We start from the raw sequence: 56,263 nt of genomic DNA on the forward strand, positions 1-56,263 counted from the left end.
GGCGAGCCCCACATCGCGGGCTACGTGCTGAACACCACGGTCACCAACACGCAGGCCGACGGCTACCTCTCCGTCGCCCCGAACCCGAACACGTGGGAAGACGTCAAGAACCACACCGGGATGCCCGTGCAGCCGCCCGGCTCCTCCACCCTGAACTGGACGAAGGGCAAGACGGTCCCGAACCTCGTCCAGGCCAGCTCGGGCAACCACGGAGTCGTCGACTTCTGGAACCAGAGCTGGGGCAACATCGACCTCGTCGTCGACATCTTCGGGTACTACGAGACCAACTGATCTCCGGCTGATCTCCGATCGATCCGATGATCGGGCAGCGCCCCGGGAACGGCCGTCCAGGCCGCCCGGGGCGTTCGCGCGTTCGGGCCCCGGCGCACCGGAGCTACGGGGATACGGGGCTACGGAGCCACGGGGCTACGGGGTCTCCTCCGAGATCGTCGGGCCGCCGGCCGGGCCCGGGCCCGGGGCCAGCAGGTCCGTTTCCTCGAAGACCAGCAGGGTGCGCGTGGAGAGCACCTCCGGGATGGACTGGAGGCGGGTCAGGACCAGCTCGCGCAGCGTGCGGTTGTCCGGCGTGTGCACCAGCAGCAGGACGTCGAAGTCCCCGCTGACCAGCGCGATGTGCGCGGCGCCCGGGAGCTCGCGCAGCTGCTCGCGGACCGTGCGCCAGGAGTTCTGGACGATCTTCAGGGTGATGTAGGCGGAGGCGCCCTGGCCGGCCCGTTCGTGGTTGACGCGGGCCGTGAACCCGCGGATCACCCCGTCGTCGATGAGCCGGTTGATCCGGGCGTAGGCGTTCGCCCGCGAGACGTGCACCTGCTCCGCCACCGACCGTATGGACGCGCGGCCGTCCGCCTGGAGCAGCCGCATGATCGCCCGGTCGATCGGGTCCAGGGGGCGGGGCGGAACGGAAGGTACCGGTGGGGTACCGGGGGTAGCCCCCGGTGACGCCGGTGCGGAACCCGCTCCGGCCATTTGTTCATCCGGCATTGCCCCATGCCTCCCTCTCCTGGACGTCCTGCACCCATCCCAGGGCCCCGGCGCCAGTTTGTCCACAGCCTGGAGCCGCCTGTAGCCAAATTGCGCGAACAACCGAACAATCGGTAGGTGAGGCGCCTCACACTCCCCCAGCTACCGCTGGGGGGACCCCCAGAGCGTCCAATCGACTTCCCACGAGGAGGTGTACGCCGCCATGACGGTCCAAGAGCTGCCCGGTGCCGGTGCATCCCACCGCCCCACCCCGCCGCCCGCCTGGAGGCCCCGTACGGATGCCGCCCCGCTGCTCCCGGACCCCGAGCCCTACCGGGTGCTGGGCACTCCGGGGGCAGACCGGCTCGACCCGGCGCTGATGCGCCGTTGCTACGCCGAGCTGGTCCGCGGCCGCCGCTACAACGCGCAGGCCACCGCGCTGACCAAGCAGGGCCGGCTCGCCGTCTACCCCTCCACCGTGGGCCAGGAGGCCTGCGAGATCGCCGCCGCGATGGTCCTGGAGGACCAGGACTGGCTCTTCCCGAGCTACCGCGACACCCTGGCGGCCGTGGCCCGCGGGCTCGACCCCGTACAGGCGCTGACCCTGCTGCGCGGCGACTGGCACACCGGCTACGACCCCCGTGAGCACCGGATAGCCCCCCTGTCCACCCCGCTCGCCACCCAGCTGCCGCACGCGGTGGGCCTGGCGCACGCGGCCCGGCTGCGCGGCGACGACGTCGTGGCCCTGGCCATGGTCGGCGACGGCGGCACCAGCGAGGGCGACTTCCACGAGGCGCTGAACTTCGCCGCCGTCTGGCAGGCCCCGGTGGTCTTCCTCGTCCAGAACAACGGCTTCGCGATATCCGTCCCGCTCGCCAAGCAGACCGCGGCCCCGACGCTGGCCCACAAGGCCGTCGGCTACGGAATGCCCGGCCGGCTGGTCGACGGCAACGACATCGCCGCCATGCACGAGGTGCTGACCGAGGCGGTCCGGCGGGCCCGGGCCGGCGGCGGTCCGACCCTGATCGAGGCCGTCACGTACCGGATGGAAGCCCACACGAACGCCGACGACGCGACCCGCTACCGCGGCGACGCCGAGGTCGAGGCCTGGAAGGCGCACGACCCGGTGGAACTGCTGGAGCGCGAGCTGACGGCGCGCGGGATCCTGGACGAGGCGGGCATCCAGGAGGCGCGCGACGCGGCCGAGACGATGGCGGCGGCGCTCCGCGAGGGCATGAACGCGGATCCGGTGCTGGACCCGATGGACCTCTTCGCGCACGTCTACGCGGAGCAGACCGACCGGCTGCGCGAGCAGGCGGCCATGCTGCGCGCCGAGCTGGAAGCCGAGGAGCAGCAGTGACGACGGTGGCGGCGAAGTCCGCGAAGCAGGCGGCCAAGCCGGCGACGATGGCGCAGGCCCTGACCCGGGCGATGCGCGACGCGATGGCGGAGGACCCGACGGTCCACGTCATGGGCGAGGACGTCGGGACGCTGGGCGGGGTCTTCCGGATCACGGACGGGCTCGCGAAGGAGTTCGGCGAGGACCGGTGCACGGACACCCCGCTCGCGGAGGCCGGCATCCTCGGCGCCGCGGTCGGCATGGCCATGTACGGGCTGCGGCCGGTGGTCGAGATGCAGTTCGACGCGTTCGCCTACCCGGCCTTCGAGCAGCTGATCTCGCACGTGGCGAAGATGCGCAACCGCACGCGGGGCGCGATGCCGCTGCCGATCACCATCCGGGTGCCGTACGGCGGCGGGATCGGCGGGGTGGAGCACCACTGCGACTCCTCCGAGGCGTACTACGTGGCGACGCCCGGCCTGCACGTGGTGACCCCGGCGACGGTCGAGGACGCGTACGGACTGCTGCGCGCGTCGATCGCCAGCGACGACCCGGTGGTCTTCCTGGAGCCGAAGCGGCTCTACTGGTCGAAGGCGGACTGGAACCCGGCGGCCCCCGCCGCCGTCCCCGGCATCGGCAAGGCCCTGGTGCGCCGTGCGGGCACGAGCGCGACGCTGATCACCTACGGGCCTTCGCTGCCGGTGTGCCTGGAGGCGGCCGAGGCTGCGCGCGAGGAGGGCTGGGAGCTGGAGGTCGTGGACCTGCGCTCGCTGGTCCCCTTCGACGAGGACACGGTCGTGGAGTCCGTACGGCGGACCGGGCGCGCGGTGGTCGTCCACGAGGCGAACGGCTTCGGCGGGCCGGGCGCGGAGATCGCCGCCCGCGTCACGGAGCGGTGCTTCCACCACCTGGAGGCGCCGGTGCTCCGGGTGACGGGCTTCGACATCCCGTATCCGCCGCCGATGCTGGAGAAGCACCACCTGCCCGGTGTGGACCGGATCCTGGACACCGTGGCCCGCCTGCAGTGGGAGAACTGATGCCGCAGGTAATGGAGTTCAAGCTCCCCGACCTCGGGGAGGGCCTGACCGAGGCCGAGATCGTGCGCTGGCTGGTGGCGGTGGGCGATGTCGTCGCCGTCGACCAGCCGGTCGTCGAGGTCGAGACGGCCAAGGCGATGGTGGAGGTGCCCTGCCCGTACGGCGGCGTGGTCACCGCCCGCTTCGGCGAGGAGGGGCAGGAGCTGCCGGTCGGGGCTCCGCTGATCACCGTGGCGGTGGGCGCGCAGACGCTCCCGGAGGCTCCGGCGGCCGAAGCCGAGGGCTCCGGCAACGTGCCGCGGCCCCTGATCGGGTACGGCACGGACCACTCGCGCCCGGCGCGTCGGCGACGGGTGCGACCCGTCACCGCCGAGGTCACGGCGCCGGTCGTCCCTGCCGTCCCGGCCGTGCCTGCCATCCCTGCCGTGCCGGTTGCGGTCGGGCCCGTCGCGGTGATCTCGCCGCTGGTGCGGAAGCTGGCCAAGGACAACGGGGTCGATCTGCGGGCGCTGCGGGGGTCGGGGCCCGAGGGGCTGATCCTGCGGGCGGACGTGGAGGCGGCGCTGCGGGCGCCGGTGGCGGTGCCGGCGTCGGCTCCGGCACCGGTGTCGGCTGCCCCGGCTCCGCAGGGGGAGCGGATTCCGCTCAAGGGCGTGCGGGGCGCGGTCGCCGAGAAGCTGTCGCGCAGCCGCCGGGAGATCCCGGACGCCACCTGCTGGGTCGACGCGGACGCCACCGAGCTGATGGCGGCCCGCGCCGCGATGAACGCGGTGGGCGGCCCCAAGATCTCGGTGCTGGCGCTGCTGGCCCGGATCTGCACGGCGGCGCTGGCCCGCTACCCGGAGCTCAACTCCACGGTGGACCTGGCGGCGGGCGAGATCGTCCGGCTCCCGGCCGTCCACCTCGGCTTCGCCGCGCAGACCGAGCGGGGCCTGATGGTCCCGGTGGTCCGCGATGCCCAGAGCCGGAACCCGGAGTCCCTGTCGGCGGAATTCGCCCGCCTGACGGAGCTGGCGAGGGCCGGGAAGCTGTCCCCGGCCGACCTCACGGGCGGGACCTTCACCCTCAACAACTACGGGGTGTTCGGGGTCGACGGCTCCACGCCGATCATCAACCACCCGGAGGCGGCGATGCTCGGGGTGGGCCGGATCATGCCGAAGCCGTGGGTGCACGGAGGGGAGCTGGCGGTCCGCCAGGTCGTGCAGCTGTCGCTGACGTTCGACCACCGGGTCTGCGACGGGGGCACGGCGGGTGGCTTCCTCCGCTACGTCGCGGACTGCGTGGAATCCCCGGCGGTGCTGTTGCGCACGCTGTAGCCGTGCGGGGTACCGCTGCGCGGAGCGGGTCCCCTACCCGCCCTTCCACCGTTCCCTGGGGCTCCGCCCCAGACCCATACGTGCGCTGCGCGCCCGCAAACGCCGGGCGGGCTGAATTCAGCCCCTCCGGCGTTTGAGGAGCGGGGTCTGGGGCGGAGCCCCAGGGGCCCGTCAGGGCCCTGTTGTGAGGAGGAGTTTGCCCACGTGGCTGCTCGACTCCATGACCCGGTGTGCCTCGGCGGCGTCCGCCATCGGGAACGTCGCGTGGACCACCGGCCGGACGCGGCCCGAGGCGACCAGCGGCCACACGTGCTCCCGTACGGCCGCGACGATGGCCGCCTTCTCCTCCAGCGGCCGGGCCCGCAGCGTGGTGGCGGTGATCGCCGCACGCTTGGCGAGCAGCGCGCCGAGGTTCAGCTCGGCCTTCACCCCGCCCTGGAGTCCGATGATCGCCAGCCTGCCGTTCACGGCGAGGGCGTCGACGTTCCGGGAGAGGTACTTGGCGCCCATGATGTCCAGGATCACGTCCGCCCCGGCCCCGCCCGTCGCCGCCTTCAGCTCGGCCACGAAGTCCTGTTCGCGGTAGTCGATCAGGATGTCGGCGCCCAGCTCCTTGCAGCGCGCGAGCTTCTCCGGGCCCCCGGCCGTCACCGCGACCGTCGCGCCCACGGCCTTCGCCAGCTGGATCGCCATCGTCCCGATGCCGCTGGATCCGCCGTGGACGAGAAGGGTCTCGCCGGGGCGCAGGCCCGCCACCATGAACACGTTGGACCACACCGTCGCGACGACCTCGGGCAGGGCGGCCGCCGTCACCAGGTCCACGCCCGCAGGAACCGGCAGCAGCTGGCCCACGGGAACGGCCACCTTCTGCGCGTACCCGCCGCCGCTCAGCAGGGCGCACACCTCGTCGCCCACCGACCAGCCGGACACGCCCGGCCCGATCGCGACGATGCGCCCGGAGCACTCCAGGCCGGGGTGGCGCGAGGCGCCGGGCGGGGGCTCGTAGAACCCCTGCCGCTGCAGGATGTCGGCGCGGTTCACGGCGCTCGCCGCGACCTCGACGAGGACCTCGCCGTCGCCCGCCACCGGATCGGGTACGTCGGTCCAGACGAGGGCCTCGGGCCCGCCGGGCTGCTCGATGGTGATCGCATGCATGGCCCGGAGGCTACGCCAACGGGCCCGGCCGGAACAGCATCTACTCGGCGGGGCCCAGCGTCACCGGCGGTGAGGACGGCGGCGCCGCGCGCACGATGGTGATGAGACGGTCCGTCAGCTGGAGCGGGCTCGCGTGCGGATCGTCGTACGGCAGCAGCCGGTGCCCGCGCAACACGCTCACCACCAGGTCGCCCGTGTCCCGCACCGACTTGCCCACCTCGGAGCGGTTGACGGGGCGTTCGATGAGGTCGAGGCCGCTGCCCTGCTGGATCAGGTCCTCCATCACGGTGCCCGCGCTCGGGCTCAGGACCGACAGGCCCAGCAGCCGGCCGGCCGCGCTCGCGCTCGTGATGACCGCGTCCGCGCCGGACTGGCGCAGCAGCGGCGCGTTCTCCTCCTCGCGCACCGCAGCGACGATCTTCGCGCCCCGGTTGAGCTGTCGGGCCGTCAGCGTGACCAGCACCGCCGTGTCGTCCCGCTGGGTGGCGATGACGATCTGACGGGCCTTCTGCAGCTCGGCGCGGAGCAGCACGTCGGAGCGGGTCGCATCGCCGACCACGCCCGTCAGGCCCTCCGCGTTCGCCATGTCGATGACCTTGGCGCTGGGGTCGACGACGACGACCTGCTCCCTGGAGAGGCCGGTGGCCAGCAGCGTCTGCAGGGCCGAGCGGCCCTTGGTGCCGAAGCCCACGATGACCGTGTGCTCACGCAAGTTCTTCCTCCAGCGGTTCAGCCGCCACTCTTCCCGGGTCCGTTCCGTCAGGACCTCCAGGGTGGTGCCGACCAGGATGATCAGGAACAGCACGCGCAGCGGGGTGATCAGCAGGATGTTGATCAGCCGCGCGCTGTCGCTGTACGGGACGATGTCGCCGTAGCCCGTCGTCGACAGGGTCACGGTGGCGTAGTAGACGCAGTCGAGGAAGTCGACCTTGCCGTTGGCGTTGTCGTGATAGCCGCCGCGGTCCACCCAGACGAGCAGCACCGTCAGGCCCATCACGAACAGGGCCATCAGCAGGCGTCTGGTCACCTGCCGCAGCGGCTTCTCCACGATCCGCTTGGGCAGTTTGATGCGCCGGGAGACGAGCTTCTCGTCCGCACCCCGGGCCATGGCGTCCTGGCCGTGAAGTTTCACGTGAAACATCCTCCGGACGCCCACGGCAGATCGAGGATCTCCAGGTCCTGCCCGGACCGCGCCCCGTGCGGCGGTACGACGGCCAGCGCATCGGCGGCGGCCACGCCGCGCAGCATCGCGGGACCGTTGTAGCGCAGGGGCACCGCGTGCTCGCCGCTCAGCTGCACCGGGACCAGCCGGGTGTCGTGCGGGTGCCCGGGAACGTCGTCCTGGACCGTGGCGGTGTAGCGGGGGCGCCGGCGGCGGCCGGCGAGGGCGCGCAGCAGCGGTTCGGCGAGGGTCAGCAGGCCGGACACGGCGGCGAGCGGGTTCCCCGGCAGCCCGACCAGGTGCCGTCCCTCGGCGCGGTCGCCGATCCGGGCCAGCAGCATCGGATGCCCGGGCCGTACGGCCACCCCGTCGACGAGGAGTTCGGCGCCGGCCCGCGCCAGCACGGGATGGACGTGGTCGACGGGGCCGGAGGCGGTGCCGCCGGTGGTGACGACCACATCGGCGGCGGAGGTGGTGACGGCCTGGAAGAGGGCCTCTGCCCCGGCCGGGTCGTCGCCGAGCCGCCGGGTGCCGATGACCTCGGCGCCGAGCCGGGTCAGCCAGGGGCCGAGCATGGGGCTCAGCGCGTCGCGGATCAGGCCGTCGTGCGGGCGGCCCTCGGTGAGCAGTTCGTCGCCGAGGACCAGGATCTCCACGCGGGGCCGGGGCCGGGTGGTCAGTTCGTCGTACCCGGCGGCCGCGGCGAGGCCGAGTACCGCCGGGGTGACCAGCGAGCCGGCGGGCAGCAGCAGGTCGCCGGAGCGGCACTCCTGGCCGCGCGGGCGGATGTCCTGCCCGGTGAGGACGGGCCGGTCGGCGAAGAGCTGGGTGCCGCTCTCGCGGCAGTGCTCGCTGCGGACGACGGCGGTGGTGTCGGCGGGGATCCGGGCGCCGGTGGCGATCCGTACGGCCTCGCCGTCCGCGAGGGGCGCGGGCCGGTCGGAGCCGGCCAGCACCCCGCCGCCCGCCCGGACGTTCCACGGACCGGGACCGGCGACGGCCCAGCCGTCCATGGCGGAGGTGTCGAAGGACGGCAGGTCGGTCAGGGCGTCCAGGGGCGCGGCCAGCACCTCGCCGAGGGCGTCCGCGAGGGGGACCCGATGGGTGCGGGGCCGCACCCCGGCCCCGGCCTGGACGGCCGCGTCCCGGGCCCGCGGCCAGGCGCAGGCGCGGTGGCCGCCGGCCCCGCCGCCCTCGGGGGAGCGGCTGACCAGGGCCAGGGCCTGCTCCAGGGCCTCCTCGGCCGTGCCTTTCGGCGGTGCGGCGGAGGCGGGTGTGGGGGCGGAGGCGGGTGAGGCAGGCGTGGGGGCGGAGGCGGGTGAGGCGTCCAGGGCGTGTTCGGCGTCGGTGGGGGTCATCCGGAGCCGTTCTGTTGGGGGTCGGCGGCATCGGCCTCCGCCTCGGCGGCCCAGCGCAGCGCCAGGTCGGCGGCTTTGCGGGAGGCTTCGGCCACGGCCTGGGCGGGGTCGGCCCCGGCGGCCTCGGCCCGGGCGGCCGCGTAGCCGACCAGGAAGGTGGTCAGGGGGGCGGCGGGCCGGTCGACGCCGTGGGCGGCGTCACGGGCGAGGTCGAGCAGGGACTTGACGTCGACGGGGAGGTCGATGCCCAGCTCGTTCTTGACGGCGGTGATCCATTGGTCCAGCACGGTTCCATGCTCCCTGATCCGGGCGCGGGCGGCGGCGAGATCGTCCCAGGTGTCGCAGTCGAAGGAGGCCAGTGGCTGCGCCTCGATGCGCCTGAGGTCCAGTTCGGCGGTGAGGCTGCGCAGCGGGAGCCCGGTCAGCCGGCCGTGTTCGGTGGCGAGCAGGGCGATCTCGCGGCGCAGGGGCTCGGCCCGGTAGGCGGCGACCAGCGGCTGGTCCTTGCCGTCGGGGTCCCGCAGCAGGGCCCCGTCCGGGGCCGAGGGGGCCAAGGGGGCCGCGACGCCGTCGAGCAGCGCCCGTACGGTGTCCCGGTCCAGGAACGGCAGGTCGGCGGAGAGTACGAGGACCAGCTCGGCCGTGGTCTGCCGCAGCCCGGCGTCCAGCGCGGCCACCGGGCCGCCGCCGGGCGGCTCCTCGCGGGCCCAGCGCACCGGGCGCGCGGTCGCCCGGCGGCCGCCGACCACGACGGTGGTCCCGGCGTCCGCGCAGGCGTCGAGGACCCGGTCGAGGAGGGCGCGGCCGCCGACGCTCAGCGCGGGCTTGTCGGCCCCGCCGAGACGCCGCGCGGCGCCGCCGGCCAGCACGATCGCGTCGTAGCTCATGCCCCAGAGTATGCGGCGGCCATGTCCCCTCCGGGGAGCCCCACTTACCCGCTGTTTATCCGCCGGACCGGGAGTCCGCCGGCCGGGCGGAGGGTTCCGGGGGCCCCTCCGGCACGGGCAGGCGGGCGACGAAGGGGCCCGCCGCCAGCGCGGCCCCGGCCGCTGCCAGGGAGATCAGGCCGCCCCCGTAGAGCACCCAGCGGACGCCCCAGTGCTCGGCGAGCCGCCCGGCGAGGAGCGCGCTCAGCGGGGTCGTGCCCTGGAAGACCAGCGTGTAGAGGGCCATCACCCGGCCCCGGTAGCGCGGGTCCGAGCCGAGCTGGACGCGGTGGTTCGAGGCCTGCGCGAAGTACATCATCGCGAAGCCGGTCAGCCCGAGGAGCACGCAGGCCGTGGGCAGGTTCGGGGCGAGGCCCGTGACGGCCTCCAGGGCGCCGAAGGCCAGCGCCGAGCCCGCCACGACGAGGGCCGTCGGCCGCCCGCGCCGGGCGGTGGTCACGAAGGCGGCCAGCAGCGAGCCCGCCGCGAGTGCGCTGCTCAGCAGCCCGAAGGCGGTCGAGTCCGTGTGGAACTCCGTCTTGGCCAGCAGCGGCAGGGTGAGCTGGAAGGTGTAGCCGACCAGGCCGAGCACGCCCACCAGGGCCATCGGCAGCATGATGTCGGGGCGCCGGCGGATGTAGCGCAGCCCGTCGACCACCCGGGCCCGGCGCGGCCGCGCGGCCGCCCGGTGGAGTTCCGCCGGCCGCATCATCACCACGCTGACCACGGTCGCCAGGTAGCTGACGGCGTTGACCAGCACCACCGGGCCGACGTCGAAGCGGGCGATGAGCAGGCCCGCGAGGGCCGGCCCCACCACCCGCGCGACATTGAAGTACGCGGCGCTCATCGCGGACGCGTTGGGCAGCAGTTCGGCGCCCACCATCTCGCTCACGAAGGAGATGCGGGTGGGCGCCTCCACGGAGTTCACGGTGCCGAGGGCGAGCGCGAACAGCCAGATGTGCCACAGCTGCACCTCCCCGATCAGCACCCACACCCCCAGCGCCAGCGCGAGGACGGCCGCCGCCAGGTTCGCGAGGATCAGCAGGTACCGCTTGTCGTACCGGTCCGCCAGCCGTCCCCCGTACAGCGTCAGCAGCAGGACGGGCGTGAACTGCATCGCCGTCACCACGCCCAGCGCCGTGCCCGAGTCCCCCGAAAGGTCCAGCACCAGCCAGTCCTGGGCGATGACCATCATCCAGGTGCAGGTGGCGGACAGGACCTGCCCGAGGACGAACAGCCTGAAGTTGCGCACCGCCAGCGATTGGAAGGTGCGCTGCAAGGTCTTCACGTTCCGTCGGTTCCCCTTCAAGAGCCGTGGCCGCGCCCGCACGACGAAGGCGGGCCCGGATCACGCTGGGCGTGATCCGGGCCCGCCTTCATCCTGCCGAAACGGCCGGCTACAAGTAGGGACCCGAGCGGACGGCGCCGTGTCCGCCGTCCTCGTCGTCGTGCGGGGCGCCGGGCGGGAGTGCGCGGCGCATCTGCTCCAGCTGGGCCCGCGCCGCCATCTGCTGCGCGAACAGGGCCGTCTGGATGCCGTGGAAGAGGCCTTCCAGCCATCCCACCAACTGCGCCTGGGCGATGCGCAGTTCCGCTTCGGAGGGGATGGCCTCCTCCGTGAACGGCAGGGACAGGCGCTCCAGTTCCTCCACGAGCTCCGGGGCCAGGCCGTCCTCGAGCTCCTTCACCGAGGCGGCATGGATGTCCTTGAGCCGGACCCGGCTCGCCTCGTCGAGAGGCGCGGCACGTACCTCTTCCAGGAGTTGCTTGATCATGCTTCCGATCCGCATGACCTTGGCGGGCTGTTCGACCATTTCCGTCACCGGGACCTCGCGCGACTCGTCATCGGCGCCGCCGACCGGCATCCCGTCCTGTCCCACGATCAGGCCGTGCGGGGGGCTGTCCTGCGACCGTTCACTCCTCGGCATCTCCATGCCGTCATTCTCTCGCACACCGTCGTACTCACACGGTGTGCCCCCGTACAGGCGTGATCCACCCTGTACGGGGGCACCGGGATCGACCCGTGCGGAGCAATCGGCGCTTTAGCCGGCCGCCCGCCGTGCCAGCGCCCCGCTGGACCGGGTGACCAGGGCCGCCAGCAGTGCCGCGCCCAGCGGGACCAGGATCAGCAGCCCGCCGAGGGTCTCCCAGGGCACCGCGATCGGCACGTAGCGCTCGGCGCCCGCGGACTCGTACCCCATCGCGACGGCCCGATCGAGGAACCGGTCCATCTCGCGGGCCTGGACGAGCCGCAGTCCGACCGCGGGCAGGATGCCGGCCGCCGAGCCCAGGACCACGCCCATCAGGGCGATCACCCCGCACTGGAAGCCGCTCAGCGTCCGCCGGACCCGCGGGGGAGCGCCGACCGCCGCCAGCGTCTTCAGGTCGGCCTCGGCGTCGGCCTGGGCGAGCCCGGTGGCGATGCCGGCCGCGCCGATGGTGACCAGGCCGGCGAAGAGGGTCAGGGCGAGCACCTCGATGCTGTTCTCCTGCTGGTAGCCCTGCTCGATCTTGACCGAGGCGTCCACGCCCATCGTGTCGAAGACGCCGTCCAGCCGCTGGCGCTGCTCACTGCTCGGCAGACCGTCGAGCGCGAAGTACGAGCCGTAGGGGGCCGTCGTCAGCCCGGCGGCCTTGGCCGTCGCGGCGGGCAGGACGAGCTTGAAGCCCCAGCCGTTGACGCCCTCCGGCACCTGGTAGACGGGCAGGACCTTGTCCTCGCCCGGCGTCTCCCCGCCCTCGCCGCGCGCGCTCTCGGCCGCGTTCGGGTCGGTGATGATCCGGATGGTGATCTTGCCGTCCTTCACGTTCTGCTTGTTGAAGGAGACGGGCTTGCCCGACTGCAGCGCGGCCACCGCCCCGGGGTCGGTCACGGCCAGCGCGGTCAGCAGCTTCTCGTCGGCGACGACCGCGTCGTTCTCCACGAAGTTCCCCCACCGGCTCTCCGCACAGCGCCAGTCCTTGCGCAGTTCCCTGGCCTGGTCGGGCGTGAAGTCGGCGGGCCCGTGCTTGGATTCGTAGAGCGGGCAGCGCTGGTCCTTGGGCACGATGATCTCGGCGCGCCCGCAGCCCTTGGCGTTCGAGTACGGGTCGCAGCCCGGCTTGCCGACCACCAGGCGGTCCACGTCGGCCCGTACGGACAGCGAGAACTCCTTGGCCAGGGCCTCGCGCACGGCGGGCACGTCCTTGTAGGAGCTGTTGTCGGCGACGGCGATCATCCCGGCGTGGTGCGGCAGGTCGGCGACGTACTCGTGACGGGCCTGGATGTCCTTGCTGTGCTGGTACGTCGCCACCGCGACGGTACCGGCCACGGCGGCCAGGACCGCGGCCACGGCGGGAGCCGTACGCCCCCGGTTGCGCACGGCGTCGCGCAGCGCGAGCCGCGGCGACAGCGGCATCCAGCGCCCGATCCGCCCGAAGAGGCCGACCAGGACCGGGGTGAGGGCGACGATGCCGAGCTCGGCGATGGCGCTGCCGCCCGCGACGACCAGGGAGCCGGTCTCGGACAGCGTCCCGTACAGGGCGATGGCGGCGCCGCCCGCGACGGCGAGCAGGCCGATGACGGGCAGCACCCGGTTGGCCCGGCGGATGCCGCGGCGCCCGGTGAGCGAGGCGAGCACGGTCTGCCGCGAGGCGGTGACCGCGGGGACGATGGCGGCCAGCAGGCCGGTCACCACGGCGAGCAGGGCGATCGCGGCCAGCTCCAGCGGGCGCAGTTCGAAGCCGCCCCAGCGCAGGCCGAGCTTCTGCTCCAGCAGCGGCCGCAGCCCGAGGGTGAGGGCGATGCCGAGGACGGTGCCGACGACCGCGGCGGCGGCGCCGATGACCAGGCCGCCGGAGAGCACGATGGCCCGGATGTGGCGCCGGTCGCCGCCGTTGGCGCCGACGAGCCCGAGCTGGCGGCGCGAGCGCCGGGCGCCGACCGCGAAGGCGGGTCCGGCGAGCAGGCAGATCTCCAGCATGGCCAGACCGACGACGGTGGCCAGGACGGCCATCTCGACGGCGCGGGTGGAGTCGCCGGACTCGAACCGCTCCTTGGGCTCCTCCGCGTACAGCGGCACTTCGGAGTCGGCGGGCTTGTGGAGGATGACGGCGCGCGAGATGGCCACCACGCCCTTGGCGTTGGCCTCCTTGACCATGTTCCACGTGAAACCATCGCCGCCGGCGACCTTCACGAGGTACTTGTCTTCGGCCCGCACCCCGGGCACCCCGGCGGCCTGCAGGGCCTTGTCGAGCGGCGTGAGCAGGGTGCCCGGCTGGGCGATGAGCTGTGCGTTCCCGAGCGAGCTGGGCAGTTCGTACGCGCCCACGATCTTGTACTCGAGGTCCGTGCCGCGCGCGTTGACGCTGGAGCCGACGTAGTAGCCGGACTCCTTCAGGAAGGCGTTCGTGGCGATGACCTCGCCGGCCGCCTCGGGCAGCCGGCCGCGGTCGAGCGTGAACCGGCCCTTCACCAGCGGGCTGTGCGTGTCGATCTCGCGCAGGTTGGTGTCGAGGAGCCCGTGCGTGGTGCGCAGTTTGGTGTGCCCGGTGCTGTCCTTGAGGACCTGGGCGCCGGCCGGGAGCGACTGCTCAAGCAGTTCCGGGTTCTCCTCCTGGGGCGGCACGTACGAGTCGTAGCCGCCCACCGGCGCGAAGCGGTCGCCTTCGGGGTTCTGCAGGATCGGGACGTTCATGCGGGAGAGGCTGAGCTCGGCGTCGGAGGCGCCGATGCGGCGCTGGAGGTCCTGCTCGGCGGAGAGCTGGGCGCTGCGCATCGTCAGGTCGGCGGCGCTCACGCCGACGATCGGCAGGGCGATCATCGCGAGGACGAGGATGCTGCGGCCCTTGGAGCGCCAGGCGTCGCGGCGGGCTATGCGGATGGCCGCGACCCAGGAGTGGTACCAGGAGATCACTGGCCGGCCGCCTGCCCCGAGAGGAGGGAGTCGGCCTGGCTGCGCAGGGTCTCGTCGACCACGCTGCCGTCGCGCAGGAAGACGACGCGGTCGGCCCAGGCGGCGAAGCGCGGCTCGTGCGTGACGAGGACCCCGGCCGCGCCGGCGTCGCAGCGGGAGCGCAGCAGGGCGAGGACGGATTCGCCGGTCTCGGAGTCGAGGGCGCCGGTGGGTTCGTCGGCGAGGACCAGGCGGCGGTCGCCGACGAGGGCGCGGGCGATGGCCACGCGCTGCTGCTGGCCGCCGGACATCTCGTCGGGGAACCGGTCGGCGAGCTGCCTCAGGCCCATCTCCTCCAGCGCGGCGAGGGCGGCGGCGCGGCCCTTGCGGGCGGAGGTGCCGTCGAGCTCCATGGGCAGGGCCACGTTCTCGGCGGCGGTGAGGGCCGGGATCAGGTTGTAGTCCTGGAAGACGTACCCGATGCTGCGGCGGCGCAGGGCGGCCAGTTCCTTGCGGCTCGCCGTGGTGATGTCGGTGCCCTCGACGACGACGCGGCCGCTGGTGGGGGTGTCGAGGCCGCCGGCGAGGGTGAGCAGCGTGGACTTGCCGGAGCCGGACGGGCCCATGACGGCGACGAGTTCGCCGGGGAAGACGGAGAGGTTGATGCCGCGCAGGGCGTGCACCTCGGTGGCTCCGCTGCCGTGGGTGCGGACGAGCTGGTCCAACTGGAGTACGGGTTGCTGGGCGTGGCGCTGGTCAGGCATGGATGTTTCCCCCCTGAAGGGTGGTTCAGCCCCGCCGCGTGCGGGCGGTACGGGCTCGGGCGGTGGTGGCCGGGGCGGTGGTCGGGACGGGGTCGGCGGTCTCGCCTCCGGCTCCGGTGTCGGTGTCTGCGGCCTGGGGCGGTGCGGGCGCTGCGGCTCTCCGGTCGGCCGGCAGGGAGAGCCGTACGAGCCGGGCCTCGCAGTGGTCGAGCCAGCGGGCCTCGGCTTCGGTCTGGAAGATCAGCTGTTCCAGAACCAGCAGCCAGGCCACGTCGTCGCGTTCGCGGGACTGCCCGCTCTCGACCGCGGCGAGCGCGGTGGCCTTGAGCCGGGTGTAGTCCTGCATCGCCTTGATCGTGGCGTGCCGCTGGGCCTGGATGACGGCGCGGATGTCCACGCCGGGGGCGCCGACGGCCATGGCGAGCTTGATGGACAGCTCGTCGCGGGGCGGGTTCGCGCGGTCGACGGGGCGCTCGTACCACTCGCGCAGTTCGGCGCGCCCCTCGTCGGTGATGGCGTAGAGGGTGTGCCCGGCGGCGTCCTCACCGTCGGGGGCGACGAGGCCGTCGCGTTCCAGGCGGGCGAGGGTCGTGTACACCTGCCCGACGTTGAGCGGCCAGGTGGAGCCGGTACGGGATTCGAACTCGGTGCGCAGCTGTGAGCCGTACCGAGGACCCCGTTCCAGCAGGGCGAGTAGCCCGTGACGGATCGACATACTGAGTATGTATACCCAGTATGCTCACGCTCGGCAACCATCCACGGGCGTAGGCCGCAAGGAGGAGGCGCCGGACCGGAGGGGGATCACAGGCCCCGGCGCAGCCGCATGCCCAGGTAGCCCAGCCCCAGTCCCATCAGGGCGAATCCGGTGCCCAGCGGCAGTATGTGCGCGGCCAGGTCGGCGGCCCGCTCGTTGGGCTCGGTGCCGAGTGCGGTGACCACCTCGGGCGGGGTGGGCGTGACCGGGAGCGGGGCCGGGGGCTCGGTGTGCGGGCGTACGGGCAGGGGGCGCGAGGCCACCAGCATCTCCGGGTTCGCGGCCTCGCCGGCTGGCCTCCCCGGCCGTTCCCGCCCGACCCCGGCGGCACTGCCGGCCAGGTCCAGCTCGGGATCGTCCACTACGACGGCACGTGGCGCGGCGGCGGCGGGCGGGGCGGCGCCGGGGGCCGGGGCGAGGGGCACGGCGCACGCGGAAGCGGCGGGGGCGAGCGCGGCGGCGGCCAGCGCGGCACAGGCCAGCCAGCGCGGCGGGCGGAAGCCATGGGTCACGGGGCGCCCCTCCGTCCCTGGGAGTCCCCCCGGACGAGTCCGGGGGAAGCCACGATGTTCCGCTCAGATTTACACAAAGGGACAAAAGCGGCATCCCGGGCGCCCCAACGGGGTGCCCGGGATGCCGGTGTGGCGCAGTGCGGAGGCTCCGGCCCCTACTCGGGGTTGCCGGTGGACACGGTCAGCGTGTACTCCGTGCCTTCCTTCGCGATCTTGTCGCCGGCCCTCGGGATCTGCTCCAGCACGGTGTCCTTGCCCCACACGGCTTCGTCCTTCTCGACGACCGTGTACTTGCCGCCGGAGGCCTGGATGCAGGCCTTCACGGAGATCACGTCCTTGTACTTCAGGTCCGGCGCCGTGTACTTGCCGGCCTCGCTGAAGTGCTTCGACGGCTCCTTGCACTTGGCCGCGTCGATCGTGCGGGACCGGTCGGGGCCCTTGGAGCCGGCCTTGGCGGTGCCGGTCGCCGCCGTCGACGCACCCGGGCTCGCGTTGTTCGCTTCGGGGGTGCCCTTGTCGTCGTCCATGTTGAGCGCCGCGATCAGCCCGCCCACGGCCAGCAGGGCCACCACGATGGCGCCCACGATCACCGGCGTGTTCTTCTTGCCGCCGCCCCCGGCCGGACCGCCCTGGCCCGCCTGGGCCGCCGGGGAGATCGTGTACGGCGGCGGGGTCTGCGGCGCGTACTGCTGCTGCGGTACCGGCGCGGGCGTGTGCGCGGAAAAGGGCGCGGGCGTCTGCGGGTAGGCGTAGCCGCCCTGCGCGTGCTGCTGGGGCTGCGGGGCCGGGGTCGGCGCGTACGGGGACTGGTACGGCTGCTGCACCGACTGCGGCGGCGCCTGGAAGCCGGAGTCGACCGGCGGGAACACGGCCGAGGACACCCCCGCGCCGCTGCCGCCCGTCGGGGCGCCCTGGACGATGACCGGAGCCCCGGTCTGCCCGGAGGACATCACGCGCGCGACCTCGTCGGCCATCGCCGCGGCCGTGGGGAAGCGCTCGTTCGGGTTCTTCTTCAGGGCCCGCGCCACCAGCGCGTCCATCGCCGGGGTCAGCGACCGGTTGACGGAGGAGGGGGCCACCGGCTCCTCCTGCACGTGCGCGTACGCGATGGCCAGCGGCGAGTCGGCGTCGAAGGGGATCCGCCCGGTCAGCAGCTGGAAGAGCATGATGCCGACGGAGTACAGGTCGGAGCGGGCGTCGACCCCGCGGCCCAGCGCCTGCTCGGGCGACAGGTACTGCGGGGTGCCGACGACCATGCCGGTCTGCGTCATCGAGGTGACGCCGGACTGCATGGCGCGGGCGATGCCGAAGTCCATGACCTTGACCACGCCGCGCTTGGTCATCATCACGTTGCCGGGCTTGATGTCGCGGTGGACGAGCCCCATCTCGTGGCTGGTCTCCAGCGCGGCGAGCACATCGGCCGTGACCTTCAGCGCCCTGTCCGCCGGCATCGCGCCGTACTGCGCGATGTCCGCCTGGAGCACGGAGCCGAGCGGCTGCCCCTCCACGTACTCCATCACGATGTACGGCATGACGGCGCCGTCGAACTCGTCCTCGCCCGTATCGAACACGGAGACGATGTTGGTGTGCGACAGTTTGGCTACAGCCTGGGCTTCGCGCCGGAAGCGCTCGCGGAAGGACTGTTCGCGGCCCAGCTCGGTGTGCAGGGTTTTGATCGCGACCTGGCGGTCGAGCGCCGTGTCGTACGCGAGGTACACCGCGGCCATGCCGCCCTCGCCGAGCAAATCCCTTAGCTGGTAACGGCCGCGGGCCAGGGAACCGCCTGCGTACCGGCCCTGAGTGCCGTCCTGGCTCATGACTGTTGCTTCCCCTCGAGCTGCGTATGTCGCGCCCAGTCTGCCGGAGGGCAAGCACACGTCAAGCCAGGTGCCCGTTCCGTGACCACACGTGCACGGGGCGCCCATGTCCGAACGGCGACCTGTTCCGAGGCTGTAGCGTTCGTCGGAGCACCAAGCAGAAGACCTACCGCTGAGCGGCGGCCAAGAGAGACGACGGCGAGGACTGATGGCACCCGAACCCGAGGCAGGCGGCGCCGGGATGGCCGAGGACCCTTCGCACTGGGGGGCCGGCGGCCTGGTCGGAGACGGCCGTTACCGGCTGACCCACCGGCTGGGCCGAGGCGGCATGGCCGAGGTCTTCGCCGCCGAGGACGTACGGCTGGGCCGCACCGTGGCCGTGAAGCTGCTGCGCGCGGACCTGGCCGAGGACCCGGTGTCCAAGGCCCGCTTCACGCGTGAGGCGCAGTCGGTCGCGGGCCTCAACCACCATGCGGTCGTCGCCGTGTACGACTCCGGCGAGGACAAGGTCGGCCCGAACACCGTCCCCTACATCGTGATGGAGCTCGTCGAGGGCCGCACCATCCGGGACCTGCTGATCAGCGCCGAGGCCCCCGGGCCCGAGCAGGCGCTCATCATCACCTCGGGCGTCCTCGAAGCGCTCGCGTACTCGCACCAGCACGGCATCGTGCACCGCGACATCAAGCCGGCGAACGTCATCATCACCGACACCGGTGCGGTGAAGGTGATGGACTTCGGCATCGCCCGCGCCCTGCACGGCGCGCAGTCGACGATGACTCAGACCGGCATGGTCATGGGCACCCCGCAGTACCTGTCGCCCGAACAGGCCCTCGGCAAGGCCGTGGACCACCGCTCCGACCTGTACGCGACCGGCTGCCTGCTGTACGAACTGCTCGCGCTGCGGCCCCCGTTCACGGGTGAGACCCCGCTGTCGGTGGTCTACCAGCACGTCCAGGACGCCCCGGTGCCGCCCTCGCAGCTGCCGGAGGGCCACCACATCCCGCAGGAGCTCGACGGCCTGGTCATGCGGTCGCTCGCCAAGGACCCGGACGACCGGTTCCAGAGCGCCGAGGAGATGCGCGGGCTGGTCCAGTACGCGCTCCAGATGCTGCACGACCAGGGGCCGAACACCGGCACCTGGAACACAGGCCCGGTCACCATGGCCCTGCCGCACGGCCGCGGCGGTGCGGCCGCCACGACGGCCATGCCCATCGGCGGGACCGGCGGGCAGCGGCAGCACCCCGTGCACGCGACGACCTCCCAGTTCCAGCAGCCGATGGTGCCGCCGCTGAACCCGGACGACGGCTCGGCCTTCCCCGGCGGGGGCGGCCAGGGCCCGGGCGGGCGCGGCGGCGGTTACGACGGCTACGAGGACCGGGGCGGGAGCCGCTGGAAGGTGTGGCTGTTCGCGATGCTCGCGATCGTCGCGGTCGCGGTGGGCGTGGCCTACGCGGCGGTCAACGGCGTGGGCGGCAAGGAGAAGAAGGAGGGCCCGGCGGCCCCCATCACCAGCTCCAGCGGCCAGCCGAGCGCTTCGGCCTCCCCGCAGCCCTCGTCTTCCCCGTCGACCCATGACGAGAGCCCCACCTTCACCCCGCCGACGGCGACCCGCAGCAGGTCGCAGAGCTTCAGCCCGTCGGCCTCCGCCTCGGAGTCCGAGTCGACCTCGCCTTCCGCTTCCGCCTCGGCGTCCGCGTCGAAGTCCACGTCGCCGACGCCGACAAAGTCCCTCCCGCCGTCGCCGCCTGCGACGAAGACCGGGGAGCCGGGCGCCGGAGACATCGTCGTCGGACGGTGACTTACGGAGAGTGACCTACGGGAAGGGGCCCGGCGGAATTGATTCCGCCGGGCCCCTTCCCGTATACGCAGGCGGGTAATGCCTGGTCAGAGCGCGTGCTGGTACTGCCGGTCGGGATTTCCCGCGAGGGAATGCACGGTGATGAACTGGGGTTCGATCCGCATGTAGACGGGGTCGAAGACCGCGCCGTCCACGAAATGCGGACCGGGGCCGAAGAGTTCCAGTTCGGCGGTGGTCGGTTCGACGATCTGTGCGGTTCCGGTGAACTGGACGGACCAGATCCGGGCGTCCCGGGAATTGAAGTTGTCGGCCCCGTAGGCCACCACGCTGCCGTTGCAGGCCTGGTGGTAGCCGAAGCCGGCGTGCATTCTCAGCACGACCTTGCCGTCCACCACGATGTGGCGGGCGAGGGCGAGGAAGGGCAGCGCGCGCATGCTCGTGGCCACCCGGCCGTACGGCACCCGGCGGAGCAGTTCGATGGCGTCGAGTTCCTCTGGGGACATGTCGTCCACTGTCCGGTAGCGACACGCTGCCGGGAAAGAGGAGCCCGCCCCGATGATCGGGGACGTTGGTCCCGAATGAAACACCGCGCCCCGTGGAATCGTTCGGCCACGGGGCGTCACGGTGTGTCACCGGCGTCATCGGTGTCATCGGTTCATCGGCCGGTGGGTCAGGCGCGCTTCTCCGCCTGGAGGCGGGCCACGTAGGCGGCCGCCTGGGAGCGCCGCTCCATGCCCAGCTTCGAGAGCAGGCTGGAGACGTAGTTCTTGATCGTCTTCTCGGCCAGGTGCAGCCGCTCGCCGATGACCCGGTTGGTCAGGCCCTCGCCGATCAGGTCGAGGATCTTCCGCTCCTGGTCGGTCAGGTTGGACAGGCGGTCGTCGCCCTTGCCGCCCTTGCCGTCGCGCAGCCGCTCCAGGACCCGCGCGGTGGCCACCGGGTCCAGCAGCGACTTGCCGGCCGCCACGTCCCGTACCGCGTTGAGCAGCTCATTGCCGCGGATCGCCTTGAGCACGTACCCCGAGGCGCCGGCCATGATCGCGTCGAACAGCGCCTCGTCGTCGGCGAACGAGGTCAGCATCAGGCACTTGATGTCCTCGTTCTGGGAGCGGACCTCGCGGCAGACCTCCACTCCGCTGCCGTCCGGCAGGCGGACGTCGAGGACGGCGACGTCGGGGCGGGTGGCGGGGATGCGGACCAGTGCGTCGGCGGCCGTACCGGCTTCGCCGACGATCTCGATGTCCTCCTCGACCGACAGCAGCTCGTAGACGCCCCGGCGTACCACTTCGTGGTCGTCCAGGAGGAATACCTTGATTTTTCCGTTTTCGCGCACGGTGTCAGTTTCACACACTCACCCCTTCCCTGCCGGAGTTACCCGGGATAACGTGCCGGTGTTCCGGCCCCCTGCAAGGCTGTGACCAGTGGTTGTTCCCGCTTCCGCGGATTTACTTGGATATCCAAGCAAAATCGCAGGTCAAACGGGGTTTCGCAGTAATGCGGCGCACTGGGTAACGTGCATTGCGCAGGGCACTCGCCGGGGCACCTGTCACGCCTGAATCCGTACGCAGCGCGCACCCACCCCGTGCGCGGGTACAGAGTCAGGTGAGCCGCACTGGACCCCGGAGAACCCGGGTGCCGGACCGACGGAGGAGCACACGTGACCGTGGAGAGCACTGCCGCGCGCAAGCCGCGACGCAGCAGCGGCACCAAGCGGGCGGCAGGCGCGGCAAACGCCGCCAAGCCCACCGCTGCCACCGCGCAGACGCAGAACGCAGAACCTCAGCTCGTACAGCTGCTGACGCCCGAAGGGGTCCGGGTAGACAACGCGGACAACGCGGAATTCGCCCCCTTCGTCGCCGACATCACCACCGAGGACCTGCGCGGGCTGTACCGCGACATGGTCATGACCCGCCGCTTCGACGGCGAGGCGACCGCCCTCCAGCGCCAGGGCGAGCTGGGCCTGTGGGCCTCGCTCCTCGGCCAGGAGGCCGCGCAGATCGGCTCCGGCCGGGCCCTCAACGACGACGACTACGTCTTCCCGACCTACCGTGAGCACGGTGTGGCCTGGTGTCGTGGCGTCGACCCGACCAACCTGCTCGGGATGTTCCGCGGTGTGAACCACGGCGGCTGGGACCCGAACACCAACAACTTCCACCTGTACACGATCGTCATCGGCTCGCAGACGCTCCACGCGACCGGCTACGCGATGGGTGTGGCCAAGGACGGCGCCGACTCCGCGGTCATCGCCTACTTCGGCGACGGCGCGTCCAGCCAGGGCGACGTGGCCGAGGCCTTCACCTTCTCGGCCGTCTACAACTCCCCCGTGGTGTTCTTCTGCCAGAACAACCAGTGGGCGATCTCCGAGCCGACCGAGCGCCAGATGCGCGTGCCGCTCTACCAGCGCGCGCAGGGCTTCGGCTTCCCGGGCGTCCGCGTCGACGGCAACGACGTCCTGGCCTGCCTGGCCGTGACCCGCTGGGCCCTGGACCGGGCCCGCCGCGGCGAGGGCCCGACCCTGGTCGAGGCGTTCACGTACCGGATGGGCGCGCACACCACCTCCGACGACCCGACGAAGTACCGGCGGGACGAGGAGACGGCGGCCTGGGAGGCCAAGGACCCGATCCTGCGCCTGAAGGCCCACCTGCTCGCCACCGGCGGCGCCGACGAGGCCTTCTTCGCCGAGCTGGAGGCCGAGAGCGAGGCCATGGGCAAGCGGGTCCGCGAGGCCGTGCGCTCCATGCCCGACCCGGACACCATGGCGATCTTCGAGAACGTCTACGCGGACGGGCACGCGCTCGTCGACGAGGAGCGCGCGCAGTTCGCCGCCTACCTCGCGTCCTTCGAGGGTGGGGAGTGACCACCATGGCCATCGAGAAGATGTCTATCGCGAAGGCGCTCAACGAGTCGCTGCGCAAGGCCCTGGAGACGGACCCCAAGGTCCTGATCATGGGCGAGGACGTGGGCAAGCTGGGCGGTGTCTTCCGGATCACCGACGGCCTGCAGAAGGACTTCGGCGAGGAGCGGGTCATCGACACCCCGCTCGCCGAGTCGGGCATCGTCGGCACGGCCATCGGCCTCGCGCTGCGCGGCTACCGGCCGGTCGTGGAGATCCAGTTCGACGGGTTCGTCTTCCCCGCGTACGACCAGATCGTCACGCAGCTCGCGAAGATGCACGCGCGCGCCCTGGGCAAGGTCAAGATGCCGGTCGTCGTGCGCATCCCGTACGCGGGCGGCATCGGCGCGGTCGAGCACCACAGCGAGTCCCCGGAGGCGCTCTTCGCGCACGTGCCGGGCCTCAAGGTGGTCTCCCCGTCCAACGCGAGCGACGCGTACTGGATGCTCCAGCAGGCGATCCTCAGCGACGACCCGGTGATCTTCTTCGAGCCGAAGCGGCGCTACTGGGACAAGGGCGAGGTCGACGTCGAGGCCATCCCCTACGAGCTGCACAAGGCGCGCGTGGCGCGCGAGGGCTCCGACATCACCCTGGCGGCCTACGGCCCGATGGTGAAGGTCTGCCTGGAGGCGGCGGCCGCGGCGGCCGAGGAGGGCAAGTCGGTGGAGGTCGTCGACCTGCGCTCGATGTCCCCGGTCGACTTCGACGGGCTGCAGGTCTCCGTGGAGAAGACCCGCCGGCTCGTGGTCGTCCACGAGGCCCCGGTGTTCCTCGGCATGGGCTCCGAGATCGCCGCTCGCATCACGGAGCGGTGCTTCTACCACCTGGAGGCGCCGGTGCTGCGCGTGGGCGGTTTCCACGCCCCGTATCCGCCGGCCCGCCTGGAGGACGAGTACCTGCCGGGCCTGGACAGGGTGCTCGACGCCGTCGACCGCTCGCTGGCGTACTGAGGAGCCACGTTCATGACGATCCGCGAATTCAAGATGCCCGACGTGGGCGAGGGCCTCACCGAGGCCGAGATCCTCAAGTGGTACGTCCAGCCGGGTGACACGGTCACCGACGGCCAGGTCGTCTGCGAGGTCGAGACGGCCAAGGCCGCCGTCGAGCTGCCGATCCCCTTCGACGGGGTCGTGCACGCGCTCCTCTTCGAGGAGGGCACCACGGTCGACGTCGGCCAGGTGATCATCTCGGTGCAGACGGAGGCCGGCGCCGCGGCCGAGGCCCCGGTGCAGGAGGCGGCCCCGGCCGCCGAGGCGGAGGAGGCGGCGCCCGCGGCCCGCCAGCCCGTGCTCGTCGGCTACGGCGTCTCCACCGCCTCCACCAAGCGCCGCCCGCGCAAGGCGGCGGCGGGCCAGCCCGCGCAGAACGGCAGCGCTCCGGCGGCCGCCCCGGTGGCCCCGGCTGCTCCGGCCGCCCCGGCGGCTCCTGCCGCGGCTCCCGCCCCGGCCGCCGTCCCGGCGCAGCCGGCCGGCGAGCGGCCCCTGGCCAAGCCGCCGGTGCGCAAGCTGGCCAAGGACCTCGGGATCGACCTGTCCTCGGTGGTGCCCACCGGCGACGGCGGCGTCGTGACCCGCGAGGACGTCCACGCGGCGGCCGCCGCGGCCATCGCCCCGCAGGCCGTCGCCGGCACCACGGCCCCGGCCCCGGCTCCGGCCCCGGCCGTCCAGGCCGTGGCCCCGGCGGTGTCCGTACCCGCGTCCGCGCGGGAGACCCGTATCCCGGTCAAGGGCGTCCGCAAGGTCACCGCCCAGGCCATGGTCGGCTCCGCCTTCACCGCTCCGCACGTCACCGAGTTCATCACGCTCGACGTGACCCGGACGATGAAGCTGGTCCAGGAGCTCAAGGAAGACCCGGACCTCGCGGGCCTGCGGATCAACCCGCTGCTCCTCATCGCCAAGGCCGTCCTGGTCGCGATCCGCCGCAACCCGGACGTCAACGCGTCCTGGGACGAGGCGGCCCAGGAGATCGTGCTCAAGCACTACGTCAACCTGGGCATCGCGGCGGCCACCCCCCGCGGCCTGATCGTCCCGAACATCAAGGACGCCCACGCCAAGACGCTCGGCGAGCTGTCGACGGCCCTGTCCGACCTGGTCGCCACGGCCCGCGACGGCAAGACCTCCCCGGCCGACATGCAGAACGGCACCATCACCATCACCAACGTCGGCGTCTTCGGCGTCGACACCGGTACGCCCATCCTGAACCCCGGCGAGTCCGCGATCCTCGCGGTCGGCGCGATCAAGCTCCAGCCGTGGGTCCACAAGGGCAAGGTGAAGCCGCGTCAGGTCACCACCCTGGCCCTGTCGTTCGACCACCGGCTCATCGACGGCGAGCTCGGCTCCCGCTTCCTGGCCGACATCGCGGCGGTCCTGGAACACCCGCGCCGCCTCGTCACCTGGTCGTAGCGTTACGCGGGTCCGTACGGCACGTCCCCGATGGCCGGTCTCCCCCGAGGAGGCCGGCCATCGGTCGTGGATCGGGTGTACGGGGTCTGCACGCCGGCCCCTTCCCTTAGTAACGTGTGCGAATCGGGGGCTGCCGAGTGCTCCCGGAAACGGGGGCACGTGATGGGACTGGCCGAGGAAATCACCGCCATGCGCGGCGGATCGGGGCATTCGGGCCGTTTGCTGGGTGAATTCCGCCGAGCGGTGCTGCTCGTACCGCTTCCCGACGGGGCCGAGGGCGGCCTGATGTCGGGCCGGCAGGGCGGAGTCCGCTGGATCTACGCGTTCACGGACGAGGCGGCCCTGGCCCGCTTCGCGCAGGTGCGCGGCGCGGCCCACCGGGAGTGGGAGTTCCTCGCGATCCTCGGGGCCCGGCTCCTCGACGAGGTGATCCCCGAGACCGAGGACCCGACCGGGGTGGCCGTGGACGTCGCGGACGAGGACGGCTCGATGCTCTTCCCGCCGGTCGTGGGCATCGTCCCCGACGCCAGTGCCGTGGACGCCGCCTGATGGCCGGCAACGGGGACCTGGAGGTCTCCCCGACAGCGGTCAAGAACATCCAGGACGGTCTGCGCAAGGCCATCGCCGAGCTCCGCGAAGCGGGTGGGGACGCGGGCGGCGCCTCGATGGGCTCCGGGTTCGAGGAGCTGTCCATGACCGGCATGGAGGCCGGGCACATGGGTCTGGCCACCGACTTCGAGGACTTCTGCGAGCGCTGGGAGTGGGGCGTGCGCAGCCTGGTGCAGAACGCCAGCACGCTGGCCGGGTCCCTCGGGATCGCGGCGGGCACGGTGTGGGAGGAGGACCAGTACCTCCAGGGCGCCTTCAAGGTCGCGGTCAACTCCGCGTACGGCAACCCGCACGCGAGCGAGGACGACATCGAGAAGAAGGACTGGGACGACATCTTCCGGGCCGACGTCTACAAGCCGGACTACAGCGCGGAGTCCTTCGAGAAGGGCCGGCAGGACATCAAGCAGACCTGGTCCGACACGGGCGACAAGCTGACCTCCAGCGGGAAGATCGGCTCGCTGAAGGACCTCCTGGACCAGGCGAACGGGGACGGTCACTGATGGGCTGGCGGGATTTCGTACCGGACTCGGTGGAGGATCTGGCCGAGGACGCGACCGAGAAGGTCGGCGACGCGATCGAGTGGGCCGGCGACAAGACGGCCGACCTGGCGGAGGAGGTCGGCCTCGACGACGCGGGCGACTGGATCCGCGACAAGAGCCGCTCGGCCGCCAACCAGCTCGGCGCGGACGTGGCGGAGCTGGAGCTCGGCCAGACCGAGGACCCGAACAGGCTGGTCTACGGCAGCGTTTCCAAGATCCGTGCGCAGGTGTCGCACCTGAACGACTTCAAGTCCTCCTTCGAGACGGTCGGCAAGGGCCTCAAGGGGCTGGAGGGCGACGGCCTGAAGGGCAAGTCGGCGGACGCCTTCCGCGAGGCCATAGCGAAGGAGCCGCCGCGCTGGTTCAACGCCGCCGAGGCCTTCGGCAAGGCCGCCGACGCGATGGGCCGCTTCGCGGAGACCGTGGAGTGGGCGCAGGGCCAGGCCAAGGAGGCCCTGGAGGAGTACAACAAGGCCAAGAAGGTCTCGACGGACGCCCGCAACGCCCACAACAAGCTGGTCAACGAGTACAACGACGCGGCGAAGGCGCACAAGGACCCGCTGCCGCCCCGCCCGTCCGAGGACTTCTCCGACCCCGGCGTCCCGCTGGCCAAGGCCGCCCAGGACAAGCTGGAAACCGCCCGCAAGCAGCGCAACGAGGTCGCGGAGACCGCCCGTACGGCGGTCCGCGCGGCCCGCGACGCGGCCCCGCCGAAGCCCTCGTACGCCGAGCAGCTCTCCGACGGCATGGACTACCTGGAGATCGCCAAGACGCACCTGGCGGGCGGTGTCATCAAGGGCACCGCGGGCCTGGCGAACTTCGTCCGCTCGGTCAACCCGATGGACCCGTACAACCTCACGCACCCGGCCGAGTACCTCACCAGCCTCAACTCGACGGTCGCGGGCCTGGCGGTGGCGGTCAACGACCCCATGGGCGCGGGCAAGCAGATGCTGGGCGAGTTCATGAAGGACCCGTCCGAGGGCATCGGCAAGCTCATCCCGGAGCTGATCGGCACGAAGGGCCTGGGCGCCCTGAAGAAGGGCGCCTCGGTCGCGAAGCTCGCGGACGACATCCCGACCGGCCCGGGCCGCAGGGGCCTGGACGCGGACGGCCCGCACCAGTCCGGGCGCCCGGACCCCGAGAAGCCCAGCAAGCACACGGACCCCGTGGACCTGGCCACCGGCCGGATGTACCTGCCGCAGACGGACGTGGCCCTCCCGGGCGTCCTTCCGCTCGTCTTCACACGCCGTGCGGACTCCGGTTACACGGCCGGCCGCTGGTTCGGTCCGTCCTGGTCCTCCACCATCGACCAGCACCTGGAGATCGACGCCGAAGGCGTCGTCCTGGTCACGGAGGACGGCCTGCTCGTCGGCTACCCGCACCCCGCACCCGGTGTTCCCGTCCTCCCCTCCTCCCGCTCCGGGCCGCGCCTCCCACTGGAGCGCACACCGGACGGCGACTGGACGCTGACCGACCCGGCGACCGGCCACGTGCGTCGTTTCGCGCCGGCGCCGGAGTGGGACGGCGAGGGCGACGGCGTCGCGCCGATCGCCCGGCTGGACGACCGGAACGGCAACTTCATCACCTTCGAGTACGACCCCGCGGGGATCCCGCTGGGCATCGCCCACTCGGGCGGGTACCACCTGCGCTTCGAGACCGCCGAAGGCCGCGTCACGGGCCTCCACCTGACCGGCGGCCCGCGCGTCCTGGCGTACGGCTACACCGACGGAAACCTGACGAAGATCACCAACTCCTCAGGGCTGCCACTGCGGCTGACCTACGACGACCGGGCCCGGATCACCTCCTGGACCGACACCAACGGCAGCCGCTACGACTACGCGTACGACGAGCAGAACCGTTGTGTCGCCGAGGCCGGCGAGGCGGGGCACATCGGCCTCACCTTCCGCTACGACGAGGTCGATCCGGCAACGCGCCACCGCGTGACCCGCATGACCACCGCCGCCGGGCACACCCGCCGCTACCTGATCGACGAGCGGTACCGGGTCGCGGCCGAGACGGACCCGCTGGGCGCGGTCACCCACTACGCCTACGACGGCCACGGCCGGCAGATCGCGCGTACCGACCCGCTGGGCCACACCACCCGCACCGCTTACGACGACGAGGGCCGGCTCGTTTCGGTGATCCGGCCGGACGGCCGGGAGGCCAGGGCGGAGTACAACGAGCTGGGCCGCCCCGTGAAGGTGGTCACCCCGGACGGCGCGGTCGTGCGGCAGACCTTCGACGAGCGCGGAAACCGCACCTCGCTCACCGGGGCCGACCGGTCCGTCACCCGCTTCACCTACGACGCGCGCGGCCACCTCACCTCCGTCACCGACCCGCTGGGCGGGGTGACCCGGCTCCGCACGGACGCGGCCGGGCTGCCCGTCGCGGTCACCGACCCGCTGGGCGCCACGACCGCCTACGAGCACGACGCCTTCGGTCGGACCACCGCGGTCACCGACCCACTCGGCGCCGTCACCCGCGCCCACTGGTCCACGGAGGGAAGGCTGCTCCGCCGCATCGGGCCGGACGGCTCCGAGCAGGCCTGGACTTACGACGGCGAAGGCAACCGCCTGACCCAGACCGACGGTTCCGGCACCGTGACCGCTCGCTTCGAGTACACGCACTTCGACCTGCTCGCCGCGCAGACGGACGCCTGCGGGGCACGGTACGAGTACACGTACGACGCGCAACTTCAGGTGACCGGGATCCGGAATCCGCAGGGAATGCGCTGGTCCTACCAATACGATCCGGCGGGCCGGCTCGTCGAGGAGACCGATTTCGACGGCCGCACGCTCGTCTACGGGTACGACGACGCGGGGCGGGTCGTGACGCGTGAGGACGCCCTCGGCCGGCGGACCACGTACGAGCACAATCCGCTGGGGCAGGTGATCCGCAAGGACACGGCGGGCGTGGTCGTCACCTACGAGTACGACGTCTTCGACGAGCTGGCCAGGGCGGAGCGAGAGGGCTCGGTCCTGACCCGGCTGCGCGACCGGACGGGCCGGCTCCTTTCGGAGACCGTCGACGGACGCACGCTCGCGTACACGTACGACGGGGCGGGCCGGCGCGACGGCCGGCGCACACCGACCGGCGTGGTGTCCACATGGACCTACGACGCCGCGGGCCGGGGCGCGGCCCTGATGACGGCCGGCCACACGATCGACTTCACGCACGACGCCGCGGGCCGCGAGCTGACCCGCGTCGTCGGCGACATGGTGACCCTGACGAGCACCTGGGACGTCGCGGGCCGGTTCACGGGCCAGCACGTGGCCGGCCTCGACCGGCGCACCCTGCAGAACCGCAGCTACACCTACCGTGCGGACGGCTCCCTGGCCGACGTCAGCGACCTGTTCTCCGGCAGGCGGGAGTTCAGCCTCGACCCGTCGGGACGAGTGACGGCGGTCCACGGTGAGCGCTGGAGCGAGGACTACTCCTACGACGCCGCGGGGAACCAGACGTCCGCGTCCTGGCCCGCCGAGCATCCGGGCGGCCGGGAAGCCGCCGGCCCGCGCGCGTACATGGGCACGCGGCTGCTCACGGCGGGCAGGATGCGCTACGAGTACGACGGCCTCGGCCGCGTCGTGCTGCGACAGCGGGCCCGGCTCTCGCGCAAGCCCGACACCTGGCGCTACGAGTGGGACGCGGAGGACCGGCTGACCGCGGTGACCACGCCCGACGGGACGCGCTGGCGCTACACGTACGACGCCCTGGGCCGTCGGACGGCCAAGGAACGGCTGGGCGGCGATGGCGAGGCCGTCGTCGAACGGACCCTGTTCGCGTGGGACGGCACCGTCCTGTGCGAGCAGGTCACCCGGACGGCCGGGGAAGGCGCTCCGCACGGCGTGGCGACCACCTGGGACCACCTGGGTCTGCGGCCCCTCACCCAGACCGAGCGGGTCCTCACCGACGCCCAGGACGTGGTCGACGAGCGGTTCTTCGCGATCGTCACGGACCTGATCGGCACCCCCACGGAGCTCGTCGACGAGCAGGGCGGGATCGCGTGGCGGACCCGGTCCACGCTCTGGGGCAGCACCACCTGGAACCGGGACGCATCGGCCTACACGCCCCTCCGCTTCCCGGGGCAGTACTACGACCCCGAATCGGGCCTGCACCACAACGTGTTTCGTGCCTACGATCCGGAAACGGCCCGCTACATCTCCCCGGACCCCCTGGGTCTGGAGCCCGCGCCGAACCCGGTCACCTACGTCGCCAACCCTCATCAGTGGGCGGATCCACTGGGGCTGGCGCCGTATCCGCCGCAGGAAACGGTCGTCAACACCCCTGAGGTCAAGGCGCCCAAGCCGCTGAAGCCGCACGAGGCGATGGACGCCTGGGAGGACTTCCTGGGCGAGGGACCGTACACGAACGTCCATCCGCGGACCGGGCTCCCGGACCCCGACCGGCTCGTCTCCGCCGACGGGACCCGCAGCATTAGGCTGGGCCCCCACGAGATGGGAGGAAAGCCCACGAGGTTCCACTTCCACATGGAGACCTGGACCTTCATCTCGCCGTCGAACACGTGGGTCGTGGACAACACCATGGTTCGCGTCCCGCTCGGATTGAAGTGAGGCCCGTGCACATCGTCGACATCCGCGAGATTCCGGGTAGTCCCGGCAGCGTGACCTTCACCGGATCCGCGGGGCGGGCGTGGGGCCTGTGGCACGGGGAGCTGCCCCCCGACGGCTCCTCGCACGTGGAGATCGACATCCCGGAGCCGGTGACGGCCTGGCAGCCCGCGGATTCACCGGACGTCCTGGCGGGTGATCCGCCGGCCGACACGACGGTGTGCGCCGTGGTGGACTCGGTGGACGAGGACGGTGTCGTGGCGCTCCGGCTGGCGTCGGACATCGTCCTGGTCGACTGGGAGGCCGATGGGGTTCCGTCGGCGGGGGAGCGGATCACGTTCGTGACACCGGGCATCGAGCTGTATCCGTACACGCTCTAGGCGGCGGATGGGCCGTCTGCGGCCGCAGCGGAAACGGCTGACCGAAGCCTTGGAGGGCCCCATGAGGTTCCGCGATCACCACGAACTCGACGTGACGGTCGTCGCGGTCGCCACCGTGGGCGCGAAGGTGGAAGTCGACGGATCCGGCGGCGCGTTCGGATTCGTCGACCAGGCGAAGCACCCGTCCTGGTGGGACGAGGACGTGGCGCCGCCGCGCGCCGGCGACAAGCTCCACGTCTGCGTGCTGGACGCCACCCGCGAGCCGTTTCCCCGTCTCAGCGCGCTCCGGAACGACATCGACATCGCCCGGCGGCTGAGAGGCGACCGGCCATCAGAGGGGCAGGGCGAATGAGCGGGACCGCAGGCGCGGCGGAGGCCGGGCACCTGGCGCCGAGGTGATCCGTCGGCCGTGGGAAAAGGCCTGGTCGGTGCGGGGCGGGCGTGTGATCATCGCCGGATGCTCTTTCGCGCTGCCACCGCAGACCCCGCCGACACCGACCGTGCCGTCGCCTACCCGGCCGACGGCCCCGTCCCCGCCCTGACCGCCGAGAAGATCCGGGAGGAGCTCGCCGGGAACCGGTTCCGGCCCGAGTGGATCTGGTTCGCCGAGGACGAGGACGGGGAGGTGCTGGCCCGCGCCCTGTGGTGGGGTCGCGCCGACAGCGAGCGGCCCATCGCGCTCGACTGCCTCCAAGTGCGGTCCACCGTGGCCGACCCGGCCGCCCTGGCCGCCGGGCTCCTCGCCGCCGGACACGCCGCCTTCGGGGCGCTCCCGCTCTACAACCTCTCCCTGCCCCGCGGATGGCAGGCCGACGCGGAGCTGGCCGCGGCCGTCGGCTGGCGCCGGCAGGCGGCGTACGGGACCGGGCTGACCCGGGAGATCGAGCGCCTGCGCTACGAGTGGACCCCGGCCGCCGGGAACCCGGAGCCCACCGGGCGCCTCGTCTTCCGGGACGGCACGGACGAGGAGTTCCTCGACGCCTTCGTCCGGCTGTCCCACGGCAGCCTCGACCTGACCACCATCGGCGAACTGCGCACGATGGACGCCGAGCAGCTGGCCCGCGAGGACTTCGAGTTCTACAACGACTGCCCCGGCGAGCGCTCCTGGTGGCGCCTGGCCCACCTCCCCGACGGCACCCTCGCCGGCATGGCCATCCCCTCCGCGACCCCGTACCACCGCAACGTCGGCTACCTGGGCGTCGTACCGGAGCAGCGCGGCAAGGGCCTGATCGACGCGATCCTCGGCGAGATCACCCGCTTCCAGGCGGCCGCGGGCGCCGAGCGCATCACCGCGACCACGGACACCGTCAACGTCCCGATGGCGGCCGCCTTCGACCGCGCCGGCTACGAAGTGACGGAGATCCGCCTCGTCCTGGAGCCCGGGGAGGAATGATGACCCGGCCCTGGGAGGAGTTCATCGCCAACGGGCCGGCCCTCGCGCCCCACTACGACGAGGTGCCCGAGCTGACGGGCGTACGGCTGCGGTCGGTGCACCTGGACGGCTGGGGATCGGCGGTCACGCTGAGGCTCGATCTGCCGGGGTTCCCCGACCGGTGGGAGGGCGGGCCGGGGGACACGATGCAGTGCCAGGTCGCGTTCTCGCACGTGGCCGACTTCGTGATGGAGGGCTGGCGGCCGCCGGTGACGGCGGACGTCGTGCTGACCGAGCTGCCCGCACACCGGCTGGCCGTCCGCGTCGAAGCGCCGGGGACCGGGGTCTCGTTCACGGCGAACGCGTCGGTGCTGGTGGGCAAGTTCAGCGTGTTCACGCGGGACCCGGACGGCGGTGACGGCGGCCCGCACCACTTCGCCGGCCGGCTGGACGGCAGGCTGTACCCGACCGTGCCGCCGACGTACGCCAACCCCTTCTACGAGCGGCTGTGAGATGAGCCCGTCCTCCTGGCCGGAAATCGCCGCCCTCTACGACGTCCCGCCCGACCTGTCCTCCTGCCCGCTGTACTCCGTCCACGTGGACGAGCGGGACACCTCGGTCACCCTCGGCTTCGAGACCTCGCACCTCCCCGACCACCCGGATCCGCAGTGGGCCGCGAGCCGCTACAACACCTTCGTCTTCTTCGTCCTGTTCACCGGGGTGGAGGAGCTGAGGATGGCGGGCATCGCCGCCGAGCATCCGGACTCCGCGGAGCGTGTGGTGCGCGTCGGCGAGGCAAGTGAGGCCGGTGTGCGGTGGGTTTCGGCGAACAGTGAGACCCGCTCGATCTCGTTCTCGGCCGCTGCTTCCGCGGTCGTCCGGACCCGTGTCTACCTCCAGGGCTCGCTGTGAGCGCGGCCGCGGGGCGGTAGCCTCCCGCCCGAGGCCGGGGACAAGGGGAACAGCGGAACAGGGGGGCGCGGGTGTCCATCGCCGAATTGCAGGTGTACTCCGTAGAGGAGGCCGACGGCACGGGCGGCGTGTGCGTGGTGCGGTGCATCGGCGGGGTGGCGCGGGCCGGGCAGGTCTACGCGGCCGGGGAGCTGCGGCTCTGGCTGCGCCGCATCGAGCGCTACGGGCGCAGCGTCGGCTTCTTCGACGCCGGGCACGTGGCGAAGGTCCACCTCTCGGGCGCCGTGGTCGCCCTGCTCTCCCGCGGCCAGGTGCTGACCTCCGTACCGCCCGACGGGCACTCCCTGCAGGAGCTGGAGGACTGGCTGGCCACCGATCCGCCGCTGGCGGACGAGCCGCATCCGCGGACCCTGCGCGTCCTGGCCGTCGGACGGATGCAGGACGACGGGCTGCCGGACGCGATCCGCCTGCGCTGGGGCCGGGTGGCGGTGGCCGCGACCCACCGCTGCGCGGCGGCGGAGGGCACCTCCGAGCCGGCCTGGTGGGCCGAGCTGGCCCACGCCCGCAGCTACCTGATCCGGACCTTCGGCCCCGAGCGGGGCGGCGACCCGGCCGCCTTGTGCCGGGAGGTGCTGGGCGTGATCGACCTGACCCCGTCCCGGGCCGCGGCGGAGGCCCGTACCTGGCGCGAGCTCCCGCATCCCCGGATCCTGCACCTGCGCCGGATCAAGAGCCTGATCGGCGCCATCGCCTCCGTACGGCCCTACCTCGCGGACGCCGACCCGCTGGCGGGGGCGGTCGACGCCTGGACGGCGGTCCGGCCCGGACTCCCGTAGGCCCCGGGGGATCCCATAGGTCCGGTAGGCCCCGTAGGTCCCGTAGGTCCCGTGGGTAAACAGGGGTGACATCGACTTTCGGCCAGTGGATGATAAAAAGAGTGCGCGGGGGGTCGCGTGCGCCCGACTGTCGCTGGGGGAACAGGACGTTTACCAGTCGTGCGGCGCCGCTGTGTCCTTCGTGACTTCACGTCCTCTCTTCACGAAGGAAACCCTTCTGGTGCGTCCCACTCGCACGACGGTCCTGCTGACCGCAGGTCTCGTCACCGTTCTCGGTGCTCCGGCCGCCGCTGCCGCCGAGACCCCGACCAACCTCTACGTCAACAACCAGACCGGCTCCAACTGCTCCGACACCGGGGCCGGCACGCAGGCGGTCCCCTTCTGCACGATCTCGGCCGCCGCGAAGGTCGTGGCCCCGGGCCAGACGGTGCGGATCAGGCCGGGCAAGGCGTACAACGAGGCCGTCACCATCGACCGCTCCGGCGAACCGGGAAAGCCGATCAGCTTCGTCGCCGACGCCGAGGGCCCGGCCTATGTGGGGCTGCCCGTCGGCAAGGGCGTGACCATCAGCGGTGCCTCCCACGTGCTGTTCCGCGGGCTGAGCACCGGCGGTGGCGTCCAGGTCAAGGGCTCCTCCGACGTGGAGCTGGACCGGTCCTTCATCAGGAACCCCAAGCTCAATGCCCTCGTGGTCGGCGAGGGAAGCACGGACGTGCGCGTCACCCGGAGCGCCGTGACCGGGGTTCTGGTCGACGGCGGCTCGCGGAACACCGTGCTCAGCAACAACTCGATCAACGGCCCCTTCGGGCCGGCGGTCGCCGCGGTGGACGCGCCCGGCACCGTCATCACCAACAACACGCTCTACGGGTACTGCGGGGCGACCGTCTCGCTCGGCGGGGGCTCGACCGCCTCCGGCGCGTTCAACAACGTGTTCATCACCGGTGACCAGGGCTCCAGCTGCACGTCCGGCGATCCGCGCAACGCCCTCCTGGTGTCGCAGAGCGCCACCGCGGGCACCCTCGCCGACTACAACCTGGTCGCCGGCAACCCCAACATCGCTCCGGTGCCCTACAGCTGGTCCGGCACCACGTACAAGGACCTGCCGGCCTTCCGGGCCGCCACCGGCCAGGGCGCGCACGACATCCTGGTCGCGTCGGCGGCGGACGCGGCCGCGGGGGAAGGCTCCCCGCGCGTCGACTCCGCCGACGCGACGGCGCCGGGCGTACTGCCCACCGACTTCAGCGGTGACCCGAGGGTCGACGACCCGCTCGTTCCCAACACCGGGAAGAACGGCGGGTACCTCGACCGCGGCGCCGACGAGCTCCAGGACAACCTGGACTTCGCCACCGTCTCGGTCGACCCGACCTACGCGCCGGCCGGAACCGAGGTGGTGGCGAAGGCCTCCTCCGACAGCAACTGGCCCACGACGATGAGCTATCACTTCGACTTCGGAGACGGGACGCCCCCGGTCGTCACCCAGCCGGGCGGCGAAGCTCTCGCCAAGCACGTCTACGCCAAGCCGGGCGAGTACGTCATCAAGGTGACGGCCGTCAGCGGCATCGGCAAGAAGGTCTCGGCCCAGCAGTCGACCACGGTGAGCACGGCCGGTCCGCTCACTACGGCCTTCACCGCCACGCAGGTCCTGCCGGCCGCGAACGACATTGAGACGCACGTCGCCCCGCTGACCTACTCCTTCGACGCCTCGTCCTCGGCGATGCCGTGGCCGGTGCAGCGCACCGAGGTGAACTGGGGAGAGGGCTACTACGAGACCTTCGACGGTCTGGCCCCCGTCAAGCACACCTACAACAAGCCGGGCGACCACCAGGTGACGGTCAAGCTCATCGACGTCAAGGGCGGCACGTCCACGAAGACCCAGACCGTGCGGGTGGAGTACGCGAAGGCCGGCTACACGGCCGTCACGCCCTTCCGCGTGGAGGACAGCCGCAACTACGGCGGTCCGATGAAGGCCGGGGTGCCCAAGGGCGTCCGCATGCCGGTCGCCCACCACGGGCCCAACGGCTCGGGCGGCATGTCGGTGGCGGTCATCAACGTGACCCTCACCAACGTCACCCAGGAGGCCTTCCTCGGCGTGTCGGCGACGGGCGAGGACCGGCCGACGACCTCGAACCTCAACGCCCGCGCGGGCGCGACCGTGTCCAACACGGTGACCGCCCCCGTCGACGACTACGGCAACGTGTGGCTCTACCTCAACGCCGGCCAGGCCGACGTGATCGTGGACTTCGTGGGCTACTACCAGCCCAACGCGGGCCAGAAGTTCAGCCCGGTCGCCCCGAGCCGGCTCGTCGACACCCGTACCACGGGCGGCGCGGTGGCCGGCGGCACGACCCGTACGGTCAAGGTCGCGGGCGTGGCCGGGATCCCGGCGGACGCCAAGGCCGTCGCGGTGAACCTGACGAGCACGGACGCCACGTCGAACTCGTTCGTGGCCGCCTACCCGGACCCGGCGAAGCGGCCCGAGGTGTCGAACCTGAACCCGGAGCCGGGCAAGGCCAAGTCGAACCAGGCGATCGTGCCGGTCGGCCCGAACGGGACGATCACCCTGTACAACCACTCCGGTTCCGCGCACCTGATCGTGGACGCGGTCGGCTACTACGGGCAGGACGGCAAGGCCCTCTACACGCCGGTCGCGCCGAAGCGCCTCGGTGACACCCGTCTGACGGGCAAGGTCGCCGCGGGCGCCACCGCGACCGTGTCCGGCGTGCCGGCCGACGCGGTGGGCGCGGTGCTGAACCTGACGGCGACCGAGAGCGCGGGTGCGGGTTACCTCACCGCCTACGGCTACGGGTCGGCCCGGCCGGAGGCCAGCAGCCTGAACACGCTGCCGGGTCTGACCGTCCCGAACCACGTCACGACCCCGGTCAAGGACGGCAAGCTCAGCATCTACAACGGCCCGTGGGGCGGATCCACCCACGTGATCACCGACCTGCTCGGGTACTTCACCCAGGGCTAGCCGGAGCCGATGGAACCACGGAGCCCCGGTCCCCGCACACCGCGGGGGCCGGGGCTTCCGGCTGTCGTCCCTGCCTAGCGGGCGGCGGCGTTGCCCAGGATCCTGGTCGGGGTGATGCGGACGACCACGCGGACCTGCTCGGGCGGGGCGTCGGCGTACTCCTTGCCGGCGCCCGGGCCCTGGTACTCCTCGGCGATGCGGACGGCGACCGCCCGCCCGGCGTCCTCGGCGACGGTGGCGGTGCCGCGGATCTCGGCGTAGAGGAAGGGGTTGGCCAGGTCGAAGACGGTCAGGCCGACCCGCCCGTCCCGGACGATGTTGCGCTCTTTGCGGCGGCCCTGCTCGGTGGAGATCAGCAGGTCTCCGCCTTCGCGGGTCACCCAGACGACGGAACTCTGCGGACTGCCATCGGGGTTGAGGGTGGAGAGGACGGCGGGGTGCGGGGCGTCGAGGAGCCCTCGTACGGTGTCGTTCAGCTCAACAGTCATACGGGTCAGGCTAGTTGCCGGAGGCGAAGGCCGCCCGGAACGGGCCCGCCGCGACCCGTCTTCGTCACGTCGCCGTCACGTCGCCATCACGTCGTCCAGGGGATGTTGAGCCAGGGGCTGCCCGGGTCGGTCGTCAGCGCCAGGTGGGTGGAGAGCGAGGTGTCGTACCACTCGCCGAACTCCTCCTCGTCGAAGTGCAGGCACCGCGCGAGCAGGTACCCGGCGGAGAAGTCCTCCCACGAGCGGTACGTGCCGCGTGCGGCCTCGCTCGCGCGCAGGACGGCGCGCTCGGCGTCCTCCAGGGTCCCGTACCGGGTGCCGAGCCCCCACCGGGCCATCTGGGAGGCCCGCCCGAGGTCCCAGGCCTCGACCGAGCGCACGTAGCCCCCCGCGGCGAGCAGCCCGTCGGCCCGGAAGCGCTGCTCGTAGCGGGCGATGCGGCCGATGAGCCGCTGCACACCGGCGATCTCGCCCTCGACCTCGGCGGTGGGGCGCGGCCGCGCGACGGTGACCCCGTCGGGGGTGAGCTGCGGTTCGGCGGACCGCTCGGCGCTGCGGCGCAGGGTGGTCTCGGCGGCGTGCCGCCAGTGCTCCACGTCCACCGGGCCGGCGAAGTCGGAGGCGAGGATCCGGCGCACGCGCAGGGCGAACTCCCATACGGGGCTGACGATCTCGGTGTTCAGCATGCGCTGGAGCACGTCGAGCCAGCCCGCGGTGTCGGTGATGTCCCACATCTTGCGGAGGCGGTCGCGCTCGCGGGTGTAGCCGCTGCCGTGGTAGGCGAGGGCGTTCCAGAACTCGCCGTTGCCGACGGCGAGGTGCGCCCCGATCGCGAGCCCGTGGGCCACCGGGCCGTGCAGGGGCCCGCCGGTGTGCAGGGCGTGCACGGCGCCGGGGGCCAGGCCCCAGGTGGTGACGGCGTCCCAGTGCGCGCGCCAGCGGGCGCGGTCGGCGGGGGTGGTGCTGAGGTAGGCCTCGGCGGGGCTGCCGGGATTCACGGCGAGGTAGGCGGGGTCCCGGTGGTCCCAGGCGTTCGCGAACCAGGCGAGGCTCTGGCGGTGGTAGACGGTGTCGGGGGTGGGCGCCGGGAGCATGCCGCGGGTGTAGACGGCGAGGCTCCTGCCGTCCGGGGTCGGCAGGAACCGGGCGTGCTGCGGCTCGGCGTCGACCAGGGCGCGGGGCTGGGGCATGAACAGCTCGGCGCGCGCGAGGGCATCGAGGTACCCGGCCCAGTCGCCGTTTGCCTTGGTCTCGTACAGCTCCCGCTCAATGGCGCTCGGCGCGATCCAGCCATGCATGCGGATCAGCCTAACGGGGCCCCCGGCCGGCCAGCTCGGCCCATACGGTCTTCCCGACGACCCGCTCCGAGGCCCCCCACCGCTGGGCGAGCGCGCCGACGATCTGGAGCCCCCGCCCGTACTGCTCGTCGTCGGCGGCCCTCCGCGGCTCGGGCCGCCGCTCTCCTTTCGGGTCGGTGACCTCGATCCGGAGCAGTGCTCCCGTGAGCCGCAGCTCGACCCGTACGTACCGGTCCGCGACGGACCCGTGCAGCACGGCATTGGTGGTGAGCTCGCTGGTCACCAGGGCCACGTCCGTCGCCATCTCGGGCTGCCCCCACGCCACCGCCAGCCACGCGGCCCGCCGCCGAGCCGCCGCCACCGAGTCCTGCCGGGGCGGGTAGTTCCGTACGTCGTACCTGTCCATGACCGGTGCACCTCCTGTGTGGGCGGTGGCATGCCGGTGCCGTGTGGGCAGCCCGGTGCACTTCCGCCAACTGACGCTGCGCGGTGAGCAGTTCGTCACCGACCGTAGGGGTGTGTGCACCGAGGGTGCAAGCTCTTCCGGGGAAATCTATCCCCATGGGGTGGTTGTGCGGCCGAGGCCGGGCGCGGAAGACTGCGCCAGGTACGAGGAGGTGGCCCAAGTGCCCACGGACAACCGGGTGTCCACAGTGCTGGCGCGCCGACTGGGCGGTGAGCTGCTCCGCTTGCGCGACGCGGCGGGCCTGACCCAGCCCCAAGCGGCCCAGGTGCTGAGCGCTACCGCGGCGAAGGTCGCCAAGATGGAGCGCGGCTGGGTCCCGTTCCGCGATCCGGACGTCGTGGCCCTGTGCAAGCTGTACGGGCAGTCGGACGAGCCCTTTGTGGACGGCCTGCTACGGCTGGCCAAGCTCGACCGCGAGCGGCGCAAGGCCAAGGGATGGTGGCAGAACTCGCCGGACGCGGGCGGGATGGCCGAGTACATCGCGATGGAGGACGTGGCCTCCCGCGTCCGCACCTGGCAGCTCTCCCTGGTCCCCGGCCTGCTCCAGACCGCCGACTATGCCCGCGCCCTGGCCGTGAGCGACGAGTACTGGCAGGACCCGGACGACATCGAACGCGTCGTGGCGGTGCGGATGAAGCGCCAGCACCGGTTGTGGAGCGAGACGCCGCTCCAGGTGCATGCCGTCGTCTGGGAGGGCGCGCTGCGCCAGGAGATCGGTGGTCCCGCAGTGATGGGCGCCCAGCTGGAACACCTCCAGGAGCTGGCCGAACTCCCCAATGTCCATGTGCAGGTGCTGCCGTTCCGCGCCGGTGGGCATCCGTGCATCGTGGGCCCCTTCAGCCTGATCTCCTTCGCGGAGGCGGAGGCGATGGACGTCGTCCACATGGACGTCATCGGATCTACTGTGTGGGTCGAGAGCGCACAGGAAAGTGCTGTCTACCGGCGGTACTTCGACCGCACATCACGGCTGAGCCTGGCTCCCCTCGACTCCATCAACTTGATCGACGGCATCCGCAAAGGGCTCCAGGCATGACACAGTTCCGGTTCGTGAAATCCAGCCACAGTGCCTCCAGCGGCGAGTGCGTCGAGGTGGCGACCAACGTGCCCGGTGTCGTCGCCCTGCGGGACAGCAAGCAGACGGCCGGGCCGGTCATCAGGGTCACCGCCACCGCCTGGGCGGCGTTCATCGGGGTGACCCGATGACCGAGGTGGTCATGTACTGGCGGCCCGGGTGCACCCCCCCAGGGCGCCGAGCCGATCATGACGAACCCCTCCCTCGCCGAGGCCAAGCAGGCGCTCGCCGTCTGATCCCCTCCTTACATGCGGAGTGGGCCCCGCTTCGGCGGTGGCCACTCTGCATTCGGGCGACTATTCAGGGGCGCGGCTGTACTGCTCAAGCGCAGCCTTCGACGTGGACCGATCCACTAGCCGCAGCTCCCACGGCCCCGTGTTCACGTCAAAGTCTTTTCCGAACCCGACCCACTTCCCGGCCATGCGTCTGCCGGTAGGCTCGACCAAGAGCTGGATCGCTCCGTGGTACCTGGCGCCGTTGTAGTAGCCGTCCGATGCCGTCTGCTCGACCCACGACCCTGTGACCACGTTCCGGTCAACGGTGAGATCCAGCGTGAGTGGGCTGTCCGGGTTGCTGCTGGCCCCGGGCAGGCTCTGAGCGGTCAGCCGGTTCCCGTGCTGAACGATCACCACGTAGTGCTTGCCCTCGTACGTCTCAGCACGGCTGGACGAGTAGAACTCGTACCGGCTGAGCCACACCCCCGAGAAGGTCTCGTCGGCCGTTTGTGTGGCCGTCTGCGCACCTACAACGGCGGAGGTGACTCCGCCTGCTCCTGCGTCCATGTCATGCCCTCCTGACCCGTCTGTGTGGACTCTCGCCATCGGTACAGGCAGAGAGAACCCCAGGGCCTCCACCGGACGCCCCGTGACCCGCTCTAACGCCCTCGCGTACACACCCCGGGGTGTCTTGCTCGTACCGGACTCCCAGCGCTGTACCAGACGCTTCGAGGCCTCGTTCGGGTCTCCCAGTTCTTGCCCTGCCCGGCGGATGGCCTTGGCAAAGTCGTCTTGGCTCATACGTAGGCCGATACGCACGGCCCGCAGCACATCATTCGGCACCACGGCGGTCGTCGTCATGACGTCAAAGCTAGACCGAACAGCCTTCCAATGACACCCAATTGACGCCCTCGGGGGTGTCAATGACGCCCCTCCGAGTGACGCCCCGACGACGCCCCTTCCGTCGTCGCTCCGACCTGGTCCCGAGAGGGACCATCGGCGCACAACAGGGAACGACACGGCGAGGGGACGGCGAGGCACACCGGATCACAGTCCCCACCCCTTAACGGTTGAGGGGTGGCCGCAGAACGATCACGCACCATCCGCAGGGACCGACCACGGTCGCCCCTTGACCAGGAAGGCACAGACGTGACGATCACGCAGTACAGCCCGACCGAGGTGCAGAACCTCATCAGTCCCGAGCTTCGGGCCCAGCTCATCAAGGACGTGCGCAAGACCTGGCCCGACCTCACCGACCACCTCGGTGAGCGAGGCGTCAACCAGATGGCGGCCTTCCTGGCCACCAGCACCCGCACCGAGGAGCCGCTGACGCCCTCGCTCCGCGTGGACGTGTTCTGGCACGCCTTCGTCCAGCGGACACTGCCCTACGTCGCCTTCTCGCGGGCCCTCGGCGTGGACTACATCCACCACGTCCCCGACGAGGACGAGGACGGCACGGACCCCGAGGGCGGACGCGCCGCCATGGCCGTGACGACGGACTCGATCCGCGCGGCCGGGTTCACCGTCGATGCCGAGTTCTGGCCCAACGAGGGCGCGGCGGACTGCTCGCAGTGCCACGCTGGTTGTACCGACAGCCCCGTAGGCGGGAAGAAGTAACACCGCACATCAGCCGGCCAGCCGCCCGGCTCCCCATGCCGGGCGGCTGCGCGCGTGAACGAGAAGGGAAGCGAAGTGTCTGACACCCGTAGCGCGGCCTGGGACGAGTACGCGCACAGCAAGCCCCAGAGGCGCCCGACAAACGCCCGGGGCGAGACCACGTGGTTCAACTGGACTCAGTACGCCGACCACGGTCCCGGGGCAGAAGTGCTGGCGTTGAAGCCGGGTGACAGCGTGCTCGACCTCGGGTGCGGTTCCGGCGGGAACGCAGCCCACCTCGCCACCATCGGCATGAAGGCCGGAGGTATCGACCTCTCCCCGAAGCAACTCGCGAAGGCACGGGAGCGGTGGCCCGACGTGGACGGGATGGCACTGCACCAGGGCGACGCCCTGAACTACCTCGGGGAGACCTTCACGGTCTTCGACGCGATCTACAGCGTCTTCGGCGCTGCCTGGTTCACCGACCCCGGTCTCTTGTTGCCGATCGTGCACGCGAACCTCAAGCCAGGCGGGGTGTTCGCTTTCTCCCAGCGGCCCCCTGTCGAAGGCTGCTACGGCTGTCAGGCCTCGTACATCCCCAAGGGCCCGGACGAAGACCCTGCCATCGTGAAGCGGTGGGACTTCGAGCCCGACATCTGGTCTTTGCTCCTCAAGGAGTACGGCTTCCCCAAGGTGACCGCTACCGTCCTCCCTGCCTCGGAGACGGACAAGCGGACCACCGGCACGCTGCTGGTCCGTGCTGTACGCGGTGAACAGGCTCAGCTGTTCTAGGGCGGCGCCTTGCACCTAACGCGACCTCGCCGTCGAGGAGGTCACTCCGGACCAGGTGGCGGCGTACGAGCCCGTCTACAAGCTCTAGGCCTGGTCAGGCCGGGACGGGTTCCCGGGTGGGGGTTTCGAAGGGGGGATAGGACTGCCGGCTCATGCGTTCGGCCGCGTCGACGTACTCGGCGAGGGCGGCGCGGGACTGGGCGAGCCGGTCCATCTGGTCGTCGAGGCGCTGAAGGCGTGACCGCATCGCGGCCAGCAGTTCGGGGCAGCCGAGCAGGACCGGGGTCTCGCCCACCGCGCAGGGCAGCAGGTACGCGATGTCCTCGGAGGACAGGCCGGCGCCGAGCAGGTGCCGGATCTGCTTCACGCGCAGCACGGCGGTCTCGTCGTACGCGCGGTACCCGTTCGGGTGGCGGTCGGCCTCCAGGAGGCCCTGGGCCTCGTAGTAGCGCAGCTGATGGGTGTGGACGCCCGTGCGGCGGCTCAGTTCTCCGATGCGCATCGAAACCCCTCTTGACCTTCAGACCGGTATCAACGTTGACGATGCTGCCATGAACGACGAACTCGTTGCACCCGTAACTCCCTTAACTCCCGTAACAGTCATCGGACTCGGCTTGATGGGCCGGGCGCTCGCCGGCACGTTCCTGAAGGCCGGGCATCCGACAACCGTGTGGAACCGTACGGCCTCCAAGGCCGACCAGCTGGTGGCCGAGGGCGCCCGGCTGGCGCCGACGGTGGGCGACGCGCTCAAGGCGGGGTCCTTGGCGATCGTCTGCGTCACCGACTACCAGGCCGTGCACGAGCTGCTCGGCGCGAGCGACGTCGAGCTCGACGGCACGATGCTGATCAACCTGACCTCGGGCGACTCGGCCCAGGCCCGGGAAACCGCCCGGTGGGCCGAGCAGCGCGGCGCCCGTTACCTGGACGGCGCCATCATGGGCATCCCGTCGACGATCGGCACCGCCGACGCGATCCTCCTGCACAGCGGGCCGCCGGCGGACTTCGAGGAGCATCGGGCGACGCTCGACGTGCTGGGGACCGTCACCTATCTCGGTGCGGACCACGGGCTGGCGTCCCTGTACGACGTGGCCGGTCTCGCCATGATGTGGAGCGTCCTGAACGCCTGGCTCCAGGGCACGGCCCTGCTCAGGACGGCCGGTGTCGATGCCTCGACCTTTGCGCCGTTCGCGCAGGAGATGGCGGCCGGGGTGGCCGACTGGCTGCCCGGCTACGCCCTGCAGATCGACAGGGGCTCCTTCCCGGCCGAGGTGGCGGCCCTGGAGACCGACGCGCGGGCGATGGCGCACCTGATCGAGGAGAGCGAGGCGGTGGGCGTCAACGCCGAACTGCCCCGGCTCTTCAAGGCGATGGCGGACCGCGCGATCGCCGCCGGGCACGGCGGGGAGCAGTATCCCGTGCTGATCGAGGAGTTCGGCAAGCCCGCCGCCGACGGCTGACCGTTCCCGGGCGGCTACGCAAGGCGGGCGGTCAGCCAGTCCGCCGTGGACGGGAGCCAGGCGGGGCGGGCGTTGCCCAGGAGGTGGTCGCCGTACGGGACCAGGTGGTACTCGCCGTGCGGGGCGTCGCGCGCGAGGAGTTCGCCGTTCTCCGCACCCGGGACGATGTCCTGGCCGCCGTCGACCACGAGGAGCGGGCAGGGGATGCGGGAGGCGGTCTCGCGCAGGTCCACGGAGGCCGTGAAGCGGTGGGCGGCCTCCGGGGAGCCGGCGCGCTGGGCGAGGGTTTCGGTGACGAAGGGCGGGAGCTCGTCCCAGAGCAGGCGGTGGGGGCCGCTCACCGTGGCGGCGGCCCGGATGCGGGGCTCGTGGGCGGCGCCGAGGGCGGCGTAGTAGCCGCCCAGGCTCAGGCCGATGACGCCGATCGCGCCGACCTCGGCGCGGGACTCCAGGGCGTCCACGGCCTCGGTCAGGACCCGGTGGTAGTCCGCCCGGACGGTGGTGCGGGCCGCCAGGGCGCCCTGCCCGGGGCCGTCCATCGCGAAGACGGCCGTACCGCGGGCCAACAGGGCGTCGGCGAGGTCGTGGAACTCCTCCTTCGAGGAGTCCAGCCCCGGGACGATCACGACCACCGGCGACGGCGGGCGGTCCCCGGCGCCGGCCGGGAGGCGGAGCCTGCCCGTGAAGGACGGGCCCTTCAGCCGTACGGAATCCGGCTCCAGCAGGGCCATGGCCCGGTCCATCGCCGCGTCCGCCTCGGCCGCCGTCCGTGCGGCGAGCGCACGGTCGGGGTGGGGGAGCAGGCCCGCGCAGTGGAACCAGCGCGAGGCGTGGCGGTAGGCCTCGCCGGCGGAGCGCACCCGGCCGGCGCGCTCGTACGTCTCGGCGTTCCGGTGGTGGCGCAGGCCGGCCTCGCGGAAGGCGGCGGGCCAGTCGTGGAGGGAGGTGAGGGGGCCGGTGACGCGCTCGTACTCGAAGGGGTCGAGGCCGGCGCCGCCGGTCCGGGAGCGGTTCATGGCGACGAACTGCGGGGTGATTCCGGGCAGGTCGAGGAAGGACACGGAGGGCCCCTTTCAGAAGAGTCAGGAGAGCCAGGGAGTCAGGAGCGCCAGGGAGTCAGGAGAGGGTGAGGACGGCGTTGCCTCGGATGCGGCGTTCGCGCAGGTCGGTGAGGGTGGCGTCGGTCTCCGCCCAGTCGGCGACGCGGCCGATCTCCGGGTGCAGGCGGCCCGACGCGACCAGCCGTACGAGGGTGGCGAGGTCCTCGCCGTACGGGGTGTCGGAGTCCGCGTAGTGGAAGTGGCGCAGGGTGGCCGACTCGGGCCCCTTGAAGAAGTCGAAGAAGTCCAGGGTGACGGGCTTGCGGCCGGCCTGGCCGAACCAGATCAGCGTGCCGCCGCGCCGCAGCCGGGCCAGCGCGGCGGGCAGGGCCGTACCGCCGGTGGACTCCAGGACGAGGTCGAACGGGGTGGACGGGGCGTAGGGGGTGTCCGGGGCGTACGGGGCGTACGGGGTGTCCGGGGTGTCCGGGGCGTACGCGCCTTCGGCGTCGGCGGGGTCCCGGACCACCTGGACGGCCCCCAGCTCCAGGAGCCGGTGCCCGCGTTCCGGCGCGGCGGTGACGGCGGTGACCTCGGCGCCGGCGGCGGCCGCGAGCTCGGTGAAGTAGTGCCCGACCCCGCCGGAGGCGCCGGTCAGCAGGATGCGGCGGCCGGCGACCGGCCCGGCGGTGCGCAGCAGCCGGAGCGCGGTCAGGCCGGCCAGCGGGAGCGCGGCGGCCCGGACGGCGGGCAGGGAGTCGGGGAGTACGGCGAGGGCGTCGGTGGGGACGGCCGCGTACTCCGCCCAGCCCGCGGCCGGCGGGTGCCCGACCACGCGGCGGCCGACCTCGGGGCCCGAGCCGTCCGCGGCGCTCCGGACGACCAGGCCGGCGACGTCCTTGCCGGGGCGCCAGCCGGGGGCCGGGGCCTCCAGCTGGAAGGTCTCGCCCCGGTTGACGGAGTACGCCTCCACCTTGACCAGCGCCTCGTCGGGGCGGGGGCGGGGCTCCGGGACCTCCTCGCGGACGACGCCGGGGCTGGTCCGGCCGGTCGGTACGAACGCTCTCATCGGTTTCCTCGGGTCGGGTGGGCGGGTGGTCCATTGGCTGGTCCATTGGCTGTGCCCAGGAGAACGGGGCGGGGTTCGGCCGGTCCAACAACCTGCCGCGGGCATCGACAACCATCGGTTGTCGCCTATGGTCAGGGCCATGGAGGAGCTGGAACTGGATCTGGAACTGGATCTGGACCTCGGGCAGGTCAGGGCGTTCGCCGAGGCCGCCGGGTCCCTGCACTTCGGCCGGGCCGCCGCGCGGCTGGGCATCAGCCAGCAGGCCCTCTCCAAGCGCATCGCCCGGCTGGAGGACCACCTGGGCGTACGGCTCTTCGAGCGCACCGGCCGCGCGGTGACCCTGACCGGGGCCGGCGAGGCCTTCCTCGTACCGGGCCGCCGCGCCCTGGCGGCCGGGCGGCTCGCCGTCGCCGCCGTGGCCCCGGCGCGGCGGACGCGGCTGCGGATCGACGTGTGGGGCCACCTCTACGACCCGATGCGCACGCTCGCCCTCATCGCCGACGCGACCTCCGGGCCCGGCCTGGAACCGGGCGCGGGGCGGGACTTCCCCTCCGTGGCCGAGGCCCTGCGGCGCGGCGAGGCCGACGCGGGGTTCGGGCACGTCCTCGACGGCGCCGAGGGGCTCACCCGCCACCTGGTCCGCCTGGAGCCCGTGGACGTCGTACTCGGCGCCCGCCACCCCCTCGCCGGCGCGGCCGCGCTGCGCCCCGCCGAGCTGCGCGACAGCGTGCTGCGCTACCCGGCGGACCCGGCCCGCCTCGGCTTCCTCAGCCGGTTCGCCGAGCGGTTCGGCGTCACCGCCCGCGAGAGCGGGCCCAACCTGGGGCTCGCACCGCTCCTCGCACACCTGCGGGAGCGCCCGGACCACTTCACGCTCCTGCCCGCCGATCTTCCGCTGCCCTCCGGGGCGGGGGTGCGCGCGGTGCCGCTGGTCGAGCCAACTCCCCTCTACGCCTGGTCCCTTGTCTGGCCCGCCGCGCAGGAGCCGGCCGGCCTCGACGCGCTGCTGCACGCCTGCGCGCGGCTGGCGGCCGAGCGGCGCTGGCTGGAGTACGACCCGGCGCGGGACTGGCTGCCGGCGCGGCCGGGCGGTGGGAGGGCCTGACGGACCTGACGGACCTGACGGACCTGACGGACCTGACGGACCTGACGGACCTGACGGGCCTGACGGACCATCGCCTGAGGGTGATGGTGTCCGTGCAGGTCAGGGGGGTGCGTACGCCGGTTGCGCGGCGTGTCCGCGGCGCGTCACGAGCGGGGCAAGTGGGGGTGCGGTTGCGGGTGGTGACGGGGTGTCGGTGAGTGGACGGTGACACGTCCCATGTCGCCACTGTTGTCCCCAGAACAGGAGAAGTCTGTTGCGCCGCTTCATCCGCTACACCGTCCCCGCCGCCCTCTGTGTGTCCCTGCTGGCCGCGTCCCCCGGCCTCGCGGGCGCCGCCAATGCCCCGGAGCGGCCGCCGGCCCCCGTCGCCGGGAAGGCCGTCCCCGGAGCCGAGGCGCTGCTCGCGCAGGTCCAGTCGCTGGGGGCCCTCGGCGGGCTCCTCAAGCCCGTCACCGACCTGCTCGCCGCGGTGCTCAAGTCGCCCGACGGCAAGATCCCGGAGGCGGACCTGGCCGCCCTCAAGGAGAAGGTCGACGCGGCCCTCGCGGAGCTGAAGAAGAGCCTGCCGCCTGCGCCGGCGCTGCCGTTGCCCGTGCCGGCGCCGGACCTGCCGGTCAAGCCGCCCGTGGACCTGCCGGTCCCGGCGCCGGACCTGCCGGTCAAGCCGCCGGTGCCGCTGCCGCTGCCGGTGCCGGTGCCGGTGCCGCTCCCGGTGTCGGCCCCGGCGGCCAAGCCCGTATCGGCCGAGCCGGTTTCCGCGCGGCGGATGGATGCGGCGACCGATGCGCTCGACAAGCTCAAGGCGGCGGTCGACGGCCTCGTCAAGGTCGCCGGGCCGTGCGGTTGCTCGACCGACGCCAAGGCCAAGGCGACTGACGTCGTCACGAGTCTGATCGCTGCGTTGGTCGCCCTGCTCACCGGGCTGGGTCTGCCGCTGCCGCCGCTCCCGGTGCCGCTGCCCCTGCCCTGACGCGGACCGGCTGCGGCGCCGCTGCCGGGGGCTCTGCCCCCGCACCCCCGCGCCTCAAACGCCGGCGAGGCTGGATGTGGCTGAGGCCTCTGCCTGCGTGCGGCTGCATGTGCCTCCGCCGGCGCCACATCCGGCCCGCTTGGGCGGAAGTTGGTACTACGCGCACGTGCGGCCTGAGGCGGGCCACATCCAGCCCCCGCTTGGGCGCAAGGTGGTGCTACGCGCACGTGCGGGCTGAGCCGGGCCAAATCCAGCCCCGCCGGCGTTTGAGGCGCGGGGTCTGGGGCGGAGCCCCAGGGCCCGGCGGAGCCGGGCTTCGTGGTCCCGCTCCCGCGCCGCGCGGGCCCGGCGGAGCCCCAGGTCCCGGCGGAGCCGGGCTTCGTGGTCCCGCTCCCGCGTCGCGCGGGCTCGGCGGAGCCCCAGGTCCCGGCGGAGCCGGGCTCATCGGCCCCGGTCCCGCGCCGCGTGGGCTCGGCGGAGCCGGGCTTTGCGGGCCCGGCACAGCCGCAGCGCACGCGCCCCCGTGCCACCGCGCGACCGCGCGGGCCCCCTTGACGGGTGCCGGTGGCAGGGAGACGCTCCCCGGGTTCGGGCGCTGGGATTCGCACGGTTGCAGCTGGGGGGCCGCGATGCCGGAGGAGTCTGTCCAGACGGTGGGGGAGCTGCGGGCGCAGCTCGTGGTGCAGGGGGCGCGGTGGTCGGTCATCGAGCACCTGGCCGACGAGGAGCCCGTGCCGCGGCCCTCGCTCGGCCTGGAGCCCGGGGCCAATCTGACGCCCGCCGAGGCGGTGCGGGAGGTGGACCTGCGGGCGCTCATCGGGCGGGAGAGCGCCAATCCGCACCTGACCCGGCGCAGGGCCGCGCACGGGCTGTTGGACGGGGTGTTGGACGGGGTGTTGGACGGGGTGAAGTCGGCCGCGGCCCGGCCCGTCGCCGTGGACTGGCGCAGCCGCTGGGGATGGCCCTGGATCACCAAGGTCAAGGACCAGAACCCGTGCGGTTCCTGCTGGGCCTTCGGCGCCGCCGGCCTGGTGGAGTCCATGGCCCGCATAGAGCACGACGTATGGGCCGAGCGGTCCGAGGGGGACGTGCACGACGGGCTGAGGTTCACCTGCGGGCAGGGGTCGAACCCCGAGACGGCCCTGGACTGGATCAAGACCAACGGCGGGCTCGCCGACCCGGACTGCTGGCCGTACAGCACCCCGCCCGCCGGCCTGCCCGCCGCACGCCGCGACGCCTGGCGCGCCGAGTACACACCGAGCTGGGACCGCTCGGGCCGCACCGTCCGGATCAGCGACTACGTCCGCCTCGGCGACGTCGAGCAGCAGAAGGTCTGGCTGGACACGGTCGGCCCGCTCACCGCCTGCTTCGACGTCTACGACGACTTCTTCGGACTCGGGGCCGGGGTCTATCACCGTACGAGCGACCGACTGGCCGGCGGGCACTGCGTGTTGATCGTCGGCTACGACGACGCGGCCGGCTGCTGGCTGTTCAAGAACTCCTGGGGGACGGGCTACCACGTCGGCGGCTACGGCCGGATCGCCTACGGCGAGGTCAACATCGACTACTGGGCCAAGTGCGGCCTGCGCGGCACCAACATCGACCCGTGGAGCAAGCGCCGCCTGCACACCGGCAACGTCTACGAGAGCGGCAACGGCCGCGCCCACCGCAACTTCGAGCTGCTCGCGACCGCGGGGGCCGGCCGCCTCCAGCACTGGTGGCGCGAGGGCGACGCCCCCTTCGCGTGGGCCCGCGCCGGCACCTTCGCCAACGACGCCTCCGGCCAGCCCGCCTTCACCGGGACCACCTACAACCGGAACATGGAGTCCCTGCACGTGACCACCGGCGGCCGGCTGCGCCACTGGTACTACGAGCAGTCCGCCGGCGTCTGGCGCGACGGCGGCGCCTTCGGGCCGGGCGACGCGGCCGTCGGCTCGACCCCGGCGTTCATCCAGAGCGACTACGGCAAGCCGGGCAACTTCGAGGTGGTCGTCCGGACCGCCGACGGCCGCCTGAACCACTGGTGGCGGATCAACGGCGCCCCCTGGACCTGGAACGACGGCGGCCGCTTCGCCTCCGGCATCGCCCACTACGGCCCCGCCCTGATCCAGACCCGCGGCCGCCACCTGGACCTCGTCGCCGCCCGCACCGACGGCCGGATGCAGCTGTGGTGGCGCGACGACGCGAACGGCTTCGCCTGGCGGGACGGGGAGGTCTTCGGAGCCGGCGTGACGTCCGAGCCCTGCCTGATCGAGGGCCAGTACGGCGCCGCGGACGAGGACACCGCCGGGAACTACGAGCTGTGCGTGGCCGTAGCGGGCGGGCGCGTCGAGCACTGGTGGCGCGGCAACGCGGGCGGCGCGGCCTGGAGCCGCAGCGCGGTCTTCGGGCACGACGTCCTGGCGGTCACCGGGATGCTCCAGGGCAGCTTCGGGTTCAACCTGGAAGTCGTCGTCCAGCGCACCGACCGGCTGCTCCAGCACTACTGGAGGGACGGGGCCGGCTGGCACGAGGGGGCGGTGATCGGTCCGGCCTGAGGCCCGGGAGGAGCGCGCGGTGGAGGTACGCAGGGTGGTCCTGGCCCCCGGTGAACCGTACGAGCTGCGGCTCACCGGGCGCGGCGCGCGCGGGTACGTGTGGACCTGGCAGGTCACGGGTGACGCGGACGCGGTGGCGGTCACCGAGCGGCCGCCCCCGCCGGAGCCGGTGCTGCCGGGTGCCACCGTCGACCGGGTCTACGTGGTCAGCGGCCGCGCGCCGGGCGGGCGGGCCCGGATCCGCTTCGCGCAGGTCCGGCCGCCCTACCCGCAGGAGGCCCCGTACGACGAGTTCGTGCTCGACGTGACCGTGACCGGCGGCACCTCCACAGGCACCGTCATCACCGCGACCTGAGGGCCCATTGCTGTACGGATTCCAGCGGGCCGCGGTCGAAGCGGCGCAGCCACAGCCACGATCCGGCGGCCAGCACCAGGCCCACGGCCGCCCACAGGCCCATCACCCACCAGGGGCCGCTGCCCGCGAACCGCTCGGCCAGGCCCAGCCCGAAGCCGTAGCAGAGCAGCATGCAGAGCAGGTTCTGGGCGACGTAGCAGGACAGGGCGGTGCGGCCGACCGAGCCGAGGGCGGTGACCACGGGTCCCGGGACCCACAGCCGGTCGAGGGCGATGCCGATCAGGCCGATGTAGCCGACGGCGACCAGCGGCGCGATGCCGTAGCGGCTCAGGAAGGCGTAGTCCTTGCCGCCGAGGGTGGCCGCGCAGGCCAGGGGCAGCCCGAGGCCCAGGCCCCAGGCGGCCATCCGGGAGCGGATGCGCCGGCCGGCGCCGGTGGGGGTGAAGGCCCCGGCGCGGTGGAGGCGGACGCCGAGGAGGAAGAGGAAGACCAGCAGTGCGAAGGAGAAGACGGGCTCGATGCGCAGGGCGGCGAAGTGCTCCAGGCGGAAGGCGATCTGGGCGCCGTAGCCGCCGTGGGCGTACAGCTCCACCGCATCCGGCTCCGGGGCCTTCGGCCCGGAGCCGGGCCGGCTCACGTCGTCGAGCGTGACCAGGGCGACGAGCGCCAGGTGCACTCCGGCGGCCGTCCACATGACGCGCCGCCGGACCTTCTCGGAACGGGCCAGCAGCCACGCGACGAGGAGGGCGGTGACGGCGTAGCCCATCAGCACGTCCCAGGCGAAGACGAGGACGAAGTGGACGGTGCCCTCCAGGAAGAGGAAGGCGGCGCGGCGAGGGTAGCGGCCGGGCCAGGGGGCGCCGCGGCGCGCGGCGGAGTCGTACTGGATGGCCAGCCCCACCCCGAACAGGACGGTCAGCAGCGCCAGGAACTTGCCGTCGGCGAGGGAGCGGAAGAGGGTCTCCGCGAGGTTCGCGGCGGACAGGTCGGCCGAGGGGTCCGGCGTGCCGAGCCCGCCCTGGAGCACGCTCCACTCCGAGCCGGGGGCGGCGAAGATCCAGACGTTGGTCATGAGCGTGCCGAGGATGGCGGCGCCGCGCAGGACGTCGAGCAGCGGGAGCCGGGTCTTGGGCGCGGCCGCGCCGGGGGCGGTGAGCAGGGTGTCGGCCATGCATTCAGCGTCCCGGCGCGCGGGGGCCCGTACGTCCTGCGGGTGAACGAAGCCGCGGTACACCTTTCGATGCAGTTCGATGCGGTGATGCGGTCTTGGATGCTGAGACGGCATACGGGTGTATGCCTCATGTATCTATGCTGTGCGCATGCCAGCCCCCGTCCCGGCTTCCGCCCCCGCGCCCGCCCCCGCGCCCGCCCCGGCCCCCGCGCCACCCGCAGCCGACCGCGTCTACCGGCACATCAAGCAGGGCGTCCTCGACCGCCGGTACGAGGGCGGCACGCTCCTCACCGAGGGAGAGGTCGCCGAGGCGGTGGGCGTCTCGCGCACCCCGGTGCGCGAGGCCCTGCTGCGCCTGGAGACGGAGGGGCTGATCCGGCTCTACCCGAAGAAGGGCGCGCTGGTCCTGCCCGTGTCGGCGCAGGAGATCGCGGATGTCGTCGAGACCCGGCTGCTGGTGGAGGAGTTCACCGTGCGGCAGGCCGTCCCGGCACCGGCCGCGCTGCTCGCGCGGCTGGAGGAGCTGCTGCGGGCGCAGGAGCGGCACGCGGACAGCGGCGACCTGGCGGCCTTCGCGGTCGAGGACCGCTGTTTCCACGCCGAGATCGTCCGGCACGCCGGCAACCAGATCCTCTCCCGTCTCTACGACCAGCTGCGCGACCGGCAGCTGCGGATGGGCGTCGCGGTGATGCACGCCCACCCCGACCGGGTCGCGCAGAACCTCGTCGAGCACCGCGAGATCCTGACGGCCCTGCGGGAGGGGGACGCGGACCGGGCGGCGGCGAGCGTACGGGCGCACCTGGGCAGGGTCGGCACCCTGATGCGCGGCGACGCCCGGTGAGCGGGTCGAGCGGGTCGAGCGGGTCGAGCGGGGCGGGCGGGGTGGGCGGGGTGAGCGGGGTGAGCGCCCTCGATCCGCCGGGGGGGCGGAAGGCCTTCGCCGTCTGGGGCATCGGCGTCGCCGTCTACTTCGTCGCGGTGATCTTCCGTACCAGCCTGGGCGTGGCCGGACTCGACGCCGCCGACCGCTTCCACGTCAACGCCTCGGCGCTGGCCACCTTCTCGCTGCTGCAGCTGCTGGTCTACGCGGGCATGCAGATACCGGTGGGCCTGATGGTGGACCGGCTCGGCACCAAGAAGGTGCTGACCCTGGGCGCGGTCCTCTTCACTGTGGGGCAGCTCGGCTTCGCGCTGTCGCCCTCGTACGGGATGGCGCTCGCCGCGCGGGCCCTGCTGGGCTGCGGCGACGCGATGACCTTCATCTCGGTGCTGCGGCTCGGCACCCGGTGGTTCCCGGCCCGGCGCGGGCCGCTGATGGCGCAGCTCGCCGGGCTGGTGGGGATGGCGGGCAACCTCGTCTCCACGCTCGTCCTGGCGCCCGTCCTGCACGGGGTCGGCTGGGTGCCGGCCTTCGCGGGCAGCGCGGGGGCGGGGCTGATCGTGCTGGTTCCGCTGGTGCTGTTCCTGCGGGACCACCCGGAGGGGCACGAGCCGGTGGCCGCGGTGCGGGGTGGTGGCGCCGGCGGGGGCTTCGTCCGCCGGCAGATCCGGGAGTCCTGGGCGGAGCCGGGCACCCGGCTGGGCCTGTGGGTGCACTTCACCACGCAGTTCCCGGCGATGGTGTTCCTGCTGCTGTGGGGGATGCCGTTCCTCGTCGAGGCGCAGGGGCTGTCCCGGACCACCGCGGGCGGGCTGCTGACGCTGGTGGTCGCCTCGAACATGGCGCTCGGGCTGGTCTACGGCCAGGTCGTCGGCCGCCGCCAGTCCTCACGGATCCCGCTGGCCCTGGGCACGGTCGGCCTGACGGCGCTGCTCTGGGGCTCCGTCCTGGTCTACCCGGGGGACCGGGCGCCGATGTGGCTGCTGATCACCCTGTGCCTGGTCCTGGGCGGCTGCGGCCCGGCGTCGATGATCGGCTTCGACTTCGCCCGCCCGGCCAATCCGGCGGAACGCCAGGGCACCGCCTCCGGGATCACCAACATGGGCGGCTTCCTCGCGTCGATGACCACGCTGCTGGCGGTGGGCGTCCTGCTGGACGCCACCGGGGACAACTACCGGATCGCCTTCTCGACGGTGTTCGTCCTGGAGGCGCTCGGCGTGGCCCAGATCCTGCGGCTGCGGCCCGCCGCCCTTGCCCGGGAGACGGCGCGCACGCGCATCACGATCCCGGCCCAGTCGGCCCCCACGGGTGCGGAGTCCTTGCCGGGGGTCGCGGGACGCGAGGCCCGGTAGCCCGACCGGCTGCGGGGCCGCTGCCGTGGGCTCCGCCCCCGGACCCTCCCCCAGACTCCGTCCGGGGGGACCCCCAGCGCCTCAATCGCCGGCGAGGCTGGATTTCGGCTGATGCCTCTGCCTGGGTGCGGCTGCACGTGCCTCCGGCGGCGCCTCAATCGCCGGCGGGGCTGAAATTGCCCTCCGGGCAATCCAGCCTCGCTTGGGCGGAAGGTGGCGCTACGCGCACCTGCGGGCTGAGGCGAGCCAAATCCAGCCCGCTTGGGCGGAAGGTGGCGCTACGCGCACCTGCCGGTTGAGGCGGGCCAAATCCAGCCCCGCCGGCGTTTGAGGCGCGGGCTCGGCGGAGCCCCAGGTCCTGGCGGAGCCGGGCTTCGTGGTCCCGCTCCCGCGTCGCGCGGGCTCGGCGGAGCCCCAGGTCCTGGCGGAGCCGGGCTTCGTGGTCCCGCTCCCGCGTCGCGCGGGCTCGGCGGAGCCCAAGGTCCCGGCAGAGCCGGGCTTTGCCGCCTCGGCCCCCGCTACGGCTACGGCGTAACGGAGAAGTTGGACAGGATCGCGTCGGCCAGCTCCGTGTCGCCCTCGACCTTCACCCGGTCGGCGACCGAAGCCGCCCGGACCCGCCCGGCGGCAAGGCGGACGTACGTCTCCCAGTCCAGCGTCAGCGACACCGCCGGGCCGAGGGACGGCGCCTTGTCCAGGGTCCCGCGGCCCTCCGCGTCGACCCGTACCGTCCGCATGAACTCCAGCGGACCGTGCACGTCGATCACCACCGCCGAGTTCGCCGGCGCCCCGGCCCGTTTCGCGACCACCTTCGGGAGCCCGGCCAGCAGGAGGTCCCGGGCCACGTACGCACCCGGCGAATCCCAGTTCCCCGGCACCCGCAGCGCCGCCCGCAAGTCCTGTTCGTGGATCCACACGTCGAACGCCCGCAGCCGCAGCGCGTGCTCCAGCGTCACCTGGTCGCCCAGCGGCCCCCGCACCAGCGTGGCCGGATCCCGCTTCTCGTTCCGCAGCTGCCGCGAGCGCCGGATGATCGTGTACTCCAGCTCGGAGGTCATCTCCGGCGCCGTGTGGTGGCGCCGTACGTCGACCTGCACCTCCATGTACCGGCTGAACTCGTCCACC

52 protein-coding genes (2 of these 52 running past the window's edge) are annotated in these 56,263 nt (G+C 72.5%); 29 read left to right on the top strand and 23 right to left on the bottom strand.

What is annotated here, in order from left to right; genetic code table 11:
* Positions 1-291, top strand: the 3' end of a protein-coding gene (locus tag ACFWBN_RS01490; protein WP_385168698.1) for a hypothetical protein. Its footprint begins 1,344 nt before the window's first position; only the last 291 of its 1,635 coding nucleotides appear in the window; its start codon lies off the left edge, out of view; it ends in the stop codon at positions 289-291.
* Between the two features lie 135 nt (positions 292-426).
* Here the strand turns inward: ACFWBN_RS01490 and ACFWBN_RS01495 are convergent, their stop codons facing one another.
* A complete protein-coding gene (locus ACFWBN_RS01495) occupies positions 427-1,002 on the bottom strand; it encodes an Lrp/AsnC family transcriptional regulator (RefSeq protein ID WP_385168700.1) in 576 nt (191 codons plus the stop codon).
* A 202-nt stretch (positions 1,003-1,204) separates the two neighbouring features.
* Here ACFWBN_RS01495 and pdhA (ACFWBN_RS01500) point away from each other — a divergent pair, with 202 nt between their 5' ends.
* The 3 genes from pdhA (ACFWBN_RS01500) to ACFWBN_RS01510 are packed head-to-tail and all read left to right on the top strand — an operon-like array spanning position 1,205 to position 4,673.
* Positions 1,205-2,341 (top strand): pyruvate dehydrogenase (acetyl-transferring) E1 component subunit alpha, encoded by a 1,137-nt coding sequence (pdhA, locus tag ACFWBN_RS01500; RefSeq protein ID WP_385168703.1) that lies wholly within the window; start codon positions 1,205-1,207, stop codon positions 2,339-2,341.
* Between the two features lie 47 nt (positions 2,342-2,388).
* Entirely contained in the window at positions 2,389-3,357 is a 969-nt protein-coding gene (locus ACFWBN_RS01505) for an alpha-ketoacid dehydrogenase subunit beta (protein ID WP_385168936.1), read from the top strand.
* Complete coding sequence (locus ACFWBN_RS01510; protein ID WP_385168706.1) at positions 3,357-4,673, top strand: dihydrolipoamide acetyltransferase family protein; 1,317 nt, start codon at positions 3,357-3,359, stop codon at positions 4,671-4,673. The genes ACFWBN_RS01505 and ACFWBN_RS01510 overlap by 1 nt, the downstream gene beginning before the upstream one ends.
* A 171-nt stretch (positions 4,674-4,844) precedes the next feature.
* Here the strand turns inward: ACFWBN_RS01510 and ACFWBN_RS01515 are convergent, their stop codons facing one another.
* From ACFWBN_RS01515 to ACFWBN_RS01565, 11 genes are all read right to left on the bottom strand, one after another.
* On the bottom strand, positions 4,845-5,828 hold the full coding sequence (locus ACFWBN_RS01515; protein WP_385168708.1) for an NAD(P)H-quinone oxidoreductase: 984 nt from the start codon (positions 5,826-5,828) through the stop codon (positions 4,845-4,847).
* Between the two features lie 40 nt (positions 5,829-5,868).
* Positions 5,869-6,969: a potassium channel family protein gene (locus ACFWBN_RS01520; protein ID WP_385168711.1), complete on the bottom strand. Its 1,101-nt coding sequence runs from the start codon at positions 6,967-6,969 to the stop codon at positions 5,869-5,871.
* Positions 6,957-8,348 (bottom strand): molybdopterin molybdotransferase MoeA, encoded by a 1,392-nt coding sequence (locus ACFWBN_RS01525; protein WP_385168714.1) that lies wholly within the window; start codon positions 8,346-8,348, stop codon positions 6,957-6,959. Before ACFWBN_RS01525 ends, ACFWBN_RS01520 begins: the two co-directional genes overlap by 13 nt.
* Positions 8,345-9,235, bottom strand: a complete 891-nt coding sequence (locus tag ACFWBN_RS01530; RefSeq protein ID WP_385168717.1) for an NTP transferase domain-containing protein — start codon at positions 9,233-9,235, stop codon at positions 8,345-8,347. Before ACFWBN_RS01530 ends, ACFWBN_RS01525 begins: the two co-directional genes overlap by 4 nt.
* Positions 9,236-9,290: 55 nt before the next feature.
* Entirely contained in the window at positions 9,291-10,553 is a 1,263-nt protein-coding gene (locus tag ACFWBN_RS01535) for an MFS transporter (RefSeq protein WP_385168939.1), read from the bottom strand.
* A gap of 118 nt (positions 10,554-10,671) precedes the next feature.
* Entirely contained in the window at positions 10,672-11,208 is a 537-nt protein-coding gene (locus tag ACFWBN_RS01540) for a bacterial proteasome activator family protein (RefSeq protein ID WP_385168720.1), read from the bottom strand.
* Between the two features lie 108 nt (positions 11,209-11,316).
* Positions 11,317-14,169 carry an FtsX-like permease family protein gene (locus ACFWBN_RS01545; RefSeq protein WP_385168722.1) on the bottom strand — a complete coding sequence of 951 codons (2,853 nt, stop codon included), beginning with the start codon at positions 14,167-14,169 and terminating at the stop codon, positions 11,317-11,319.
* Positions 14,166-14,912 (bottom strand): ABC transporter ATP-binding protein, encoded by a 747-nt coding sequence (locus ACFWBN_RS01550; protein WP_385168725.1) that lies wholly within the window; start codon positions 14,910-14,912, stop codon positions 14,166-14,168. Before ACFWBN_RS01550 ends, ACFWBN_RS01545 begins: the two co-directional genes overlap by 4 nt.
* Positions 14,913-14,937: 25 nt before the next feature.
* Positions 14,938-15,627, bottom strand: a complete 690-nt coding sequence (locus ACFWBN_RS01555; RefSeq protein WP_385168727.1) for a PadR family transcriptional regulator — start codon at positions 15,625-15,627, stop codon at positions 14,938-14,940.
* Between the two features lie 86 nt (positions 15,628-15,713).
* Positions 15,714-16,178 (bottom strand): hypothetical protein, encoded by a 465-nt coding sequence (locus ACFWBN_RS01560; protein WP_385168730.1) that lies wholly within the window; start codon positions 16,176-16,178, stop codon positions 15,714-15,716.
* Positions 16,179-16,333: 155 nt separating this feature from the next.
* Complete coding sequence (locus tag ACFWBN_RS01565; RefSeq protein ID WP_385168734.1) at positions 16,334-17,995, bottom strand: protein kinase; 1,662 nt, start codon at positions 17,993-17,995, stop codon at positions 16,334-16,336.
* 208 nt (positions 17,996-18,203) lie between these two features.
* Here ACFWBN_RS01565 and ACFWBN_RS01570 point away from each other — a divergent pair, with 208 nt between their 5' ends.
* Positions 18,204-19,793, top strand: coding sequence for a protein kinase (locus tag ACFWBN_RS01570; protein WP_385168737.1), 1,590 nt, complete (start codon positions 18,204-18,206; stop codon positions 19,791-19,793).
* An 86-nt stretch (positions 19,794-19,879) separates the two neighbouring features.
* On the opposite strand, the gene ACFWBN_RS01575 is transcribed toward ACFWBN_RS01570, so the two are convergent.
* On the bottom strand, positions 19,880-20,296 hold the full coding sequence (locus tag ACFWBN_RS01575; RefSeq protein ID WP_385168740.1) for a pyridoxamine 5'-phosphate oxidase family protein: 417 nt from the start codon (positions 20,294-20,296) through the stop codon (positions 19,880-19,882).
* 167 nt (positions 20,297-20,463) lie between these two features.
* Positions 20,464-21,126, bottom strand: a complete 663-nt coding sequence (locus tag ACFWBN_RS01580; RefSeq protein ID WP_385168743.1) for a response regulator — start codon at positions 21,124-21,126, stop codon at positions 20,464-20,466.
* Between the two features lie 324 nt (positions 21,127-21,450).
* On the opposite strand from ACFWBN_RS01580, the gene pdhA (ACFWBN_RS01585) reads away from it, so the two are divergent.
* The 13 genes from pdhA (ACFWBN_RS01585) (at position 21,451) to ACFWBN_RS01645 (ending at position 37,275) form a co-directional block, all read left to right on the top strand.
* A complete protein-coding gene (gene pdhA, locus ACFWBN_RS01585) occupies positions 21,451-22,650 on the top strand; it encodes a pyruvate dehydrogenase (acetyl-transferring) E1 component subunit alpha (protein ID WP_385168746.1) in 1,200 nt (399 codons plus the stop codon).
* Positions 22,651-22,655: 5 nt separating this feature from the next.
* Positions 22,656-23,636, top strand: a complete 981-nt coding sequence (locus ACFWBN_RS01590; protein ID WP_385168749.1) for an alpha-ketoacid dehydrogenase subunit beta — start codon at positions 22,656-22,658, stop codon at positions 23,634-23,636.
* Positions 23,637-23,648: 12 nt separating this feature from the next.
* Entirely contained in the window at positions 23,649-25,088 is a 1,440-nt protein-coding gene (locus tag ACFWBN_RS01595) for a dihydrolipoamide acetyltransferase family protein (protein ID WP_385168752.1), read from the top strand.
* Between the two features lie 162 nt (positions 25,089-25,250).
* Positions 25,251-25,637 (top strand): hypothetical protein, encoded by a 387-nt coding sequence (locus ACFWBN_RS01600; RefSeq protein WP_385168755.1) that lies wholly within the window; start codon positions 25,251-25,253, stop codon positions 25,635-25,637.
* Positions 25,637-26,197 carry a hypothetical protein gene (locus tag ACFWBN_RS01605; RefSeq protein ID WP_385168758.1) on the top strand — a complete coding sequence of 187 codons (561 nt, stop codon included), beginning with the start codon at positions 25,637-25,639 and terminating at the stop codon, positions 26,195-26,197. The genes ACFWBN_RS01600 and ACFWBN_RS01605 overlap by 1 nt, the downstream gene beginning before the upstream one ends.
* Entirely contained in the window at positions 26,197-30,807 is a 4,611-nt protein-coding gene (locus ACFWBN_RS01610; protein ID WP_385168761.1) for a putative T7SS-secreted protein, read from the top strand. The genes ACFWBN_RS01605 and ACFWBN_RS01610 overlap by 1 nt, the downstream gene beginning before the upstream one ends.
* 5 nt (positions 30,808-30,812) lie before the next feature.
* Positions 30,813-31,184: a hypothetical protein gene (locus ACFWBN_RS01615; protein ID WP_385168764.1), complete on the top strand. Its 372-nt coding sequence runs from the start codon at positions 30,813-30,815 to the stop codon at positions 31,182-31,184.
* Between the two features lie 61 nt (positions 31,185-31,245).
* On the top strand, positions 31,246-31,536 hold the full coding sequence (locus ACFWBN_RS01620) for a hypothetical protein (protein ID WP_385168766.1): 291 nt from the start codon (positions 31,246-31,248) through the stop codon (positions 31,534-31,536).
* Positions 31,537-31,641: 105 nt separating this feature from the next.
* Positions 31,642-32,577, top strand: a complete 936-nt coding sequence (locus ACFWBN_RS01625) for a GNAT family N-acetyltransferase (RefSeq protein ID WP_385168769.1) — start codon at positions 31,642-31,644, stop codon at positions 32,575-32,577.
* A complete protein-coding gene (locus ACFWBN_RS01630; RefSeq protein WP_385168772.1) occupies positions 32,577-33,068 on the top strand; it encodes a hypothetical protein in 492 nt (163 codons plus the stop codon). Before ACFWBN_RS01625 ends, ACFWBN_RS01630 begins: the two co-directional genes overlap by 1 nt.
* Before the next feature lies 1 nt (position 33,069).
* Positions 33,070-33,468, top strand: a complete 399-nt coding sequence (locus ACFWBN_RS01635; RefSeq protein WP_385168774.1) for an Imm50 family immunity protein — start codon at positions 33,070-33,072, stop codon at positions 33,466-33,468.
* A 71-nt stretch (positions 33,469-33,539) separates the two neighbouring features.
* The gene (locus ACFWBN_RS01640; protein WP_385168777.1) at positions 33,540-34,304 is read left to right on the top strand and encodes a hypothetical protein; all 765 of its coding nucleotides are present in this window, start codon (positions 33,540-33,542) and stop codon (positions 34,302-34,304) included.
* Between the two features lie 220 nt (positions 34,305-34,524).
* The gene (locus ACFWBN_RS01645; protein WP_385168780.1) at positions 34,525-37,275 is read left to right on the top strand and encodes a PKD domain-containing protein; all 2,751 of its coding nucleotides are present in this window, start codon (positions 34,525-34,527) and stop codon (positions 37,273-37,275) included.
* A 74-nt stretch (positions 37,276-37,349) separates the two neighbouring features.
* Here ACFWBN_RS01645 and ACFWBN_RS01650 read toward each other — a convergent pair whose 3' ends face one another.
* From ACFWBN_RS01650 to ACFWBN_RS01660, 3 genes are all read right to left on the bottom strand, one after another.
* A complete protein-coding gene (locus ACFWBN_RS01650; RefSeq protein ID WP_385168782.1) occupies positions 37,350-37,763 on the bottom strand; it encodes a PPOX class F420-dependent oxidoreductase in 414 nt (137 codons plus the stop codon).
* 86 nt (positions 37,764-37,849) lie between these two features.
* Positions 37,850-39,061, bottom strand: coding sequence for a DUF1266 domain-containing protein (locus tag ACFWBN_RS01655; protein WP_385168785.1), 1,212 nt, complete (start codon positions 39,059-39,061; stop codon positions 37,850-37,852).
* A gap of 10 nt (positions 39,062-39,071) precedes the next feature.
* The gene (locus tag ACFWBN_RS01660; RefSeq protein WP_385168788.1) at positions 39,072-39,467 is read right to left on the bottom strand and encodes an ATP-binding protein; all 396 of its coding nucleotides are present in this window, start codon (positions 39,465-39,467) and stop codon (positions 39,072-39,074) included.
* Between the two features lie 220 nt (positions 39,468-39,687).
* Here ACFWBN_RS01660 and ACFWBN_RS01665 point away from each other — a divergent pair, with 220 nt between their 5' ends.
* Both ACFWBN_RS01665 and ACFWBN_RS01670 read left to right on the top strand, forming a co-directional pair.
* Entirely contained in the window at positions 39,688-40,560 is an 873-nt protein-coding gene (locus ACFWBN_RS01665) for a helix-turn-helix domain-containing protein (protein ID WP_385168791.1), read from the top strand.
* Positions 40,557-40,730 (top strand): DUF397 domain-containing protein, encoded by a 174-nt coding sequence (locus ACFWBN_RS01670; protein ID WP_385168793.1) that lies wholly within the window; start codon positions 40,557-40,559, stop codon positions 40,728-40,730. The genes ACFWBN_RS01665 and ACFWBN_RS01670 overlap by 4 nt, the downstream gene beginning before the upstream one ends.
* 165 nt (positions 40,731-40,895) lie before the next feature.
* Here the strand turns inward: ACFWBN_RS01670 and ACFWBN_RS01675 are convergent, their stop codons facing one another.
* Positions 40,896-41,675, bottom strand: a complete 780-nt coding sequence (locus ACFWBN_RS01675; protein ID WP_385168796.1) for a helix-turn-helix domain-containing protein — start codon at positions 41,673-41,675, stop codon at positions 40,896-40,898.
* Positions 41,676-41,963: 288 nt separating this feature from the next.
* Between ACFWBN_RS01675 and ACFWBN_RS01680 the strand changes: the two genes are divergently transcribed.
* Entirely contained in the window at positions 41,964-42,431 is a 468-nt protein-coding gene (locus tag ACFWBN_RS01680) for a hypothetical protein (RefSeq protein WP_385168799.1), read from the top strand.
* Between the two features lie 75 nt (positions 42,432-42,506).
* Positions 42,507-43,202 carry a class I SAM-dependent methyltransferase gene (locus ACFWBN_RS01685; RefSeq protein ID WP_385168802.1) on the top strand — a complete coding sequence of 232 codons (696 nt, stop codon included), beginning with the start codon at positions 42,507-42,509 and terminating at the stop codon, positions 43,200-43,202.
* Between the two features lie 94 nt (positions 43,203-43,296).
* Here ACFWBN_RS01685 and ACFWBN_RS01690 read toward each other — a convergent pair whose 3' ends face one another.
* The gene (locus ACFWBN_RS01690; RefSeq protein ID WP_385168805.1) at positions 43,297-43,704 is read right to left on the bottom strand and encodes a MerR family transcriptional regulator; all 408 of its coding nucleotides are present in this window, start codon (positions 43,702-43,704) and stop codon (positions 43,297-43,299) included.
* Positions 43,705-43,753: 49 nt separating this feature from the next.
* On the opposite strand from ACFWBN_RS01690, the gene ACFWBN_RS01695 reads away from it, so the two are divergent.
* Complete coding sequence (locus ACFWBN_RS01695; RefSeq protein WP_385168807.1) at positions 43,754-44,659, top strand: NAD(P)-dependent oxidoreductase; 906 nt, start codon at positions 43,754-43,756, stop codon at positions 44,657-44,659.
* 14 nt (positions 44,660-44,673) lie between these two features.
* Here the strand turns inward: ACFWBN_RS01695 and ACFWBN_RS01700 are convergent, their stop codons facing one another.
* Positions 44,674-45,720: an alpha/beta hydrolase family protein gene (locus ACFWBN_RS01700; RefSeq protein ID WP_385168810.1), complete on the bottom strand. Its 1,047-nt coding sequence runs from the start codon at positions 45,718-45,720 to the stop codon at positions 44,674-44,676.
* Between the two features lie 55 nt (positions 45,721-45,775).
* Positions 45,776-46,768: a zinc-binding dehydrogenase gene (locus tag ACFWBN_RS01705; protein ID WP_385168813.1), complete on the bottom strand. Its 993-nt coding sequence runs from the start codon at positions 46,766-46,768 to the stop codon at positions 45,776-45,778.
* 139 nt (positions 46,769-46,907) lie between these two features.
* Between ACFWBN_RS01705 and ACFWBN_RS01710 the strand changes: the two genes are divergently transcribed.
* The 4 genes from ACFWBN_RS01710 to ACFWBN_RS01725 all read left to right on the top strand — a co-directional run bounded on the left by ACFWBN_RS01710 (position 46,908) and on the right by ACFWBN_RS01725 (position 51,735).
* On the top strand, positions 46,908-47,873 hold the full coding sequence (locus ACFWBN_RS01710; protein WP_385168816.1) for a LysR family transcriptional regulator: 966 nt from the start codon (positions 46,908-46,910) through the stop codon (positions 47,871-47,873).
* 253 nt (positions 47,874-48,126) lie between these two features.
* Positions 48,127-48,843 carry a hypothetical protein gene (locus ACFWBN_RS01715; protein WP_385168819.1) on the top strand — a complete coding sequence of 239 codons (717 nt, stop codon included), beginning with the start codon at positions 48,127-48,129 and terminating at the stop codon, positions 48,841-48,843.
* Between the two features lie 629 nt (positions 48,844-49,472).
* A complete protein-coding gene (locus ACFWBN_RS01720) occupies positions 49,473-51,380 on the top strand; it encodes a C1 family peptidase (protein ID WP_385168822.1) in 1,908 nt (635 codons plus the stop codon).
* 19 nt (positions 51,381-51,399) lie between these two features.
* Positions 51,400-51,735, top strand: coding sequence for a hypothetical protein (locus tag ACFWBN_RS01725; protein ID WP_385168825.1), 336 nt, complete (start codon positions 51,400-51,402; stop codon positions 51,733-51,735).
* On the opposite strand, the gene ACFWBN_RS01730 is transcribed toward ACFWBN_RS01725, so the two are convergent.
* Positions 51,722-52,906: a DUF418 domain-containing protein gene (locus tag ACFWBN_RS01730; protein ID WP_385168828.1), complete on the bottom strand. Its 1,185-nt coding sequence runs from the start codon at positions 52,904-52,906 to the stop codon at positions 51,722-51,724. The genes ACFWBN_RS01725 and ACFWBN_RS01730 overlap by 14 nt on opposite strands.
* A gap of 148 nt (positions 52,907-53,054) precedes the next feature.
* On the opposite strand from ACFWBN_RS01730, the gene ACFWBN_RS01735 reads away from it, so the two are divergent.
* Both ACFWBN_RS01735 and ACFWBN_RS01740 read left to right on the top strand, forming a co-directional pair.
* Positions 53,055-53,747, top strand: a complete 693-nt coding sequence (locus tag ACFWBN_RS01735) for a GntR family transcriptional regulator (RefSeq protein ID WP_385168831.1) — start codon at positions 53,055-53,057, stop codon at positions 53,745-53,747.
* A 59-nt stretch (positions 53,748-53,806) separates the two neighbouring features.
* The gene (locus tag ACFWBN_RS01740) at positions 53,807-55,138 is read left to right on the top strand and encodes a nitrate/nitrite transporter (RefSeq protein ID WP_385168833.1); all 1,332 of its coding nucleotides are present in this window, start codon (positions 53,807-53,809) and stop codon (positions 55,136-55,138) included.
* 524 nt (positions 55,139-55,662) lie between these two features.
* On the opposite strand, the gene ACFWBN_RS01745 is transcribed toward ACFWBN_RS01740, so the two are convergent.
* A protein-coding gene (locus ACFWBN_RS01745) for a maleylpyruvate isomerase family mycothiol-dependent enzyme (RefSeq protein WP_385168836.1) crosses the window boundary here: on the bottom strand, positions 55,663-56,263 show its 3' portion. It continues 224 nt past the right edge of the window; the window shows 601 of its 825 coding nt (coding positions 225-825); its start codon lies beyond the right edge, outside the window — the gene reads right to left on this strand; it ends in the stop codon at positions 55,663-55,665.

The organism is Streptomyces sp. NPDC059989 (assembly GCF_042736975.1).
GTDB lineage: Bacteria > Actinomycetota > Actinomycetes > Streptomycetales > Streptomycetaceae > Streptomyces.

What these genes read in the sequence shown, in the direction of transcription:
- ACFWBN_RS01495 (WP_385168700.1), bottom strand. Translation starts at nt 1,002, where the DNA reads ATGCCGGATGAACAAATGGCCGGAGCGGGTTCCGCACCGGCGTCACCG.
- pdhA (WP_385168703.1), top strand. Translation starts at nt 1,205, where the DNA reads ATGACGGTCCAAGAGCTGCCCGGTGCCGGTGCATCCCACCGCCCCACC.
- ACFWBN_RS01505 (WP_385168936.1), top strand. Translation starts at nt 2,389, where the DNA reads ATGGCGCAGGCCCTGACCCGGGCGATGCGCGACGCGATGGCGGAGGAC.
- ACFWBN_RS01510 (WP_385168706.1), top strand. Translation starts at nt 3,357, where the DNA reads ATGCCGCAGGTAATGGAGTTCAAGCTCCCCGACCTCGGGGAGGGCCTG.
- ACFWBN_RS01515 (WP_385168708.1), bottom strand. Translation starts at nt 5,828, where the DNA reads ATGCATGCGATCACCATCGAGCAGCCCGGCGGGCCCGAGGCCCTCGTC.
- ACFWBN_RS01520 (WP_385168711.1), bottom strand. Translation starts at nt 6,969, where the DNA reads ATGTTTCACGTGAAACTTCACGGCCAGGACGCCATGGCCCGGGGTGCG.
- ACFWBN_RS01525 (WP_385168714.1), bottom strand. Translation starts at nt 8,348, where the DNA reads ATGACCCCCACCGACGCCGAACACGCCCTGGACGCCTCACCCGCCTCC.
- ACFWBN_RS01530 (WP_385168717.1), bottom strand. Translation starts at nt 9,235, where the DNA reads ATGAGCTACGACGCGATCGTGCTGGCCGGCGGCGCCGCGCGGCGTCTC.
- ACFWBN_RS01540 (WP_385168720.1), bottom strand. Translation starts at nt 11,208, where the DNA reads ATGGAGATGCCGAGGAGTGAACGGTCGCAGGACAGCCCCCCGCACGGC.
- ACFWBN_RS01550 (WP_385168725.1), bottom strand. Translation starts at nt 14,912, where the DNA reads ATGCCTGACCAGCGCCACGCCCAGCAACCCGTACTCCAGTTGGACCAG.
- ACFWBN_RS01555 (WP_385168727.1), bottom strand. Translation starts at nt 15,627, where the DNA reads ATGTCGATCCGTCACGGGCTACTCGCCCTGCTGGAACGGGGTCCTCGG.
- ACFWBN_RS01565 (WP_385168734.1), bottom strand. Translation starts at nt 17,995, where the DNA reads ATGAGCCAGGACGGCACTCAGGGCCGGTACGCAGGCGGTTCCCTGGCC.
- ACFWBN_RS01570 (WP_385168737.1), top strand. Translation starts at nt 18,204, where the DNA reads ATGGCACCCGAACCCGAGGCAGGCGGCGCCGGGATGGCCGAGGACCCT.
- ACFWBN_RS01575 (WP_385168740.1), bottom strand. Translation starts at nt 20,296, where the DNA reads ATGTCCCCAGAGGAACTCGACGCCATCGAACTGCTCCGCCGGGTGCCG.
- ACFWBN_RS01590 (WP_385168749.1), top strand. Translation starts at nt 22,656, where the DNA reads ATGGCCATCGAGAAGATGTCTATCGCGAAGGCGCTCAACGAGTCGCTG.
- ACFWBN_RS01595 (WP_385168752.1), top strand. Translation starts at nt 23,649, where the DNA reads ATGACGATCCGCGAATTCAAGATGCCCGACGTGGGCGAGGGCCTCACC.
- ACFWBN_RS01600 (WP_385168755.1), top strand. Translation starts at nt 25,251, where the DNA reads ATGGGACTGGCCGAGGAAATCACCGCCATGCGCGGCGGATCGGGGCAT.
- ACFWBN_RS01605 (WP_385168758.1), top strand. Translation starts at nt 25,637, where the DNA reads ATGGCCGGCAACGGGGACCTGGAGGTCTCCCCGACAGCGGTCAAGAAC.
- ACFWBN_RS01610 (WP_385168761.1), top strand. Translation starts at nt 26,197, where the DNA reads ATGGGCTGGCGGGATTTCGTACCGGACTCGGTGGAGGATCTGGCCGAG.
- ACFWBN_RS01620 (WP_385168766.1), top strand. Translation starts at nt 31,246, where the DNA reads ATGAGGTTCCGCGATCACCACGAACTCGACGTGACGGTCGTCGCGGTC.
- ACFWBN_RS01625 (WP_385168769.1), top strand. Translation starts at nt 31,642, where the DNA reads ATGCTCTTTCGCGCTGCCACCGCAGACCCCGCCGACACCGACCGTGCC.
- ACFWBN_RS01630 (WP_385168772.1), top strand. Translation starts at nt 32,577, where the DNA reads ATGACCCGGCCCTGGGAGGAGTTCATCGCCAACGGGCCGGCCCTCGCG.
- ACFWBN_RS01635 (WP_385168774.1), top strand. Translation starts at nt 33,070, where the DNA reads ATGAGCCCGTCCTCCTGGCCGGAAATCGCCGCCCTCTACGACGTCCCG.
- ACFWBN_RS01650 (WP_385168782.1), bottom strand. Translation starts at nt 37,763, where the DNA reads ATGACTGTTGAGCTGAACGACACCGTACGAGGGCTCCTCGACGCCCCG.
- ACFWBN_RS01655 (WP_385168785.1), bottom strand. Translation starts at nt 39,061, where the DNA reads ATGCATGGCTGGATCGCGCCGAGCGCCATTGAGCGGGAGCTGTACGAG.
- ACFWBN_RS01660 (WP_385168788.1), bottom strand. Translation starts at nt 39,467, where the DNA reads ATGGACAGGTACGACGTACGGAACTACCCGCCCCGGCAGGACTCGGTG.
- ACFWBN_RS01670 (WP_385168793.1), top strand. Translation starts at nt 40,557, where the DNA reads ATGACACAGTTCCGGTTCGTGAAATCCAGCCACAGTGCCTCCAGCGGC.
- ACFWBN_RS01675 (WP_385168796.1), bottom strand. Translation starts at nt 41,675, where the DNA reads ATGACGACGACCGCCGTGGTGCCGAATGATGTGCTGCGGGCCGTGCGT.
- ACFWBN_RS01690 (WP_385168805.1), bottom strand. Translation starts at nt 43,704, where the DNA reads ATGCGCATCGGAGAACTGAGCCGCCGCACGGGCGTCCACACCCATCAG.
- ACFWBN_RS01695 (WP_385168807.1), top strand. Translation starts at nt 43,754, where the DNA reads ATGAACGACGAACTCGTTGCACCCGTAACTCCCTTAACTCCCGTAACA.
- ACFWBN_RS01705 (WP_385168813.1), bottom strand. Translation starts at nt 46,768, where the DNA reads ATGAGAGCGTTCGTACCGACCGGCCGGACCAGCCCCGGCGTCGTCCGC.
- ACFWBN_RS01710 (WP_385168816.1), top strand. Translation starts at nt 46,908, where the DNA reads ATGGAGGAGCTGGAACTGGATCTGGAACTGGATCTGGACCTCGGGCAG.
- ACFWBN_RS01720 (WP_385168822.1), top strand. Translation starts at nt 49,473, where the DNA reads ATGCCGGAGGAGTCTGTCCAGACGGTGGGGGAGCTGCGGGCGCAGCTC.
- ACFWBN_RS01730 (WP_385168828.1), bottom strand. Translation starts at nt 52,906, where the DNA reads ATGGCCGACACCCTGCTCACCGCCCCCGGCGCGGCCGCGCCCAAGACC.
- ACFWBN_RS01735 (WP_385168831.1), top strand. Translation starts at nt 53,055, where the DNA reads ATGCCAGCCCCCGTCCCGGCTTCCGCCCCCGCGCCCGCCCCCGCGCCC.